At 36.8% G+C, this 57,671-nt stretch carries 56 protein-coding genes and 1 tRNA gene (1 of these 57 running past the window's edge); 33 read left to right on the forward strand and 24 right to left on the reverse strand.

What is annotated here, in order from left to right:
* The 4 genes from QZU81_RS02835 to glmM (QZU81_RS02850) form a co-directional block, all read left to right on the forward strand.
* Positions 1–3,151 (forward strand): Ig-like domain-containing protein (locus QZU81_RS02835; RefSeq protein WP_295589341.1); only part of this gene is annotated, 3,151 nt, incomplete at its 5' end.
* A 297-nt stretch (positions 3,152–3,448) separates the two neighbouring features.
* Positions 3,449–4,147 carry a TIGR00297 family protein gene (locus tag QZU81_RS02840; protein WP_292828466.1) on the forward strand — a complete coding sequence of 233 codons (699 nt, stop codon included), beginning with the start codon at positions 3,449–3,451 and terminating at the stop codon, positions 4,145–4,147.
* Between the two features lie 103 nt (positions 4,148–4,250).
* The gene (locus QZU81_RS02845; protein ID WP_295589342.1) at positions 4,251–5,489 is read left to right on the forward strand and encodes a 2,3-bisphosphoglycerate-independent phosphoglycerate mutase; all 1,239 of its coding nucleotides are present in this window, start codon (positions 4,251–4,253) and stop codon (positions 5,487–5,489) included.
* Between the two features lie 8 nt (positions 5,490–5,497).
* Positions 5,498–6,835 carry a phosphoglucosamine mutase gene (gene glmM / locus QZU81_RS02850; RefSeq protein WP_292828460.1) on the forward strand — a complete coding sequence of 446 codons (1,338 nt, stop codon included), beginning with the start codon at positions 5,498–5,500 and terminating at the stop codon, positions 6,833–6,835.
* A gap of 82 nt (positions 6,836–6,917) precedes the next feature.
* On the opposite strand, the gene QZU81_RS02855 is transcribed toward glmM (QZU81_RS02850), so the two are convergent.
* Both QZU81_RS02855 and QZU81_RS02860 read right to left on the reverse strand, forming a co-directional pair.
* Positions 6,918–7,634 carry a DUF4012 domain-containing protein gene (locus QZU81_RS02855; protein ID WP_292828457.1) on the reverse strand — a complete coding sequence of 239 codons (717 nt, stop codon included), beginning with the start codon at positions 7,632–7,634 and terminating at the stop codon, positions 6,918–6,920.
* 89 nt (positions 7,635–7,723) lie between these two features.
* Complete coding sequence (locus QZU81_RS02860; protein WP_292828454.1) at positions 7,724–7,891, reverse strand: rubredoxin; 168 nt, start codon at positions 7,889–7,891, stop codon at positions 7,724–7,726.
* Positions 7,892–8,169: 278 nt separating this feature from the next.
* Here QZU81_RS02860 and glmU point away from each other — a divergent pair, with 278 nt between their 5' ends.
* The 5 genes from glmU to QZU81_RS02885 are packed head-to-tail and all read left to right on the forward strand — an operon-like array spanning position 8,170 to position 12,909.
* A complete protein-coding gene (gene glmU / locus QZU81_RS02865) occupies positions 8,170–9,453 on the forward strand; it encodes a bifunctional sugar-1-phosphate nucleotidylyltransferase/acetyltransferase (protein ID WP_292828451.1) in 1,284 nt (427 codons plus the stop codon).
* A 10-nt stretch (positions 9,454–9,463) separates the two neighbouring features.
* A complete protein-coding gene (locus tag QZU81_RS02870) occupies positions 9,464–9,946 on the forward strand; it encodes a gamma carbonic anhydrase family protein (protein ID WP_292828448.1) in 483 nt (160 codons plus the stop codon).
* A 3-nt stretch (positions 9,947–9,949) separates the two neighbouring features.
* Positions 9,950–11,050 carry a histidinol-phosphate transaminase gene (hisC, locus tag QZU81_RS02875; RefSeq protein ID WP_295589345.1) on the forward strand — a complete coding sequence of 367 codons (1,101 nt, stop codon included), beginning with the start codon at positions 9,950–9,952 and terminating at the stop codon, positions 11,048–11,050.
* Positions 11,050–11,754 (forward strand): anaerobic ribonucleoside-triphosphate reductase activating protein, encoded by a 705-nt coding sequence (locus tag QZU81_RS02880; protein ID WP_292828442.1) that lies wholly within the window; start codon positions 11,050–11,052, stop codon positions 11,752–11,754. Before hisC ends, QZU81_RS02880 begins: the two co-directional genes overlap by 1 nt.
* A gap of 18 nt (positions 11,755–11,772) precedes the next feature.
* Positions 11,773–12,909 (forward strand): tetratricopeptide repeat protein, encoded by a 1,137-nt coding sequence (locus QZU81_RS02885; protein WP_292828439.1) that lies wholly within the window; start codon positions 11,773–11,775, stop codon positions 12,907–12,909.
* A gap of 156 nt (positions 12,910–13,065) precedes the next feature.
* Here the strand turns inward: QZU81_RS02885 and glmM (QZU81_RS02890) are convergent, their stop codons facing one another.
* Both glmM (QZU81_RS02890) and QZU81_RS02895 read right to left on the reverse strand, forming a co-directional pair.
* Positions 13,066–14,430, reverse strand: coding sequence for a phosphoglucosamine mutase (gene glmM / locus QZU81_RS02890; protein WP_295589349.1), 1,365 nt, complete (start codon positions 14,428–14,430; stop codon positions 13,066–13,068).
* 62 nt (positions 14,431–14,492) lie between these two features.
* Positions 14,493–14,891 carry an OB-fold nucleic acid binding domain-containing protein gene (locus QZU81_RS02895; protein WP_292828433.1) on the reverse strand — a complete coding sequence of 133 codons (399 nt, stop codon included), beginning with the start codon at positions 14,889–14,891 and terminating at the stop codon, positions 14,493–14,495.
* 32 nt (positions 14,892–14,923) lie between these two features.
* Between QZU81_RS02895 and QZU81_RS02900 the strand changes: the two genes are divergently transcribed.
* Positions 14,924–15,610 carry a queuosine precursor transporter gene (locus QZU81_RS02900; protein WP_292828430.1) on the forward strand — a complete coding sequence of 229 codons (687 nt, stop codon included), beginning with the start codon at positions 14,924–14,926 and terminating at the stop codon, positions 15,608–15,610.
* Here QZU81_RS02900 and QZU81_RS02905 read toward each other — a convergent pair.
* A complete protein-coding gene (locus QZU81_RS02905; protein ID WP_295589350.1) occupies positions 15,607–17,265 on the reverse strand; it encodes an ATP-dependent DNA ligase in 1,659 nt (552 codons plus the stop codon). The two genes, QZU81_RS02900 and QZU81_RS02905, sit on opposite strands and share 4 nt — an antisense overlap.
* Positions 17,265–18,539: a phosphomethylpyrimidine synthase gene (gene thiC, locus QZU81_RS02910; protein WP_292828424.1), complete on the reverse strand. Its 1,275-nt coding sequence runs from the start codon at positions 18,537–18,539 to the stop codon at positions 17,265–17,267. Before thiC ends, QZU81_RS02905 begins: the two co-directional genes overlap by 1 nt.
* A gap of 136 nt (positions 18,540–18,675) precedes the next feature.
* On the opposite strand from thiC, the gene QZU81_RS02915 reads away from it, so the two are divergent.
* The gene (locus QZU81_RS02915; protein ID WP_295589351.1) at positions 18,676–19,527 is read left to right on the forward strand and encodes a methanogenesis marker 8 protein; all 852 of its coding nucleotides are present in this window, start codon (positions 18,676–18,678) and stop codon (positions 19,525–19,527) included.
* Between the two features lie 9 nt (positions 19,528–19,536).
* A complete protein-coding gene (locus tag QZU81_RS02920; RefSeq protein ID WP_295589352.1) occupies positions 19,537–20,193 on the forward strand; it encodes a PolC-type DNA polymerase III in 657 nt (218 codons plus the stop codon).
* Positions 20,194–20,303: 110 nt separating this feature from the next.
* Here QZU81_RS02920 and QZU81_RS02925 read toward each other — a convergent pair whose 3' ends face one another.
* Both QZU81_RS02925 and QZU81_RS02930 read right to left on the reverse strand, forming a co-directional pair.
* Positions 20,304–22,499, reverse strand: a complete 2,196-nt coding sequence (locus QZU81_RS02925) for a CDC48 family AAA ATPase (RefSeq protein WP_295589353.1) — start codon at positions 22,497–22,499, stop codon at positions 20,304–20,306.
* A 317-nt stretch (positions 22,500–22,816) separates the two neighbouring features.
* Positions 22,817–24,127: a prephenate dehydrogenase gene (locus QZU81_RS02930; protein ID WP_342764255.1), complete on the reverse strand. Its 1,311-nt coding sequence runs from the start codon at positions 24,125–24,127 to the stop codon at positions 22,817–22,819.
* A 59-nt stretch (positions 24,128–24,186) separates the two neighbouring features.
* Between QZU81_RS02930 and QZU81_RS02935 the strand changes: the two genes are divergently transcribed.
* Genes QZU81_RS02935 through QZU81_RS02945 form a run of 3 tightly spaced genes read left to right on the forward strand, consistent with a single transcriptional unit; the run spans position 24,187 to position 27,320 of the window.
* Complete coding sequence (locus tag QZU81_RS02935; protein ID WP_295589355.1) at positions 24,187–25,248, forward strand: mRNA surveillance protein pelota; 1,062 nt, start codon at positions 24,187–24,189, stop codon at positions 25,246–25,248.
* A 52-nt stretch (positions 25,249–25,300) separates the two neighbouring features.
* Complete coding sequence (locus QZU81_RS02940; protein WP_295589356.1) at positions 25,301–26,266, forward strand: cell wall biosynthesis protein; 966 nt, start codon at positions 25,301–25,303, stop codon at positions 26,264–26,266.
* Positions 26,267–26,270: 4 nt separating this feature from the next.
* A complete protein-coding gene (locus QZU81_RS02945; RefSeq protein WP_295589357.1) occupies positions 26,271–27,320 on the forward strand; it encodes a glycosyltransferase in 1,050 nt (349 codons plus the stop codon).
* A 6-nt stretch (positions 27,321–27,326) separates the two neighbouring features.
* On the opposite strand, the gene QZU81_RS02950 is transcribed toward QZU81_RS02945, so the two are convergent.
* A complete protein-coding gene (locus tag QZU81_RS02950; RefSeq protein WP_295589358.1) occupies positions 27,327–28,628 on the reverse strand; it encodes an FAD-dependent oxidoreductase in 1,302 nt (433 codons plus the stop codon).
* 79 nt (positions 28,629–28,707) lie between these two features.
* On the opposite strand from QZU81_RS02950, the gene QZU81_RS02955 reads away from it, so the two are divergent.
* Positions 28,708–28,983, forward strand: coding sequence for a HypC/HybG/HupF family hydrogenase formation chaperone (locus QZU81_RS02955; protein WP_292828400.1), 276 nt, complete (start codon positions 28,708–28,710; stop codon positions 28,981–28,983).
* Here the strand turns inward: QZU81_RS02955 and QZU81_RS02960 are convergent.
* From QZU81_RS02960 to QZU81_RS03000, 9 genes are all read right to left on the reverse strand, one after another.
* Entirely contained in the window at positions 28,977–29,492 is a 516-nt protein-coding gene (locus QZU81_RS02960; protein ID WP_292828397.1) for an amino acid-binding protein, read from the reverse strand. The two genes, QZU81_RS02955 and QZU81_RS02960, sit on opposite strands and share 7 nt — an antisense overlap.
* A gap of 125 nt (positions 29,493–29,617) precedes the next feature.
* Positions 29,618–29,692, reverse strand: a tRNA-Ile gene (locus QZU81_RS02965).
* 101 nt (positions 29,693–29,793) lie between these two features.
* Positions 29,794–30,078 (reverse strand): iron-sulfur cluster assembly protein, encoded by a 285-nt coding sequence (locus tag QZU81_RS02970; RefSeq protein WP_292828394.1) that lies wholly within the window; start codon positions 30,076–30,078, stop codon positions 29,794–29,796.
* Between the two features lie 91 nt (positions 30,079–30,169).
* Positions 30,170–31,078, reverse strand: a complete 909-nt coding sequence (locus tag QZU81_RS02975) for a DUF5591 domain-containing protein (protein WP_292828391.1) — start codon at positions 31,076–31,078, stop codon at positions 30,170–30,172.
* A 2-nt stretch (positions 31,079–31,080) separates the two neighbouring features.
* Complete coding sequence (locus tag QZU81_RS02980; RefSeq protein ID WP_295589359.1) at positions 31,081–31,572, reverse strand: TIGR00295 family protein; 492 nt, start codon at positions 31,570–31,572, stop codon at positions 31,081–31,083.
* Positions 31,573–31,578: 6 nt separating this feature from the next.
* Positions 31,579–32,097, reverse strand: coding sequence for a transcription factor E (gene tfe, locus QZU81_RS02985; protein ID WP_292828385.1), 519 nt, complete (start codon positions 32,095–32,097; stop codon positions 31,579–31,581).
* 119 nt (positions 32,098–32,216) lie between these two features.
* The gene (locus tag QZU81_RS02990) at positions 32,217–33,416 is read right to left on the reverse strand and encodes a DegT/DnrJ/EryC1/StrS aminotransferase family protein (protein WP_295589360.1); all 1,200 of its coding nucleotides are present in this window, start codon (positions 33,414–33,416) and stop codon (positions 32,217–32,219) included.
* Between the two features lie 4 nt (positions 33,417–33,420).
* Entirely contained in the window at positions 33,421–35,310 is a 1,890-nt protein-coding gene (locus tag QZU81_RS02995; protein WP_295589361.1) for a nucleoside-diphosphate sugar epimerase/dehydratase, read from the reverse strand.
* Positions 35,311–35,467: 157 nt separating this feature from the next.
* A complete protein-coding gene (locus QZU81_RS03000; RefSeq protein WP_292828376.1) occupies positions 35,468–36,328 on the reverse strand; it encodes a coenzyme F420-0:L-glutamate ligase in 861 nt (286 codons plus the stop codon).
* Positions 36,329–36,408: 80 nt separating this feature from the next.
* On the opposite strand from QZU81_RS03000, the gene QZU81_RS03005 reads away from it, so the two are divergent.
* From QZU81_RS03005 to alaS, 9 genes are all read left to right on the forward strand, one after another.
* Positions 36,409–36,981: a pyruvate kinase alpha/beta domain-containing protein gene (locus tag QZU81_RS03005; RefSeq protein ID WP_295589362.1), complete on the forward strand. Its 573-nt coding sequence runs from the start codon at positions 36,409–36,411 to the stop codon at positions 36,979–36,981.
* Positions 36,982–37,103: 122 nt separating this feature from the next.
* Positions 37,104–38,240 carry a cell division protein FtsZ gene (ftsZ, locus tag QZU81_RS03010; RefSeq protein ID WP_292828369.1) on the forward strand — a complete coding sequence of 379 codons (1,137 nt, stop codon included), beginning with the start codon at positions 37,104–37,106 and terminating at the stop codon, positions 38,238–38,240.
* 117 nt (positions 38,241–38,357) lie between these two features.
* Positions 38,358–38,537, forward strand: a complete 180-nt coding sequence (locus QZU81_RS03015; protein WP_295589363.1) for a protein translocase SEC61 complex subunit gamma — start codon at positions 38,358–38,360, stop codon at positions 38,535–38,537.
* Positions 38,538–38,781: 244 nt separating this feature from the next.
* A complete protein-coding gene (locus tag QZU81_RS03020; protein ID WP_295589364.1) occupies positions 38,782–39,252 on the forward strand; it encodes a transcription elongation factor Spt5 in 471 nt (156 codons plus the stop codon).
* Positions 39,252–39,734 (forward strand): 50S ribosomal protein L11, encoded by a 483-nt coding sequence (locus QZU81_RS03025; RefSeq protein ID WP_292828358.1) that lies wholly within the window; start codon positions 39,252–39,254, stop codon positions 39,732–39,734. Before QZU81_RS03020 ends, QZU81_RS03025 begins: the two co-directional genes overlap by 1 nt.
* A gap of 180 nt (positions 39,735–39,914) precedes the next feature.
* On the forward strand, positions 39,915–40,553 hold the full coding sequence (locus QZU81_RS03030; protein ID WP_292828355.1) for a 50S ribosomal protein L1: 639 nt from the start codon (positions 39,915–39,917) through the stop codon (positions 40,551–40,553).
* Positions 40,553–41,563 carry a 50S ribosomal protein L10 gene (locus QZU81_RS03035; RefSeq protein ID WP_295589367.1) on the forward strand — a complete coding sequence of 337 codons (1,011 nt, stop codon included), beginning with the start codon at positions 40,553–40,555 and terminating at the stop codon, positions 41,561–41,563. Before QZU81_RS03030 ends, QZU81_RS03035 begins: the two co-directional genes overlap by 1 nt.
* Before the next feature lie 56 nt (positions 41,564–41,619).
* Positions 41,620–41,925, forward strand: a complete 306-nt coding sequence (rpl12p, locus tag QZU81_RS03040; protein WP_295589369.1) for a 50S ribosomal protein P1 — start codon at positions 41,620–41,622, stop codon at positions 41,923–41,925.
* 167 nt (positions 41,926–42,092) lie between these two features.
* The gene (gene alaS / locus QZU81_RS03045; protein WP_295589370.1) at positions 42,093–44,786 is read left to right on the forward strand and encodes an alanine--tRNA ligase; all 2,694 of its coding nucleotides are present in this window, start codon (positions 42,093–42,095) and stop codon (positions 44,784–44,786) included.
* A 29-nt stretch (positions 44,787–44,815) separates the two neighbouring features.
* On the opposite strand, the gene QZU81_RS03050 is transcribed toward alaS, so the two are convergent.
* Positions 44,816–46,204 (reverse strand): carbon starvation protein A, encoded by a 1,389-nt coding sequence (locus QZU81_RS03050; RefSeq protein WP_292828472.1) that lies wholly within the window; start codon positions 46,202–46,204, stop codon positions 44,816–44,818.
* Between the two features lie 169 nt (positions 46,205–46,373).
* Here QZU81_RS03050 and thiI point away from each other — a divergent pair, with 169 nt between their 5' ends.
* The gene (gene thiI / locus QZU81_RS03055) at positions 46,374–47,528 is read left to right on the forward strand and encodes a tRNA uracil 4-sulfurtransferase ThiI (protein WP_295589372.1); all 1,155 of its coding nucleotides are present in this window, start codon (positions 46,374–46,376) and stop codon (positions 47,526–47,528) included.
* 157 nt (positions 47,529–47,685) lie between these two features.
* Positions 47,686–48,783, forward strand: coding sequence for a fructose-1,6-bisphosphate aldolase/phosphatase (gene fbp, locus QZU81_RS03060; protein WP_292828339.1), 1,098 nt, complete (start codon positions 47,686–47,688; stop codon positions 48,781–48,783).
* A 56-nt stretch (positions 48,784–48,839) separates the two neighbouring features.
* Here fbp and QZU81_RS03065 read toward each other — a convergent pair whose 3' ends face one another.
* Positions 48,840–49,823 (reverse strand): alpha/beta fold hydrolase, encoded by a 984-nt coding sequence (locus tag QZU81_RS03065; RefSeq protein ID WP_292850048.1) that lies wholly within the window; start codon positions 49,821–49,823, stop codon positions 48,840–48,842.
* A 483-nt stretch (positions 49,824–50,306) separates the two neighbouring features.
* Positions 50,307–50,546 (reverse strand): DUF3781 domain-containing protein, encoded by a 240-nt coding sequence (locus QZU81_RS03070; RefSeq protein ID WP_292828333.1) that lies wholly within the window; start codon positions 50,544–50,546, stop codon positions 50,307–50,309.
* A 73-nt stretch (positions 50,547–50,619) separates the two neighbouring features.
* On the opposite strand from QZU81_RS03070, the gene QZU81_RS03075 reads away from it, so the two are divergent.
* On the forward strand, positions 50,620–51,729 hold the full coding sequence (locus QZU81_RS03075) for an ABC transporter permease (protein WP_292828330.1): 1,110 nt from the start codon (positions 50,620–50,622) through the stop codon (positions 51,727–51,729).
* 9 nt (positions 51,730–51,738) lie between these two features.
* On the forward strand, positions 51,739–52,437 hold the full coding sequence (locus QZU81_RS03080) for an ABC transporter ATP-binding protein (protein WP_295589373.1): 699 nt from the start codon (positions 51,739–51,741) through the stop codon (positions 52,435–52,437).
* A gap of 83 nt (positions 52,438–52,520) precedes the next feature.
* Here the strand turns inward: QZU81_RS03080 and QZU81_RS03085 are convergent, their stop codons facing one another.
* Both QZU81_RS03085 and pgsA read right to left on the reverse strand, forming a co-directional pair.
* Complete coding sequence (locus QZU81_RS03085; RefSeq protein ID WP_292821426.1) at positions 52,521–52,763, reverse strand: DUF357 domain-containing protein; 243 nt, start codon at positions 52,761–52,763, stop codon at positions 52,521–52,523.
* Complete coding sequence (pgsA, locus tag QZU81_RS03090; protein ID WP_295589375.1) at positions 52,756–53,325, reverse strand: archaetidylinositol phosphate synthase; 570 nt, start codon at positions 53,323–53,325, stop codon at positions 52,756–52,758. The genes QZU81_RS03085 and pgsA overlap by 8 nt, the downstream gene beginning before the upstream one ends.
* A gap of 47 nt (positions 53,326–53,372) precedes the next feature.
* Between pgsA and QZU81_RS03095 the strand changes: the two genes are divergently transcribed.
* Complete coding sequence (locus QZU81_RS03095) at positions 53,373–53,954, forward strand: L-threonylcarbamoyladenylate synthase (RefSeq protein ID WP_292828318.1); 582 nt, start codon at positions 53,373–53,375, stop codon at positions 53,952–53,954.
* A 14-nt stretch (positions 53,955–53,968) separates the two neighbouring features.
* On the opposite strand, the gene QZU81_RS03100 is transcribed toward QZU81_RS03095, so the two are convergent.
* Positions 53,969–54,973 (reverse strand): hypothetical protein, encoded by a 1,005-nt coding sequence (locus tag QZU81_RS03100; protein WP_295589377.1) that lies wholly within the window; start codon positions 54,971–54,973, stop codon positions 53,969–53,971.
* A 92-nt stretch (positions 54,974–55,065) separates the two neighbouring features.
* On the opposite strand from QZU81_RS03100, the gene radB reads away from it, so the two are divergent.
* The 3 genes in view from radB to QZU81_RS03115 are tightly spaced (at most 57 nt apart) and all read left to right on the forward strand, a layout consistent with a single transcriptional unit that may run on beyond the window.
* Positions 55,066–55,770: a DNA repair and recombination protein RadB gene (radB, locus tag QZU81_RS03105; protein WP_292828312.1), complete on the forward strand. Its 705-nt coding sequence runs from the start codon at positions 55,066–55,068 to the stop codon at positions 55,768–55,770.
* A 57-nt stretch (positions 55,771–55,827) separates the two neighbouring features.
* Positions 55,828–57,000 (forward strand): pyridoxal phosphate-dependent aminotransferase, encoded by a 1,173-nt coding sequence (locus QZU81_RS03110; RefSeq protein WP_295589378.1) that lies wholly within the window; start codon positions 55,828–55,830, stop codon positions 56,998–57,000.
* A protein-coding gene (locus QZU81_RS03115; RefSeq protein ID WP_295589380.1) for a 4Fe-4S binding protein crosses the window boundary here: on the forward strand, positions 56,997–57,671 show its 5' portion. The gene runs 60 nt beyond the window's last position; only the first 675 of its 735 coding nucleotides appear in the window; it begins with the start codon at positions 56,997–56,999; its stop codon lies beyond the right edge, outside the window. Before QZU81_RS03110 ends, QZU81_RS03115 begins: the two co-directional genes overlap by 4 nt.

Genomic DNA, 57,671 nt, shown 5'->3' on the forward strand with positions numbered 1-57,671 from the left:
CTTAGAAAATGAAACTCCTGGAACTCATGACATTGAAGTGATATACTCCGGTGATAAAAACCACCTTGGTGCCAATACCACTTCAAATGCAACAATTCCGAAAATCACAACTCCAATATCTGTTGATGTGGATGATTGTAAAGTTGGAGACACTGCAGTTGTCATAGTAACTGTTCCGGAAAATGCAACTGGCAATGTGACTATTGAAGTTGATGGTGTGAAATACACTTCAGAGATTAAGGATGGCAAAGCAGTATTCAATGTCACAAACTTGACTGATGGAAATAAAACCGTAGCTGTTGACTATCCTGGTGATGACACATACCTTGGAAACCACACAACTGCAAACTTCACAGTAGATAAATGTCCATCAACTGTTGAAGCACAAGCAGATCCAATTGATGCGGGTGAAACTGCAGTTATTACCGTGACAGTTCCTGAAGATGCTACCGGCTATGTGATTGTCGAAATCGATAACCAGACCTATGCTGGTAAAATAGTTAATGGAACCGCTACAGTAGAAGTCAAAGGATTGGCCGGCGGCGATTATCCAATCAATGTAACTTACCCTGGAGATGACAAATACGCTCCTTCCAATTATTCTACAAACTTAAAAGTATCCAAAGTGCCTTCAACTGTAAATGTAACTGTTGATGATATTACTGTTGGAGACAAAGCAGTAATCAATGTGGAAACTCCTGAAGATGTATGTGGAAATGTGACTGTGAGCGTCGATGGTCAAAACTATACTGTATTTGTTTCAGGCGGTAAAGGAACATTAGTCGTTCCTGATTTGGATGTTGGCCCACACACTGTTGATGTAATCTTTGAAGGATGCAAAAAATACGAACCATCCAACAACACTGCACAGTTCAATGTCAATAAGATCAACACAACTGGAAGTGACATTAAAGTTGTTGATCAAGGTAACGGCACTGTTGTAGTGGTTGTCCCTGACAATGCTAATGGTACTGTTGAAATCAAAGTTGGAAATAATACTTATAATGCTACCGTTGAAAACGGTGTAGCTACAATTACATTGGATAATGAAACTCCTGGAACCCATGATATTGAAGTCATCTACTCCGGTGATGATACTCACGAAGGAGCATCCACCAACGCAACTGCAACAATTCCTAAAATCACAACTCCTATATCTGTTGATGTGGATGATTGCAAAGTTGGAGACACTGCAGTCGTTACAGTAAATGTTCCTGAAGACGCAACTGGAAATGTAACAATTGAGGTTGATGGTGTGAAATACACTTCAGAAATCAAAGACGGCAAAGCGGTATTCGAAGTTCCTGCTTTAACTGATGGAACTAAAACAATTGCTGTTGACTATCCTGGTGATGATACATACCTCGGAAACCACACAACTGGTAACTTTACAGTATCCAAACGTGAATCTCAAGTATCAGCTACAATTGATGACAGCAATGTTGGCGATAGTGTAACTGTAACCGTAACTGTTCCAAAAGATGCGACCGGTCAAGTATTGGTTGACATTGATGGTGTAGGATACTATGTAAATGTGACTAACGGTACTGGAACTGTTGAAATTCCTCGCATACCTAGTGGAGTTTACAATGTAAGCATTACATATCCTGGTGATGACAAATACTTGCCAAGCTCAAATAATACAACCTTCAAAGTAAATAAAGTCGAATCATTCGTCATTCCAAAGGCTGAAGACATTTACGTTGGAGATAATGAAGTAATTACAATTTCCGTACCTGAAGATGCAACTGGAAATGTAACTATTGTCATTGATGGTAAAGAATATAACTTTAACTTAGATGATGGTAAATTAAGCGGTTCTGAAGACGATGGTGTATTCACTGTTGCTGTAAGCGGAGGCAAAGGCAAATTAGTCATATCCGGATTGCCTAAAGGAGACTATGTTGTAAGTGCAAGATACAACGGTGATGACAAATACTTGCCAAGTACCAATTCAACAACATTCAAAGTATTGAGAAAATCTTCAACCATGGATGTTACCGATTTAGGCAATGGTACTGTTGTTGTTGATTTACCTGACAATGCTACAGGTACTGTATCCATTAAAGTTGGAAACAATACCTACAATGCTACCGTTAAAGACGGCAAAGCTGTTGTTGACTTGACAAATGAAACTCCTGGTGTCCATGACATTGAAGTTACATACTCCGGTGATGATACTCATGAACCTCAAGTGGAAGATTCAAAAGTGACAATTCCAAAACACAACACTCCGATTAGCGTTGATGTTGATGATTGCTATGTTGGAGACACTGCTGTTGTAACTGTAACCCTTCCTGATGATGCAACTGGTAATGTTACTATTGAAATCAACGGTAAATCTTACACTACTGAAGTCAAAGATGGAAAAGCAGTATTCAATGTAACTGGCTTGGCAGCAGGCAACAAGACTGTTGCAGTAAAATATGACGGTGACAAAAACTATGTTGAAAACTCAACAACCGGTCAATTCACTGTGTCAAAACGTCCATCTACTGTATCTGCTACTGGAAAAGACATTAATGTAGGTAAAGATGAAGTTATCACTGTAACTGTTCCTAAAGATGCAACAGGTCGTGTATTGATTGATATTGATGGTGTTGGATATTATGGAACTATCGTAAACGGAAAAGCAAAAGTTGTAATTCCTGAACTTCCAAGTGGAAAATACACAGCAAAAGTCACCTATGAGGGTGATGACAAATACTTGCCAAGCACAACTACTACTAAATTCACTGTAACTAAAGTCAAAACTCCTATCAAAGCTACTGGCGATGAAATCAATCAAGGAGATGATGCTACTGTTGTTGTAAGAGTTCCTAGTGATGCAACAGGTACTGTAACAATCACAGTTGATGGTAAAAAATACACAACAGAAGTTAAAGACGGTAAAGCTGTATTTACAATCCCTGGATTGACTAAAGGTGATCATGAAGTTACTGCATCATACTCAGGTGATAAGAAATATGAAGCCAATGACACAATCACTGACATTGAAGTGAACTACAATGAATCTCCGGATAGTCCGGAACATGGTGGCAGTGAAGGCGGTGCTGATTTAACACAACATGCAACTGGTAATCCGATACTTGTGTTATTGTTAATCATATTGGCTGCTGGATCAACTCAAATCAGAAGATTTAGGAAATAATTTTTCCTATCTTTTTTCTTATTTTTTATAGAAATTGATGAATTTATACTAATCCATCTATATTGCCAAAATTACTTTTTTAATTTTTAATTACATGTTTTAATTTAAATGATTTTTCAATGAATATAATTGATTTGATTTAGTCTTAGTGCTATTTAGTTTGACGTATTTTTAATTAAATTTGTGCAAATTTTTCTGCAATTTTTAGCATTGAAAATAATGTGTAAAATTCATTAAGTAAATCTTTTATATAATTTTAAACAAAGAATTATTAAGATAATTGCATAGTGATTGTTTATGGTTGAAGCAATAATGATAAATTGGGTGTATGTAATTCTTTTGTTTATTTTAGGTTTCATTACATACTATAGGAAATCCTTGGATTTGTTCGGTTCAGCAGTCATGATTATCATGGGTATAGTGATTATCTTTTCTGCGGGAACCAATTGGCTGTTATTGATTATCTTATTCTTGGTAATGTCTTTGCTTGCTACAAAATACTCCAAGAAATACAAACAATCCTTAGGGGAGTTTGAAGGAAGAAGGACATCAAAAAATGTTATTTCAAATGGTGTTGTTGCCTGTTTCATGGCTGCATTCGGAGGATATTATCTGCCATTTGTAGGCGGTTTCATAGGGGCCATTGCAACAGCAACTGCTGACACATTGGCTTCAGAAATTGGAGTATTGGACCAGCATCCCCGTTTGATTACAACATTCCAAAAAGTGGATCCGGGCACTAATGGTGCAGTTTCAGGTTTAGGTACTGCTATTGGAATTGTGGGTGCCGCCATTATTGGTATTGCAGCATACTTTTTAGGCATTATGGACAATCCTTTGCTTGCTATAGGTGTTGCTATAATTTCTGGAACTGTGGGATGTTTCGCGGACAGTATTTTAGGAGCCCTTTTTGAAAATAGGCATTTGATTACTAATGAGCATGTAAACTTGATGGCTACAATAGTTGGTGCTATTGTGGGTATTCTATTACTTTAATCTTTTTTTTTAAATTCCATTTTAATATTTTGAATTGTCATTTAAACAAATTATTTTAACTATTAAAAATAAAAATCATATTATTATAATTTAGGTGATATTTATGAAAGGACTTATTTTAATTATGGATGGTATGGGTGACCGTCCAATTAAAGAATTAGGAAATAAAACTCCTTTAGAAGCTGCAAACACTCCGAATATGGATAAGATGGCAGAAGAAGGAATTACTGGTATTATGGATTCAATTGCTCCAGGAATCATCCCTGGAAGTGACACAGCACACTTGTCCATTTTAGGATACAATCCATATGAAGTATACACTGGAAGGGGCCCATTCGAAGCAAATGGTGTTGGAGTGGAAGTGCTTCCTGGAGACATAGCATTCAGATGCAACTTTTCAACTGCAGATGAGGATTTAATCGTAACCGACAGGCGTGCTGGAAGAATCAAGGAAGGGACCAAAGAGATAGTGGAAGAACTAAATAAAATGGTTTTGGAAGACTATCCGGACATTAAAATCATATTCAAAGAATCTACCGGTCACAGGGCTGTTTTAGTATTAAGGGGAGAAGGACTCTCCGATAAAGTCAGCGATGCAGATCCTAAAGTTGAAGGCAACAAGCCTAAGGAAGTTAAAGCTTTGGATGACACACCTGAAGCAGCAAAAACCGCTGATATCTTAAATAAATTGGTTGTAAAAACTTATGAAATGGTAAAAGATCACCCAGTAAATCTAAAAAGAATAGAAGAAGGCGAACCTCCGGCAAACATTGTAATTCCTCGTGGTGCTGGTGAAGTTCCCGTTGTCGAATCATTGAATGAAAAATATGAAGTGAATTCAGCATGCATTGCGGAAACCGGTCTTATAATGGGTATCGGAAGATTTGCAGGAATGGACATCATAGAAATGGAAGATGTAACCGGCGGAATTGACACCAATTTGGATAATATTCGTGATACAATCATTGACCAGGTAAAAAATTCAGACCATGACTTTTTCCTTATAAACATTGATGGCGCTGATGAAGCTGGCCACGACGGCCAGACCATGGAGAAAAAGAATTTCATTGAAAAAGTTGATGAAGTGATAATGAGCGAATTGATAAAGCTTGAAGATGTTTATATTTACTTGACAGCTGATCATTCAACTCCAATTTCTGTTAAAAATCACTCAGGCGACCCAGTACCTGTATTGATTAGGGGTCCTGAAGTAAGGGTCGACGATGTAAAAGAATTCTCCGAAAGGGCATGTGCAAAAGGAGGACTCAACAGAATCAGAGGCGCAGACGTAATGAACATCATGATGGATTTAATGAACTACGCCCATAAGTTCGGGGCATAGGTGAGAGTATGGTAGCAAAAAAACTGTTTGGAACATCCGGAATAAGAGGTTTAATCGGCTCTGAAGTAACTTGTGAACTTGCATTGAATGTTGGGAAATCATTGGCTTACTATTTGGGTAATGAAGGTACTGTCGTACTTGGCTATGATACAAGAACAACAAATGAAATGCTTGATCAGGCGATTTGTGCAGGTTTGCTTGAAAGTGGGGTTGATGTAATTAAGATAGGTATGGTTCCAACACCTTTGGTTGGTTATGCTACCGAAAAGCTCGATGCAGATGCCGGAATAATGCTCACTGCATCCCACAATCCTTCACCATATAATGGGATTAAGTTGTGGAATAAAAATGGAATGGCTTACACTTCATCTCAGGAAGCAAAAATTGAGGAAATCTATTCAAATAGGGATTATGTTTCAGTAACCTGGGATAAAGTCGGAAAATTGCATGTTAATGAAGAAATCAAAGGCCAATATATTGATGATTTAGTTGACATGGTTGAAATTAAAGAGGGTTTGAAAGTGGTTATTGACTGTGCATCCGGTGCCGGAAGCGAAATATCACCTTTAGTATTTAGAAAGGCAGGATGCGAAGTGACTACACTCAACTCACAGCCGGACGGATTTTTCCCGGGAAGGAACCCTGAACCTAATGAAGAAAACCTTCAAACTTTGATGAAAACCGTTGTAGCCATAGGTGCCGATTTGGGAATTGCCCATGATGGTGATGCCGACAGGATGATCACCGTTGATGAGAAAGGCAATGTCTCTCCATTCGACTCTCTTTTGGCATTGATATCAAAAGAATTTGATGGGGATATCGTTACAACCGTCGATGCTGGTTTGTGTATGGACGAATCCGTAAATGGAAAAGTTTTAAGGACCAAAGTTGGGGATGTTAATGTTGCTGAAGTTATCATTGAAGAAAATGCAAGCTTTGGTGGTGAACCTTCAGGAACCTGGCTGCACCCGGACTTCTGCATGTGTCCGGATGGAATTCTTTCAGGTTTGAGAATGGCCGAAATAGTTTCAAGAGATGGAAAATTATCTGATTTGTTGGCTCAAATCCCGTCTTATCCGAATATTCGTGAAAAAATAACATGTTCCGCTGAAGCTAAAATCAAAGTGATGGAAAATATGGAGGAGTTGCTTACCTCAGCTTTTGATGATGTTAGAGAAGTCAATTCTATAGATGGTGTTCGATTGACATTTGAAGATGACAGTTGGGTATTGGTAAGGCCTTCAGGAACTGAAGATTACGTCAGAATCACTTTAGAGTCAAGAGATGCAGAAAGGGCAGAATCAATAAAAGAAACATGTGTAAAAATAATCAATGACAATTTATAGGAGATTATATAATCTTCTAAACTCTTTTTTTTAAAATAAGTAAAGTTCTTTAAAGAATTATTAAAATCCTTTAAAGACTTAATCACGCTATACTTTCAAAACCTTTTGTTGCGAGTAATCTTGTGAATGCACCATCAGGTTTCATAACAATGTTTCCATTGGAATATTCTTTAATAGCAGCTTGTACCATGGTACTCTTTTTCTCAGGATCTTTAGCAGCATTTGCCAATGCTTTAACTAATACCATAACTGCATCTGCTCTGGACATAGTTCCTGGAACATTTTCGTTTCCAGCATAACCGTTGTATGCATCATTTTCACGGATGATGTCTGTTGCGCTGAGGTTGGTTTCCTTACCGTCGACAACTAATGGTCTTACGGAATCGATGACGTTATCCACACCTTCATCGTAAACAAGAACTACTGCATCAGCGTGCATTCCGGTATGGTATTCTACAATTTCTGCAGCATTTTCCATACCCTGTTCAACTCCATCCCACAGACAGTCGTGAAGCATCATGTGTCCACTCAGTCCACCAGGAGCAGATTTTGAAGGGTGATACATTTCTCCGGGGTATACTGGTGTGTAATTTTTGAGGCTTCCGTTTTCCAAACGAACCATATAAGCCATATCCACACCACCGTTGGACTGCTCATACTTGTCGGAAGCTAATACTAATATGCTTTTGTTTTCTTGTGTTAAATCAGGACCTAAGAGTAATGTACCAGCAATATATGCCAATAATCCAATAAGAATAACCACTAGAATAGCTATAATTAGTTTTTTTGTCCTTTTCATTCAATTCACATGCCTTATCCCATTAGGATATTTTATTTAATCGTGTATTTTGCTTTAAATCAGTCTAAAAAATAAATTGAGAAGAAGAATTATTCTTCTTCTGCAATAAATGCTTCAACTCCAAGTGCTGCACATTCTGGACATACCCAGTCGTCAGGCATGTCTGCAGGAGTTGCTCCAGCAGGAATGTTGTATGCAGGGTCACCTTTTTCGGAATCGAACTTATATTCACAGTGTAAACAAACATAGATTGTCATTTTAATAATCTCCTTTTATTTAATCCTTTTTTTAGACAGTTATAGCATTTAATTAACTATAAATTCTTAGGTAATCCACGATTGTAGAAATTTACTAAGCTATCCCCCTAGTCTCCAGGTTCATTCATTACAATTGTATTTATCCATTGTAATGTTATATGATTTTGAATTTATTTAACATATTATTTATAATTACTTATTCTATATAGGAAAATTAATTTATAATGAGAGAGTAAAACATATAATAATATTAGATAATTTTACAAGGGGATAATAAAGTGAAAGCAATTATTTTAAGCGCTGGTGAAGGGTCTAGGATGAGGCCATTAACACTTACAAAACCTAAAACCATGTTGCCAGTTGCTGGAAAGCCAATTATGCAATATAATATCGAATCATTAAGGGATAATGGTATTAAAGACATTTTGCTTATAGTTCGTTATAAAGAAGAAATGGTTCGTGATTATTTTGGTGACGGTAGTGATTTCGGTGTTAACATTACATATAAAACACAAAAAGACTTCTTAGGCACTGCTAACGCGATTTCCTATGGAAAAGATTTCATTGAAGACAGTTTGATAGTATTGAACGGTGATATCATTTTAGATGAAGAAATTATCAATGAAATCATCAAAAAATACAATTATTTAAAGCCGGACACATTAATGCTTTTAACAGAAGTGGAAGATCCTTCTGCTTTCGGTGTTGTTGAAATTGAAAACGGACACATCAAAAGCATTGTAGAAAAACCGAAAAAGGAAGAGGCTCCAAGCAATCTTGTCAATGCGGGAATTTACGTTTTCAATAAGGATATCTTTGATAAAATCGACAAAACCGAACTCTCCGAAAGGGGAGAATACGAAATTACAGATTCAGTTTCAATGCAGATTGAAGATGGCAAGGATGTCATTGGTCATAAAACCAACAAGGATTGGATTGATGTTGGACGTCCGTGGGAACTTATTGAAGTCAATGAAGAGCTAATAGGCAATCTGAAAACTGAAATTAAGGGTAAAGTTGAAGACGGAGCCCATATTCATGGAGAAGTCTTTTTGGATGAAGGGAGCATCATCAGAGCAGGAGTATACATTGAAGGAAACGTATATATAGGCAAGAACTGTGATGTGGGCCCTAACTCATACATCAGGGGCAATTCCTACTTTGGAGATAATGTTCACATTGGTAATGCCGTAGAAATCAAAAACTCAATCATCATGGAAAATACCAACGTCAGCCATTTGAGTTATGTTGGTGATTCCGTAATCGGTTCCAACTGCAATATAGCTGCGGGAACCAACATTGCAAACTTACGTTTTGATAATAAGTCCGTCAAGACAAAAATTAAAAATCAGATGATTGACAGTGGAAGGCGCAAATTGGGATCCATTATTGGAGATTCAGTTAAGACTGGAATCAATTCCAGCTTTTCTCCAGGTGTTAAGGTGGGTTATAATTCCACTATCGGTTCAGGGGTTTTGTTGTATGATGATGTACCCTCCGATACAAGAGTATTGGTAAAACAAGATCATATCATTCAAAATAAGAAAAACAAGAAAGAATAATGGCGATATTATGGAAAATAATAAAGACTCTATTGTAATATGCCCTGGCGCACAAGTATTTGGCGATGTTGAATTAGGTGAAAATGTCTCTGTATGGCATGGTGCAGTAATAAGGGGAGATACAGACTCCATTACCATTGGCGATAACTCCAATGTTCAGGACAATTGTGTTGTTCACTGCACTCGAGGATTTCCGGTTGTAATCGGCAAGAATGTTTCTGTAGGTCATGGTGCTGTTGTTCATGGCTGCAGGCTTGACGACAATGTTTTAATCGGAATGAATGCCACAGTTTTAAACGGAGCACACATTTCTAAAAACTGCATTGTTGGTGCAGGTGCCGTTGTCAGTGAAGGAAAAGAATTTCCCGAAGGTAGTTTAATTTTAGGCGTTCCAGCAAAGGTTGTCAAACAACTTAGCCCAGAACAGATCCAACTTATTCAAAATAATGCGGATAATTATGTAAAACTTTCTAAACAGTATAAGGAAGATTAAATCATGAAAGCAAGGAAAATTGTAGATGAAATGGATTCATATGTCCCAGGAAGGTCTCAGGATGAAATCGCTCAAGATTTCAACTTAAAGAAAGAGGATATCATTAAATTGGGTTCCAATGAAAACCCTTGGGGGCCATCTCCAAAAGCAATGAAAGCTATTGAACAGGAAATCAAGTCAATAAACAGATATCCTGAATCACAATTGCATGAGCTCGTATCTGAAATTGCGGAATATTCAGGCGTAGACGATTCCCAGGTGATTATTGGAGGAGATGGCGCTGATGAAATCATTGATGTCTTGGCAAAGACCTTCATTGATGAAGGTGATGAATTCATTGTTCCCTTGCCGTCTTATATGTACTATGAGTACCTATTGAAGCAATACGGTGCGAATCCTGTTTATGCAAAATGGAATCTGGATGAGAACAGATTGGATGCGGATTCAATTTTCAATGCAATTGGCGAAAAGACCAAGATGATTTTCCTCTGCAGTCCGAATAATCCGACAGGAACCTTGATTGATAAAGATGTGCTGGTGGATATAGCAGCTAAAAATCCTGAAGTTTTAATAGTCATCGATGAAGCTTACTTCGAGTACTCAGAGGTCACAAATAAGGATTTAATCAACGAATTTGACAATATTTTTATCATTCGTACAATGTCAAAGGTATTGGGGCTTGCGGGCATGAGGATAGGATATGGTCTTGCATGCGCCGAGATAATTGAGTATATGCATAGGATTAAACCAGTATTTTCCCTAACAAGATTATCTTTTGTAGCTGCACTCAATACTTTTAGAGATAAGAAGTACATTGAAGATTCAATTAAAAAGGGTATTGAATCCAGACAATTTTTATATGATGAGGTGTCAAAGATTGATGGATTGCATGTATTTCCATCAAAATCCAATTTCATGCTGATTAATGTAAAGGAAACCGGATTCACAGCAAGTGAACTGGCTTTGGAACTCATGAAAAAAGGAATTATCGTGAGGGATTGTACTTCATTCAAGGGTCTTGACGAATACTGGATTAGAATCAGCATCTGCACCCTTGAGGAAGATAAAAAATTCATTGAAATATTGAGAGAGGTTTTAAACTAATGTATATTGGCGGAACTGTAATATCTTCAGTAGAGTTTCATGGAAATATGTCTTTGGTTATTTTCATGTCAAAATGTCCATTGGCCTGCAGATATTGTCACAATGTTGAGCTTTTGGAGGATAACACAGAATGGTCTTTTGAGAAAGTAAAGCATGAAATTGACTCTTCAGCCGATTTTCTGGATGCTGTTGTGATTTCAGGCGGCGAGCCATTGGTGCAGGTTGATGCGGTTATAGAAATATTGAAGTATGTCCGCCAGGTTGGTTTAAAAACAAAATTGGATACAAGTGGAATTTATCCGGATGGCCTAAAGAAAATATTGGATTTGGATTTATTGGACTATGTTTCCCTTGATGTCAAAACCACATTTTCAAAGTATAAGAAAATCACCGGAGCAAATGTGGGATTCAAAGTTAAAAAATCAATGGATTTGATAAATCAGGCAGGAGTTCATCTTGAAGCGAGAACAACTTATGTTCCAACACTACACACCAAAAAGGACATCATCAATCTGGTCGATGAAATCGAAGCGGACATTTATACCATTCAACAATTCAGAAATAAGAATGTCCTTGATCCTGCTTTGGAAAAGGTTGAAGTTCCAAATCCCCATGATTTGGAGAAATTGGCCAATGAAATCAAGCCATATTTTGATGGTGTAGTCAAAGTCAAGTCAGCCGAATTTGGTGAAAGGATTATTTAAGGAGAGAAGTGTTTAAAAATGCCAATTTTATCATTTTCAAGCAATGATATAGATGTCATCACTGGTAAGAAAACCAGAACAATACGCAAAGCATGGAAAACACCACTCAAGGTGGGAGACAGGCTTTACTGTTATTGGAATTTGGTATCCAAAGAAAAGATGAAGATTTTTGAAGCCTTTGTCACAGATATTGAAACCATTCCATTTGAAGAAATTGAAGGCAATGATGAATTGGCTCGCCAGGAAGGGTTTAAGGATTCTAAAGACATGTTAAGGGAATTCAAAAAGATGTATGGTGGCCGAATTGATCCTTCAGAAGAATTTCAAATAATCTATTTTGAAAAAATCCATATTGATGACTGGAAAGGGGACAAGATAGACGAAAAGGCTATGATTACCAAAAGGGCAGATATCCTATTTGACAGCGGTAAATTTGACAAGTCCACAATGTGCTACGATGCCGCTTTAAGACTTGATCCGAACGATGTTTATCTGCTCAATAAGCAGGGGGATAACTTGTCTAGGCTTGGAAGATTTATTGACGCAATTGAATGTTATGACAAGGCATTGGAAATAGAACCTGACAACATTTACATCCTGAACAATAAAGCTATTGCGCTTCTCAATTCAGGCAATATCAATGAAGCGTATAAGGTAAGCACTATCGCATATAATTACAGGCCAAGCAGCCCAATTATCCTTTATTGGAGGGGATTTATTTTAGAAATGCTTGGAAAGTATGATGCCGCATTGAGGGTATACGATAAGCTCATTGTAATAGATGGCGAAAATCCGGAAGTCTGGAATGCTCGCGGAAATCTATTGTCAGATATGGGAAGATTGGAAGACGCCATCGAATCTTTTGATAGGGCTGTTGAAGTCTGTTTGGATGATTCTGAAATGGATGCTGATGCCATTAATAGGATGGGCAATGCTTACATTGATTTGGGTAAATTTGATGATGCTTTGGATTGTTTCAACAAGGCAATTTCCCTTGAAAGACATAATATCGACTTTTTGCTTAACAAGGGTGTTGTTTTAATGGAATTGGGCAAATTTGAAGAAGCAGTTGATAGCTTTAACAAGGTGCTGCTTAGAAATCCTGACAATGAAGATGCATTTTTCTTGAAGGAAGAATGTTTGGAAAACTTTTAATTTTTTGTAGTCTTGCCTTAGATGGGGTTGGCCCAACATATTAATTTCCAATTATGTTCTCTTTATTTTAAAATCAGATATTGTAAAAAAAGTAGTTTCTGAAAAATAGCTATTTTAATTGAAGCTATTTTCCATTTAATGAAAAGAATTTTTAGTTTATTTTTTGTATTTTTTGATTAAGTCGATTCCCCATTCGGTCATTTCATCTGCTTTTTGCTGAGAATCAGATTCCGCAAAGCATCTGAAAATAGGTTCGGTTCCGGATGGTCTGATAATTACCCATCCATCTTCTTTTAAGATTTTAACACCGTCTGTCAAGTCAAGCTCAAAATCAGTAGTTTCTTTTATTTCTTCTGCAATGCTGGACATGACAAATTCTTTTTGATCGTCAGGGCACTCGATTTTCATCTTTTTAGCATAGTATACTGGAAGTTCGCTGACCAGTTCGGACAATGTCTTCTTCTCCTTTGCAATGATTTCCAATATTTTTGCAACGGTCATCACCGCATCCCTTCCATAAACGAAGTCAGGGAAAATCAAACCTCCGTTTTCTTCACCACCAAATAATCCGTCTTCATCTTTAAGTTTGCGTGCTACAAGCAAGTCTCCAACAGCAGTAGCTATTACTTTGCCGTTGAATTCTTCTGCAACATCATAGATGGCCTGGGAAGTTGCAACTGTTGTGACAATAGTTCCTCCATTGTTTTCCTTAAGCATCTGTTTTTCAACAAGTGTGAAGGTTTTATCTCCTAAAACGAAGTTTCCTTTCTCGTCAATGCAGATGGTTCTGTCAGCATCACCATCGTGTGCAAGACCAATATCTGCATCCAGTTCCTTAACAACGCTGATGAGTTCCTGCAGGTTTTCTTCGATAGGTTCAGGGTCACGTCCAGGGAAGAATCCGTCAGCCTGACAGTTGAGGGTTGTAACGTCACAGCCAAGTTTCCTAATAAGGTACGGTGCTGTAAAGCATCCTGCACCGCTTCCGCAATCAAGCACAACCTTTAATTTTGCTTCACGTATCGCTTCAGCGTCCACCTTGGAAATGGCTTCGTCAACATATTCCTCAATGATCTTGTCGTTGTGGTAGATTTGACCGATTTCGGAGAATGGAACCCTGATTGGCTCTTCATCGAAATACAATTTTTCAATCGCCAAATCCATTTCATCAGGTATTCCTATACCGTATTCATCTAAAAATTTAAGACCGTTATATTTTGGTGGATTGTGTGAGGCTGTAATCATCACTCCGCCGTCATAATATTTACGAACTGCATATTGGACTCCTGGTGTTGGAAGAATTCCTAAATCGACCACATCACAGCCGGATGATAAAAGGCCCGCTTTCACGGCTTCCTTTAACATAGGTGTGGAAGTCCTTGTATCTCCTCCAACAGCTACTGTTCCCTGAATCTGTGAACCGTAACAAGCTGCGAGTCTTGATGCAAATTCTGGAGTTAATACATCATTAGCTGTCCTTCTAACTCCAAATGTTCCAAATAATCTTTTTTTATCAGCCATGTTTTAATTCCTATTTCATTTATTTATATTATTTTTGAATTTTAACAAATAAAAAGATATTGTTAATTAATTATTCTTAAACTGTCTCCGCTCGATAGAATCAATTCTAAATTTGATTTATATTCTGTTATCGTGCCTATTACTTCAACTTTCCTGTTCTTGAAATCTTCAATATCCAAATTCCTCGATTGGATTTCGGCCACTTGTTTTTCAAATACTATCATCTGCATTTGACTTTCGCCGTCATTGATGGTTAAAAAATAATTGGTCTTTGAGCTTGACTCGGCAATATCGGTTATCACACCGTCAATGCATACCTTTTCATCTATCATCGCTCTTGTAATGTCTGAAATATCCACTTTCTTAACTTCAATGGATGGAGTAAAGATTATCAGTCCGATGATTCCAATTAAAGAAGTTATCAAAGCTATTCTCAATAGTTTTTCATCTGTAATTTCCATGGTTTTCCAATTGGTTTTCATGGTAAAAATAGATGCTAGAATTTCAGCTTGTAAAATTTATCTATAATCAGAAATATAATATGACCATGTTTGAAAATTTGACAAAAACAGAGTTGTATACAATTTTAACTGGTGTTTTCACTGCATGCCTAATCATATCCAACACCGTTGCAAGCAAAACATTTGTCCTTTTCTCGTTTACTCTGCCTTCAGCCGTATTAATCTTTCCGGTGATTTACATTATTAGCGATGTCCTGGCTGAAGTTTATGGCTATGAAAAGGCTCGCAGAGTAATTATTCTTGGATTTTTCATGAATCTCGTTGCCGTAATATATTACAATATAGCAATTTGGCTTCCGGCACCATCATTTTTTGAAAATGCGGCCGCTTTTGAAATAGTCTTGGGCAGCACTTTCAGACTGCTGATAGCAGGTTTTGCGGCATATATTGTAGGTTCACTTGTCAATGCAAAATTAATGACTTACCTTAAGGAATGGAATGAGGACAAGCTTTTCTTCAGATGCATCGTTTCAACATTGTTCGGTGAGGGTTTGGATGCGCTGATTTTCATCACAATAGGATTTTTCGGCACAATGCCTACAGAAGCGTTAGCGGTAATGATTATCGTTCAGGCATTGTTCAAGACAGTTTACGAGATAATTGTGTATCCGGTTACAAGGAAAGTTATTGTCGGCGTTAAAGAATTGCCGGAGATTTAATTTCCAGTATTGTACATGGAAATTAGTCTCTCAACGGTATCGGCATCCATTGGGCTTTTATCTTTCCTGATGTTTTTGACGACAGGGAATCTCAATGAATATCCTGTTTCATATTCCGGGGATTCGACAATTTCGGAAAATGCGATTTCCAAAACGATTTTCGGCTCCACCTTAATTTCACGGCCTTTTGTTGAAAGCTCAAGTTCTTTCATTTTGCCGGTAAGATATTCCAGGGTTGCATCGTCAAGGCCTGTTGCGGCATAAGCCACGCTTTTGAACTCATTGTTTTCATCCCTGAGCGCAACAAGATAAGATCCGACAAAGTCTCCTCTTTTTCCAATACCGTATGTTCCTCCAATGACGACCATATCCAAGGTTTCAGGCTCTGCCTTGTATTTGAGCATTTTTTTGCCTCTCAAACCTGGAATATATGGTGCTTCGGAATCCTTAATCATTATTCCTTCATGGCCTTCGTTGATTGATGTTTCAAACAGTTCCTGGATTTCGTCAAGATTGTCCGCTGTTCCGATTCTCATTGTGCTCAGGTTCATCTCATCAACTGAAGTATCGACAATCTCTTCCAATATTGTCCTTCTGTTTTTCAAAGGCTCGTCGATCATTGGAACCTTATAGTAAAGTACATCAAATAAGTATAATTTCAACGGAACATTTTCCATCGCCTCTTCGACATTGTGTTTCCTTCTGACTCTGTGCAGGATATTCTGGAATGGCAAAGGCTTTCCATTTCTTGTAGCTATCACTTCACCTTCCACAATGTAGTCCTCATGAGGCAGATTTTCGTCGAATAATTCAACGATTTCGGGAAGTGCATGGGTGATGTTTTCAAGTCTGCGTGTGAAGATGTTGATTTCGTCACCATTTCTGTGAACCTGCAGCCTGATTCCATCGTATTTTGTATCGCATATTGCCACGCCCATCTCAGGAATGATTTCATCAAGAGGGGGTGCAAGCTGGGCAAGCATAGGTTTGACTGGAGTTCCCGGTGTTAAATTGAGCTTTTCAAGACCGGCAGCGCCCTGTTCTTTGGCGGTTCTTGCAACTACTGAAAAGTCATTTGTAAGCATTTGCGCTCTTTCAACTATGCTTTTGTCAATGTCAAATGCCTGTGCTATGGCATCTCTGACCACTCCGTCTCCAACACCTATTCTCAATTCCTCTGTAATTGTACGTGTCAGGTATTTTGCTTCGGTTGCGCTTGCCTGACTCAATAATTCTAATATAACTGCAATTTTACGGTTGGTTGAACGTGAACCGCTGATTGTGGATAATTTGCGTAAGCTATTGAAAACAAAGTCGATTGTCAATGGCTGTGAGAAGAATGTCATCTGGGATTTTTTGGCATATAGCTTGATGCATGCAAGGCCGATGTCCCCTTCATCGCGAACGGCATCCTCAACAGCTGCCTGTGTGGTTCCGACGGCTTCTGCGACAGCCCTTTCCACAAGCTTTCCACCTATTCCTATCTCTTCAGAGCTCCATGCCGGAAACACCACCCCCAAAATCAGCAGACCAACCTTTTCAATTGTGTCTGAATCCAGTTTTTTGAGATATTCCGCAATGATTTCTGTCTTTTCGAGTCTTTTGGTGGTTGCTTCAAGCGCTGAATAAACATCCACCAGTTCCTGATACTTCATCAGAATTCACCTTTAGCTATTTTTACTGCACAGTATTCTCCGCACATCGCACACATTTCATTATCATCGAGCTCACATTTGTCACGGTATCTTCTAGGTTTGGACTTGTCGAGTGCAAGGTCAAATTGGGCTTCCCAGTCAAAGTCCCTTCTGGCCTTTGCCATTGCAAGTTCCCTGTCCCATGCCTGAGGTAATCCTTTAGCAACATCGGCTGCTTCGGCAGCTATTTTGGAAGCTACAACTCCTTCCTTAACGTCTTCAAGACTAGGCAGTGACAAATGTTCTGCAGGGGTTACATAACACAAAAAGCTGGCTCCTGCTGTTGCTGCAATGGCTCCTCCGATTGCTCCGGTAATGTGGTCATATCCAGGAGCGATATCTGTTACAAGAGGTCCGAGCACATAAAACGGAGCCCCATGACAGATTGTCTTTTGAATTTCCATGTTTGCCTTAATCTGGTTCAGCGGCATGTGTCCCGGTCCTTCAACCATTACCTGCACATTGGCATCCTGTGCTCTTTTGACAAGGCCTCCAAGGGTTACAAGCTCTTGAATTTGAGGGATATCGCTTGCATCTGCCAGGCAGCCCGGCCTAAGTCCGTCACCTAGGGATAAGGTGATATCGTACTCATAGGCCAATTCCAAAAGGTAATCGTAATTTTCATATAATGGGTTTTCCATATCGTTGTGGTTAATCCATGAAGCGAGGAATGTTCCTCCACGGCTCACAATTCCCATCATCCTTTTTGCATCTTTTAATTTTTGGACCAAATCTTTTGTAATTCCGCAGTGGAGGGTCATGAAGTCAACTCCTTCCTTTGCCTGATTTTCAATGGCCTTGAAGATGTCGTCAGGGTCCATATCAATGATTTCTCTGTTTTTGTTGAGTGTCACGACTCCGGCTTCATAAATAGGGACTGTGCCTATGCACAGGTCCACTGCATCCATGATTTTTTTCCTGAACAATTTCAAATCGGAACCTGTTGAAAGGTCCATCAATGCGTCCGCACCATATTCCTGAGCCAATTTGGCTTTGTCAATTTCAAGGTCGATATCATCAATCTTTGATGATGAACCGATGTTTGCATTGACTTTTGTTTTCAGACCTTCTCCAATTCCGCAAGGGTTGGAGTGTCCGTTTATGTTTTTTGGAATTACTACTTTTCCAATGTCTATTAATTTAGCTAATTTGTTTACATCTATATTTTCTGCTTTTGCAACATATTCCATTTCGGGTGTGATGTTGCCTTTTTGAGCTTCACTTTTCTGAGTCAAGTTAATCCCTCTTGTTGACTAATCACTATAAACTCTATTCATTCAAGTATATAGAATTTTTTCAACTGGTGTACGGTTTAATTTACGATACATTTTATAGGTGTTTAATCAAATACTATTATTCAACGGTGGTTATATGGAAGATAGACATGTAATAGAAACATTAGGCAAAGTAAAGGTTGTAATCGAAAACGGTGAAATTACTGAAGTTGGATCTTCAGAAATGAAATACTGTCCAATGTTTCATGCGATGCATAAGGTAGATGAGCTGAACGAAGAGTTCATCCGCAAGAATATCAATTTCAGAATCCAGGACTTTGGAATGTGCACTCCCGACAGGGTTGTTGAAATGGATGATTTGGTGACTGTAGGGATTTCAGAAATCCTGAAAACCAATATGGAGAAAGGAAATATAGACTGTGTTGTCGGCGTATGCGACGGTGCGGGAACAGTATTGATGACCAATCCACGTGTAGTTCAAGGGGTTGGCGGAAGAGTTTCCGGATTGATAAGCACAACACCGATACCTGAAGTTATCAAAAATCTGGAAGAAAAGGACAGCATAGTTTTATATCCCGACACTGCTGAATTGAACCAATTGGAAGGATTGAAGCTTGCTGTTGAAAAAGGTTACAAGAACATTGCGATAACCGTCATACCTTCTCCGATGATTAAGGAGCTCAGGGAGTATCCTGTAGATGATGATGTTAACGTTTATATTTTTGTTGCACATACCACTGGCGTTGAGCCGGATATGGTGGAAATGCTATTTGAAAATGCTGATATTGTAACAGCTTGCGCTTCAAAAGCTATTTCAGACTATACTGATGAGAAAAAACCATATTATTACGGACTTAAGGTACCGATATTCTGCGCCAGTGAGGATGGCCGCAGGTTCTTGGATGTGCGTCTTGAAAAAATAAACAAGCCTTTAACAACTAATGAATATCCTAGAAACAAGGATGATATGCCGCATAAATTACTTTAGGATGTAAATATGAAAGTGATATATTTTGATACAGAAACCACAGGCCTTAATTCTAAATTTGATCGGATAATCGAATTGGCGATGCTGACTGTTGAAGACGGCGAGATTACAGATGAGTATGACAAGTTTGTCAATATCGATTGGGATTTACCTCCAAAAATCACACAGATTACTGGAATCACTGATGAAATGTTGATTTTGGAAGGTGAAAGTGAAGCGCATATCGCAGAGGATTTAAAAAATAATTTAACTCCGGATACTTTAATGATTGCCCATAACTGCCAGTTTGATTTATCATTCGTTTACAGTCTGCTTGAAAGGCATTATCCTAATGATGCATATGAAATAGTTTCCAACAGTAAGTGGATGGATACAGTAACAGTATTGAAAGACCGCAAGGAATTTCCTCATAAACTGATTGATGCAGTCAAGTATTACGGTATTGAAGAAGTTAACTTTCATCGGGCAATTGATGATACAAAAGCATTGTATAATGTCACTCAGGCATTAAAAGAGGAACGGGACGATTTAAAGGAATACATCAATATCTTCGGCTATAATCCTAAATATGGTGTTAGTGGGTTTAAATTCTCATTCATAGAATATAAAAGACAATACTTCACTAAAAGAATGGTAAATTCAGATAAGATTTTACCAAGAAAATAAGTTTTTAATTTTGGAGGTTTGGGGAAAAATTTCTGTATTTTTCCCCTAAATATGGTCAGAATTCAATTAAAAATAAAGAGGAGGGAGGAAGAAATTGTGGGATTTCTTCCTTACATGTATTGAACTAACTGTTCATCGCTGGTGTCATTTCCAGGCTTCACTTTATCGATTGCATCTTTAAAGTATTTGTATGGTATTTCACTAGCTTCGAGGTTGTCTCTTAAGGTTAACATTGCAGCTTCTCTGCAAACAGCTTCAATGTCAGCTCCGACATATCCTTCAGTGTTTTTAGCTAATTTTTTAAGATTAACATCTTTTGCAAGAGGCATGTCTTTTGTGTGGACTTCAAAGATTGCAAGTCTTGCTTCTTCATCAGGTTCTTTAACTTGAATGTGTCTGTCAAATCTTCCAGGCCTCATGAGTCCAGCATCTAAAATGTCAGGTCTGTTGGTTGCAGCAATGATTGCAACATCTTCAAGTTCTTCCAAACCGTCCATTTCAGTCAAGAGCTGATTAACAACTCTTTTGGTAACGCCGCTGTCAGTATCGTTTCCGCTACGTGCACTGGCTATTGCATCAATTTCATCGAAAAAGATCACTGTTGGCGCTGCCTGTTTTGCTTTTCTAAAGACTTCTCTGACACCTTTTTCAGATTCTCCGACCCATTTGGATAGAAGTTCAGGACCTTTTACAGAAATGAAGTTTGCTTCACTTTCACTGGCTACAGCTTTAGCAAGCAATGTTTTACCAGTTCCTGGAATTCCGTAGAGCAATGTACCTTTAGGAGGTCTTATTCCTAAGCGTTGGAATGTGTCTGGGTGTTTTAATGGCCATTCTACAGCTTCCTTAAGTTCTTGTTTCACGTCTTCAAGACCGCCCACATCATCCCATTTGATGTCTGGGATTTGCACAAGCACTTCTCTTAAAGCTGATGGTTGGATTTCTTTTTGTGCTGATTTGAAATCGTCCCCTGTAACTACTATTTTTTCCATTACTTCTTTTGGAATTTCTTCGTCGTTTTGGATTTCTGGCAAAATCCTTCTGACTACTCTCATTGCAGCTTCTTTACATAATGATTCAAGATCTGCTCCTACAAATCCATGGGTGGTATTTGCAATTTTGTCTAAATCAACATCTTCTGCAAGAGGCATATTTCTGGTGTGTATTTCAAGTACTTCTTTTCTTTCTTCGGAATCTGGAACTCCAATTTCAATTTCTCTGTCAAATCTTCCCGGCCTTCTAAGCGCTGGGTCAAGAGAATCTGGTCTGTTTGTCGCACCAATAACTACGACCTGTCCACGGGATTTAAGGCCGTCCATTAATGTTAGAAGTTGAGCAACGGTTCTTCTTTCAACTTCACCGTTGGTTTCTTCTCTTTTTGGCGCAATCGCATCGAGTTCATCGATAAATATGATTGAAGGGGAGTTTTCTTCTGCTTCTTCGAAGTATTCCCTTAAGTTCTCTTCAGATCCGCCTACGTATTTGCTCATGATTTCAGGCCCATTTATGGCAATGAAATGAGCATCACTTTCACTGGCTACCGCTTTAGCCAGTAATGTTTTACCGGTACCTGGAGGACCGTGCATTAACACTCCTTTTGGTGGTGCAATACCCAGTTTTTCGAAGAGTTCAGGTCTTTTAAGAGGGATTTCAATCATTTCTCTTACTTTTTTGACTTCCTCTTTAAGACCTCCGATGTCTTCGTAGCTTACGTCAACAAGGTTTCCTACACCTTCGATTTTGCTCACGTCGACAGGACTTTCATGAAGTTGAACTTCAGTATTCGGACCAACAATAACGATGTCTTTCGGATTTGTTGATACGACTGCAAATTTAATTTCTTTCATTGCAGGGGTAAAGTCCATGAGTTCTTCAAATAAACTGTTGAAGCCCATGCTTGGTCTTGGTGCCCTGATTTGTGATCCGATAATGTCACCTTGCACCATGACTTTGCCGGCAAATAAACCACGAACATCACCTTGTACGCGTATGTTATTTTCAATTGGTGCTAAAACAACTTTCTTAGCTTCTGTTGCTTTAGTTTTTTTGATAGTGACTTCACCTCCGATGGTTGCTCCGGAGTTTTTACGGACCAGACCGTCGATTCTGATAACTCCGAGTCCAATGTCGGTTTGTGAAGGAAGAGCGATAGCTGCAGTTCTTTTTTCACCAACAATTTCGATTAGGTCCCTTTCATTGATGCCTAAGTCGTCCATTACATTTGGATCAAGTCTTGCAATGCCTTGACCTACATCTTTTTGGGAAATCGCTTCTGCAACTTTTAGAGTAATTTCATTTTCTGCCATGATTATCATCTCCTTTTTGATGGCTGTAAAGTTAATAATTATAATTTGTCAAAATCTTTTTGTTACTTTTTGTAACTTTATTGACAAGGATATCTGTGTATGTTTTACTATATAAAGGTTTCGGTTTTGAAGATTTTTTTAAAACTAATGTAAAATAAGTTATTTCTTCTATAATTGATAATATATTCTTTATTATTATTGAAACAATTTTTATTTGCTAATCTATTTTAAAAAATAAAAATTAAAGGTTTATATTGAAATTAAAAATTTAATTACTTTATGACACTTTAACTTTTGTTCGTATTATCTAAAACAAGTTACCTGATGATTCCGCCAAATCCGGTGAAAAGTTCTTTTACCTTTTCGATATCCTCTTTATAGAGTGCGGTCACTTCAAAAGTCAGGCTTATGAATTTCTCATCGATTTGAGGGCCTGTATATGCGTCAGTTAATCTGATTTCAATGAGATTAGCTATGTTCATGACAGTATTTTCTATAGTTTCAACATGGACGTTCTTTGGGAATACGCAACTGATGGATTCGGTTTTTCTATTTAAATTTTCTAGCTTCCACTGGTAAAGTTCAGCTGGAAGCAGAATCCTGATGTTTGCTATACGAAGATTTTTAATTTTATTCCCGTCTTTCAACACGGCGGTCTTCCCATCAATGCTTTCAAGGGTTCCGACATGGATTTTCCCGGAATAGATATGTTTAAGACCAACTTCCTGGCCGATTTGATTATTCAAATAGGTGTATTCATAACTTAAAGCGCTGATTGCCTTGTCACTTCTACCCAAAGCGTTTTTAATGTCGCCCATATGCTTTGTTGCCCTAATTGCAATGTCGATGAATTCATCTTCATCCCCTTTATTGATGACATCCCTTAGCTCAATAACCGCATCGGCCAGTGCATTTCTAACTTTAGGACCAAAATTATTTCTTGACTGGATATTGTATGTCAAATACGGGTTTTGAGATACGATACGAGCTATCAAATCGATCATCAGGTTGTAGATAGGACTCTCATAATCTTCAGTTTCTGATATGTCAACGCTTAATTTTTCAATTGCAGATGCTGCTGAAATGAATGAAAAATGGGTTAGGACCTGCACGATGCTCATCATGAAATCATGGTTTTCAGCGGTGGTTTCAATTATCCTCAAATTTTTGCTTGCGAGATAATTGTAGACTTTCGGATACCATTTGCCTTTTTTGTCGGCAGTCAAAACAATGACCTGATTGTCAAGGCGGGTTGTTCTTGGACCAAAAACAGGGTGTGTTGGAATGTATTCTACTGTTTCGGGCAATGATTCGGCCATGGCTTTTGAAGGCTCTTCCTTGATGGAGGTCACATCAACCATCAATGACCCGCTTTTCATGAATGGAGCGACTTCACGGATGACCTCTGAAGTATATTGTATTGGCACTGAAATAACCAGTATGTCGCTAATATTGGCCAATCCAGCATTTGACTCGATATAATTCACGCCTAATTCATCCGCTACACGTTTGCCTTTTTCGGGATTGTATCCAGTTATGAATACATTAAATTCATCTTTAAAGTAGTATACTAGAGTCTTTCCCAACCCGTCACTACCTCCAATAATTCCAACATTCATTTTAACCATTACTAATTTTTATAATTATTAAGTATATAAATTATTAACTAGAAAAATTATTGTGAATTATGAAAATTATAAAAGAAGATGAAAAGGAAGGAATAGTTGAGGTAGTTCCTGAAACATTAGATGATTTGTGGCATTTGTCACACATAATCGAAGTTGGCGACAATGCCTCTTCCAAAACAACCAGGCGTATTCAAGATACTAGTGGAGATAAGATTAGAAGCGATAGGGGAGTTAAAAAAACATTCTACTTGGGTCTGGATATAGAAAGCATTAGTTTTCATTTGTTCACTGGAAAATTAAGGCTGACTGGAGTAATCACAAGAGGGCCTGAAGATTTGATACCTCTCGGATCACACCACACTCTTGAAGTTAAGCTCAACACTCCATTATCAATTAGGAAGGAGCGCTGGCCAAAATGGGCAATCAAAAGAGTTAATCAAGCTATTGAGGCTTCTAAAAAATTGTCAGCCATAATTGTTGTATTGGAAGATGACACTGCAACTCTTGGTTTGATGAGGCAGTTCGGAATTGAATATTACGGTCCTATTAAGGGACATGTATCTGGAAAAAGGATAATCGATAAGAATAGACAAAAAAACATCATTCAATTCTATGAAAAAGTAATAGAATCAATAGAAAAATTCGATTCAATTCAAAACATTGTCATTGCAGGACCGGGCTTTGTCAAAAACGACTTTTATGATTACATCAAAGACAAGCATAAGGAATTGGCCGAAATATCCATTGTGGAAGCTACAGGGTCAGGCGGCAGAAACGGCATCAGTGAAGTTCTCAAGAAGGGAACTGTTGAAAAGCTGACAGCTGAAAATAGGGTGGCTTTGGAAATGGGCGCCGTAAATAATCTGCTAACTCAAATAGCCAAGAATTCATCTAAAATCGCTTATGGTTTAAAGGAAACTAAAAATGCAATCAATTTGGGGGCTGTCAGCGAACTGCTTATTTTAGATACCAAGGTTGCAAGCGAAGACATGGGCGATGCGATGGACATGGTCGAAAACATGAAAGGTGAAGTGATGGTTGTAAGCAGCGAGCATGAGGGCGGAAAGCAATTAGAAAGCCTTGGTGGTATGGCGGCCATTTTAAGATATGAAATTAGCTAATTTAAGTAATACTTTTATATAATATGAAAAATTAAAATTATATGTGATTATTATGTTCTATTTGTCGATTATTATTGCATTTGTATTGGTTTTTATTTTATCAGCGGCAGGTACTGCGATTCTAAATGTTATTTTTAGATTTTTAGGTACAAGGGGTTATTTAGGCAATCTGTTCCCGAATGTAAGGGGAGGAATTCCGCGTGCAATCGGTGTAATTCCATTCATAATCCTGTCTTTTTTCATGATACCTGGCGCAAATACTCTTATTTTAATCATCGGTATTTTTGCATTGATTGATGATATTGTAGGACGTAGAAGATTCGAACCGTTAGGAATTGAATGGGGCCAGCTTTCAAGAGGTATAGGAATTATTTTGGTCATGATTGTAGGTATTCTTGAAGGATATTGGATTTCCGCAATTTTCATCGCACTGATGGTTCAGCCAATGAACATTTCAGACATGCAGCCTGGATCAACTTGTATTGTTACAATGATAATGTGCGTAGTTACCGTAATTCTAATGTTGATTTTCGGTTCTCCGATGGTCGGCGAATTGCCTGCTGTCTATACTCCTCTACTGATATTTACAGTATGTTTAGGATATTGTCCGCTTGACTTTTCAGGAAAGATCATGATGGGCGAAGTTGGAAACCACACTTTTGGAGTCGCACTTGGATTGGCATTTTATTATGTTGGAGGGCTATGGTCCTTAATCCTTCTCGGAATCATAACCACAGCATTGATTGCATTTGTCAGAAGGAACAATCTGAGGGTTTTCTTCAGCCAAAAATTAGGAATGAATAATCCTACTTTCGGAGATTATTTCATGGATGTCTTAACCGGCGGAGGTTTGGGCGATTTGCTTAGGAAATGGATACTTAAAGATAAGCAATACACAGTTAAAAGCCCATTGCTGATATCATTAGGATTCAGAAGATTGCTGTACAATCCATATGCAACACATACAAGTAATTTTTCCTCAAGAAACGAAATTCCAAGACTGGAAAAAGGAGCGTAATTGTATGAAAGCATTATTTATTGTCACTGGGAGAGGCTTGGGTGGCGATGCGATGGTTGCCTTAAATACCATGAGGGCCCTTGAAAGAAGAGGAGTCCAATGTGAAATAGCTCTTGATGCATCCGCTCACGGGTCATTATTTGAAAAAAACGGATATTCCTGGCATAGGATTTCAGTTCCCCATGCGGGAGGCCATTCAGCCACAAAATTGTCAGCCGCCAAAGGTGCTTTAAAATTGTTAACCGCAACTTTCAAAGCCAGAAAACTTATTAAAAAATTGAAAGTTGATTTTGTTGTTGGTGTATTGGGTGGAGGAGCTATTGTAGCTTCATTAGGAGGTAAATTTGCACGCAAACCAACATTTTCTTTAATTTCAACACCTCTTGATTCAAAGGTATGTCCTAAATTTAATCAATCTTATATTTTGCCCGAATTGGATAAATTCAGATGGGAAACATTGCCAAAAAATATGGATAAGGCTTTTTATCCTTTGTCTGAGGATGTGGGTGATGGAAATCCTCAAATTGCCCTTCAGAAATTAAAGGAATTTTCCAATTTCGACGAAAATAAAAAAACTATAGTGTTCTCTTCAGGTTCATCCATATTTAAGGGAATGCTTGATGGAATAAACTTGGTATCCGAATGCAGTGATGAATATAATCTTGTTTTGGTCGGAATTCCACTCCATGATGAATACTATGACCTGATTGATGAAAACAAAATCATCTATGTCGGATACATTGACTGGATCAATCATCTATTCAAGTTTTCTGATTTGACAGTTCTTACAGATGACGGTGTGTCTCTTGAAGAGGCGTTGACATGTGAAAAGCCTATCATTGCCCTTACGAAAGTTAAATGGGGAAGATATCAGAATATGGCTGGAGTATTTAAAGGAGCCATCATCGAATCTGAAGTCAGTGATGTTTGCAAAAGCATCGATGAAGCTTTCAAGAACTATGACTCACTTCAAAAGAATGCATTGGTTTACGGTAAACAATGTGCTGAAGCTGCTGATGATTTAGCAGACAGAATCTTGAAAAAATTAGAATAGTGGCATTTATAGCCACATGTTTTTTATTATTTTGTAGTTTGTATCGGTAGATGGATGAATCTCTAAAAAGTCATCATAATCATCCAAGTCATAATCCATTCTCATCAGGTAAGAGAGATATGCTACATCGCTTACTGATGACGGGGATATGTGGTTGATGCTGTTTATCTTATTTTTAGCTTTGTCAAATTCTATTTCCGTATATCCGGTATCGCCGCTAAGGATGTTCCAGAATGCACCTGGTCCGCCAATTCCCGGAAATGAAATGGTGGTCTTGTCATCTTCGCTGCACTCTGAATTTTCATTTTTAACAAAACTCACTTCCATATTCAAACTTAATGTTTGAGGAATGCAGCTGTAGCTTACTTTATTTCCATATCCTGCCATATTTCTTGCAGCTGTGATGCCCTCTTTTCTAGCTACTGGTGTCAGTTGATATCCTCCAGTAACATCTCCAGCAGCATATATATTATCAACACTAGTTTTCATCATTTCATTGACTTTAATTGTTTTGTCGGGATTTAGCTCAACGATGCCCTCAGCTATTTCGCTGTTCGGAGTTCTTCCTGTTGCGAAAAATGGTGTCCCTTCCAGTTCATCGCCATTTTCAGTAAGAATCTTGTTCTCAAATGCTTCAACAACATTTGTATTCTCATAAACATTGACATCAGGCATAATTTTTTCCAGAACATATCTTTTGGTTTCAGCATTCAATTCCTTTAAAAATGAGCTTCTTGCAAGAATATTGACTTCACTGCCTAATGTTGAGTAGATGTTAGCTATTTCACCAGCTATTATTCCTCCTCCGATGATATTTAACTTTTCGGGAACATCATCAATTTTTAGGATATCCTTGTTTGTAAGACCATATTCCTTGCCTTTTATATCCGGAATGAATGGACGCGCGCCTGTTGCAATCAACAGATTTTCATATTCGAAACTTTCATCATTAACTTTGATGATTCCATCTTCAATCTTCGCTTCGCCGTAAATAACTTGATTGCCGACGCTTTCGTTTTCCATTTGATTGAGTTTTCTTAGAAGTTCTTGGGTTTCAACAATTTTTTCAACAATCTTTTCATAGGAAATGTCTACTTGGCTTTTAATAAACCCATAGCTGTTGAATCTTTTGCTCGCGTCGATATATTTTGTAATGTCAGTTAATGCACAAATGACCATACACCCTTCGTTCAAGCAAGTGCCGGCAATATGATTTTTTTCAATTAAAAGGACTTCTTCTCCAAGTTTGCCCAGTTCTAAAGAACCTAATCTGCCAGCAGGGCCAGAACCAATAACAATATTCTTCATTTTAACACCTGTTTAGATAGTTTTATATAATACTAACTTTTAATATTATTATTATATTAAAATTTTGGAGAGATAAATTATGTGTATTGCAGCACCTGCTCAGGTCGTTGAAATTAATAAAGAAGAAAACTGGTTATATGCTGACTTTGGTGGAGCAAGACAACAAGCTAAATTAGACCTTTTACCTGATGTAGAAATTGGCGATTATGTTTTAATCCATGCTGGTTATGCAATTGAAAAATTAACTGAAGAAGCTGCTAAAGAATCTTTAGAAGCTTGGGAAGAACTTTTAGAAATTCTTGAAGAAGAAGATAGAGAAATGGAAAAAGCAAGAATGGCTGATTTAAATCAGTAGATTGACACTCTTGTTACTCCTTTTATTTTTAAAAATTCATTTATTAAATCACCTTTAACAGGCTCCTCCGTAATTATTGTCAATATAGGAGTTTGTTGAAGCTCTGTATCTTCGGCATAAGCTTGTCTTATACCAATGCCTTTTTTTGATATTAAACTTGTTGTGTTTGCAAGTATTCCTTCGCTTTCGGATCCCACTTCTATTTCAATTACTCCCAATTCCAGGTTTTTCGCAATGTTTTTTAGAAGTGTTCCTGCAGGGATGATGTTGCTGAATAGATTATACAATTCAGGATCCTCTTTTATGATGTCGATTGTTGATTTGATGGCTCTTCTATCAACGTCTGCGGCTGTTGCCAATGATTTGTCACTGATTTTCAGGTTTCCGCAGTATATTTTCCCGTCTTCGTTTAGTGATAGTCCAAGCTCAATCATTTTTTCTGCAACTCTAATTCTTGCAGGGTATTTTTTAAATTTTTCATTAATTCTTTCCCACATTTTAATCAACATTCCAACTTTTTGTACATTTAAGTTAGATTATGTTGAATGTAATATATATTTGTTGTTATGGATTTCATTAAAAAAAGATAGAGTTGTCATGTAAAATGAAATTTCTTAAAAAAAATAGTTTGTAGTAGGCTAGATGGGATTCGAACCCATGACCTCCCGGTTATCAGCCGAGCGCGCTAACCAAGCTGTGCCACTAGCCTATGATATATTAGTGACAGTTAACTGTCAACACTTATAGTTATATTAATTACTATATATAACTCTTTCGGTTATATATAGAATTAATCAAAATTTTTTAGAATTATCTATTAATCATTTCGTTAATGGAGTCAGCCATAGCGTGTCCTTCAACAATGATTTTTGCATTTTCGATTCCTTCAACTTTTTCTGCTCTGATTTTAGCATCAGCAGCAATACGTGTAATACTCATACAACCAGGATTAGTTGGTTTGAGGGTAATTTCAGCTTGATCGCCTTCAACAGTAATATTTTGTACAATACCCATTTCTACAATACTAATTCCCATGTGGGGGTCATTAATTACAGAAATAGCGTCTTTAATATTATTTACTAATTCTTCAGACATGATTTGTCTCCTATATTTTATTGTATTATTAAATATTTACAAAGATATTTATAAACATTGTTATTTTTTCTAACCAAATTTTAGAAAAATTTTATTTCACTCTATGTTTAAGTTTAACGCCGATACCGTTATCAAGCTCTTCCATCTCACGGCCGGTCATCATGGCTTTTCCAACGCCCATAACAACATCGTCTTTCACTATAACGACCTCGTCATTGGGCACAATTTTATGATCCGCCTTATCAATTCCCGGAGCGAAAACAGTATTGGTCTGTAAATCAAAATCAATTTCAACAATGTGGATTCCCAAATCTTTCAAGATTTCTCCTCCAGGCAAGTTCAAGCGATATAATCCATAATCCTTATTCAATAGAGCTAATTGCTTGCCGTCGGATAAGATTCTCTTGTGGTACATTCCTTTGGTTTTAACATTGTCAGGGATGAATCCATCACCCTTTTCTCCAAATTGGAATTTTGCTATTGACCTTAATTCATGCAATGTCTTTTCCCTTCTGTTTATTCTTTGATGGTTTTTAAGTTCCATCCTTAAGTTATAAAGAGAATCTGGAGAAGTTGGCCGGCCATCTTCACAAACATTGACAAAGTCATCAACAAACGCTTCACAGGATTCCAGATATCCTCCTGCGAGATTTGCAACAATCTTTTTGCCTTCACAATATTTTGCAATTAATCTCCCTGTTTCTTCAATTTCATCTTCAGACCATTTTCCGGTTGTACTTACATCATAGGATTGGATCGGGAAGGTATTTTCAAGCTCTCTGGGGCAAATTCCAAAAGGTGATGTGACGATAAGTTCTTGAAAAGAACGGGTAAGCTTTCTAAATTTTTGATGGGATTTAGAATTAGAATAAGGCTTTTTCATACTGCAGGGCAATAGAACAACAGTATCTCCAAGAGGTTCCATCATTTCCATCCTTTGTCTCCACCTAACCGCTTCAGGACGGTAAAGAGACTCTTCACTTGAACATATTACTTTCATAATTATTCCTCAAAGGCTTTAATTAATTCGTTATCCAGTTTGATTAATCTTTCAATGTTGTCGTCGCTGTCTTCAATGTTCCTTTTCCATTTCTTTATAACGAAATCCAAATCCACTTCATCACTGCCGCTTATCAGATTATCGGCATGTGCGACAATTTTCTCTTCAAGTGTCTGGGGAACATAAGATTTTTTAGGAAGACCGAGCTTTTCAGCTTCCTGTTCAGTTATTCCAGCTCCGATATGTCTTTCGATAATATTTAAAACATCTTCGGAATATCCGTATCTCTTGGCTATTTCAACCCCTTCAATTGCATGGGTGATGCCGTGGGTTCTGGATCTTCCGATATCATGCAAAAGAGCACCTTTTCTAATAAGGTCTTCATCTGCATCTTCAAAATTAGCAGCTATTTTCATAGCTTTTTTACAAACAGCTTTACAATGCTCTATAACGTTTTCAGGAGTGTTCTCCTTTTTAAGCAATTCAATTTCCATTTGTATCTATTTGTTTTTTTCATTAAAGGAATTAAAATTACTTTCAACCATTTTAATATCTTCTTTGATTTGTTCAATGGTTTGGGTGTTGTCCTGGAATTCTAGTTCTTCACCGCAAGCAGGGCACATGAAGTCATAATCTGAAGATTCGTCAAAATCAAGTCTCACATGGCCTTGAGGGCATACGAAGAACATGTTATTTTCTTCACGTTCCAATTCTTCATTAAGCATTTCTAAATATTTTTCTGAATCTTTATTGATGCGGTTGATTACTTCTTCAGATTCAAATTTCCAGGAATATGTGAACCATTGTGTTTCAGGGTCTTTACTTCTTTTATAACTGGCAATTCCCATGTCGTAAAGTCTGTAAAGTATTTTTCTAACTATATTTAATTTGATTCCAGTTTCATTAGCGATTTCCTCATCAGTTTCAATACCGTCATTTAATGCTTTAACAATAGGTAAATTACTTTCGTCTTCAACAACATTGATTAATAATTGCTTTACTAATGGATCATCTATCATTTAATTTCCCCTAAAATTATGTAATCCTTTTATCATAAAACTGAAAAAGTAAAAAAATAAATTATGATATTAGATTTAAAATCTATAATAGTTATGTTTTTTTTATTATAAATATATATCTAATATTCTTCTAAAATTTCTAAAAGATTCTGAATAATATAATCAACTTCATCATCAGTTAAAGTTGAATAAATAGGCAAGCTTATTTCGTTTTTGAATAAGTTATATGCATTTGGATAATCGTCAATATCGAATCCCAAATCTTTATAAGCGGTTAGCATTGGAAGCGGTTTGTAATGTACATTTGTACTGATTCCCCTTTCTTCCATTTTAATTATTATTTCATTCCTATCTTCCAAAGAAATGTCTTTAATTCTTGTAAGATATAAATGGCCGGAAGATTTGGATGATTCGCTGAAATGGTTTGGGCAAATGACTTTGCTGTCTTTTAGACCTTCATCATACTTTTTGATGATTTCATGTCTTCTTTTCAGCATTGAATCATATCTTCTTAATTGTCCAAGTCCGATTCCTGCCTGAACATCGGTCATGTTGCATTTGTATGCTGGAATTAGGATATCGTACTCCCATGACCCTTTTTGGGTTTTTTCCAAAGCGTCTTTGGTTTGTCCATGGAGTGAAAGAATTTGCAATTGCTTGTATATCTTCTCAGAGTCAATTCCCTCATGCTCTATCCAGGTTACGGCTCCGCCTTCTGCAGTAGTCAGGTTTTTAACTGCATGGAATGAAAAACAGGTGAAGTCTGCAAGAGATCCTGCTTTCTTATCATCTTTGACAGCTCCAAAACCATGAGCGCAATCCGCCAATACAATAATTCTGCCAAATGCTTCCTGCAATTCGTTGGTGGCGTTAAATAATTCTTTTTTCTCTTCGATTATTTCATAAATTTTATCATAGTCACATAAAATTCCTGCAATGTCTACAGGCATAATCACTTTTGTTTTATCGGTGATTGCATCCCTCATTTGAGAGTAATCCATTTCTTCCCTGTCGATTTGGCTGTCAACAATTACTGGAGTTGCTCCGACATGGCATACTACGCTGCATGTTGCGGTATAAGTGTAGGCCGGCACAATTACTTCATCACCTTCACCGATGCCCAACAGTCTCAAAGTCATCTCCAAGGCTGTTGTAGCAGCACTCAGGCACACGGTTTTGTCACTGCCGCAATAGGCAGTAATCTGTTTTTCAAGTTCTTTTGTTTTAGGTCCTGTTGTAATCCAGCCGGATTTTAATGCGGCTATTACTTCTTCAATTTCCTCATCGGTTATGTCAGGTGGTGAAAATGGAATATTCATAGTTTTACTCTCCGTTAACTTCTTCAGGTTCGTGATAAGTAGGAACACATTTTTTCATTGTCTCTTTAATAATATTTTTGTCGTAAATGTCATTATCGATAATCTCTCTAAAGGCATCCAGCTTCTCTTCAATTTCATCCATTGTAAAGTCCATTGGCTCTGTAATAAATATCTTTTCGTGCCCTGTTCCTTCGAGATTCTCCTCATTCATCAATAATTCTTCATATAGTTTTTCTCCAGGCCTTAATCCTGTAATCTTAATATCTATATCTTCTCCAAGTTTCAATCCGGATAATTCAATTAGACTTTTTGCAAGATCATAGATTTTAACAGGATCACCCATATTCAATACGAAGATTTCTCCTCCTTTAGCGTATGTGATTGATTGCAAAACAAGGGATACCGCTTCAGGGATTGTCATGAAGAATCTTGTAATCTCCTTGTGGGTTACGGTTACAGGACCGCCTTCAGCTATTTGCTTTTTGAATAATGGCACAACAGACCCATTACTGCCCAATACGTTTCCGAAACGAACAGCTACGAATTCGGTTTCGCTTTCTTTGTCTTTTGCCTGGATAATCATTTCGCATACTCTTTTTGTGGCACCCATTATGTTTGTCGGATTGACTGCCTTATCTGTTGAAATTAGGATGAAACGTTTGGTATGGTATTTGTCACATGCATTCACCAGATTGTAGGTTCCGAAAATATTGTTTTTAATGGCTTCAGTCGGATTGTTCTCCATTAATGGAACATGCTTGTGTGCCGCTGCATGGAAAACGATTTCAGGTGAATAGTCTTCAAATATCTCAAACATTCTTTTTTCGTCTCTGATGTTGGCAATTATTGCTCTGATATCCTTATTTGGATATTTCGCTTTAAGTTCCAGTTCGATATCATAAAGGCTGTTTTCGTAAATATCAAGCATCAACAGCTGTTTAGGATTATGGAGCATGACCTGTCTGCAGAGCTCTTCACCAATTGATCCTCCCCCTCCGGTCACGAGAACAACTTTATCATTGATCAAGCTTTTTATATTGTTGTTGTCAAGTTCTACAGGGTCTCTTCCAAGCAAATCTTCAATTTCGACATCTCTTAAACTTTGGTATAGGTTTTCCTCGGAAATGAGCTCCCTTAAACTTGGCAATACTTTTACTTTTGCGTTTGTCCTGCTGCAGATTTCAAGAATTTCCTTTTTGTTTTGGTTGTCGATATTTACAATTGTAAAGAAGATTGAATCGATTTGGTATTTTTCACATATTCTTTCTATATCGTCTCGAGTTCCAATGATTCTTACTCCTGCAACAGAATAACCCATACGCTTTTTATTGTCATCGATTATTCCTACAATCTCGTATTTGCCTTTTAATGTTGACTTCAAGGTTTTGATGATGTCATTTGCAGAGTATCCTCCTCCGATGATTAATAACTTTTTCTGATTTTCGGCGGTGTAGTTAATTCCCTTATTCGCGATATCTGACAACAATGCATATCTTATAACCAAATGGAATACAACGATTAAAATACCGATCAATATTCCTGCAGCCAAGTTAAGCTTGATTGAAGGATTTTTCATATGCAGAACTATCTCTTCAATTATTGAAACTATGATTAGGGACAGTACTGAAAGAAGGATGTACATAAAGTAATCTTGGTTGTTTTCGTAACGGATGATGTTTGAATATCTTTTTGTGATTCTGAATACTATCTGCAAAACAACTATTGCTAGTATAATGCTTATTAAAATTTCATTTCTAGTTACTTCACTTGTCGGATTCATTAAAAAAGAGTCAGTAATTAAAACTGATATCAAATAATATCCCAAAATAACAGCAACACAATGAAGCAACGGCAATAAGATATTCCTGTATTTTCCAAATTTGTCTATATTCATAAGCTCATCCTTCAGTTTATTTTACGCAAAATTACTTATAACTTATAATATTTTAAGCATTATTTATTTATATTATTTACTTAATATAAAATTTTCTTTAAAAATAATCTTTTGGCTTTTTTTAAGCCTTTCCGCTGATTTTTAAATCGGATTGTTGTTATTTTTTTCTGATTATCACTGCCGGAGTATGTGTAATGGAATCCAGGTCTTCTATTGTAACCTCATCAATTTCAGTACCTAAAACTGCTTTAACACTATGAATGGTTTTCATTTCAGTTGAAAGTGATTTTTGATAATCTTCAGCAATATTGGCTATTTTCAAAGCAGTTTCAACGTCCATTTTTTCACTGCACCCCAACGGTGTTGATCCCATATTTTGGGACAGCTGCCCTTTAACATATCCGAAAAATCCGTTGTCTGCATCAATCCCTTCAATAGCAATCGGAAGGCCTGTAAAATACTTTCCGTTTTTCATGTATGTAGCGTCGGTGTCAATAATCATCACACAAACGTCCTTGCCTATTTCGCTTTTAATGTCCTTCGCTACCTGTTCAGGATTTTCGGGAAGCAGTGAAACATAAGTTCCCGGAGCGTTGCTCAAATCAATTCCCGCTTCAGATGCCGGTTTCAAGGCATGCTTCAATCCGTATAATTGCAAAACCACTTCCTTATGGGCCTTTGTTTCTTCGGGCAATTTCCTTAGGTTTTTAATGGTTCTTTTTTTGATTTTCAATGCAGGCCCAAAGACATAGCCCCACAGATACTTGCTCCAAACTGTAGTTAAGAATTTGGCGGTTAATGACGGTTTATATTTAGATTCGTCGACTAATCTGTTTTGAGAAACTGAAATTGGTGTTTCAGCTATTACTAAATAATCATTATCTTCCATCAATTCCTTTGCGGGATTAATGATTGCATCTAAATTATCATTTGGTTTTATGTAACCTGTCTCTATAGGAATTACAATGTAATCTCCATTGATTACATGTTTTATATTTTTTAAGTTATCGCTTGTCATAAAAATCTTTATTAATATTATCTATAATAATTAATATAAACTGATAAAGTTTTAAATAATTATCTATGGGGATGAATTTTATGGCAAGGAAATTTATTACATATTTCGACAAGGAAGGTGAAAATTACACCGATGAACTAATTGCGGCTGTTAAAGATAAATTAGAAGTGGCTACAGATATTAAAAGAGTTTTAATAGCTTCTTCAACTGGAGAATCCGCATTAAAGTTATATGATGCTATCGGCGATGATGTTGAAATAATCAATGTTACCCATCATATGGGATTCAGCGGTCCAAATGAACCGGACATTACAGATGAAATGGTTGAGAAACTTGAGGATGTCGGCATAAAAACATACTTCGGAAGCCATGCTTTCAGCGGCGCTGCAAGAGGAGTGACCAATAAATATGGAGGTTATTCTCCATTGGATGTTGTAGCTGACACTTTCAGAATGTTTTCCCATGGAATTAAGGTTGGAGCTGAAATCTCAATCATGGCTGCAGATGCAGGACTTATTCCTGTAGGTGAAGAAATAATCGCTATTGGTGGCAGAGGCCATGGGGTAGATAGCGCAGTTATTTTAACTCCTGTTAATGCAAAAAATCTTTTTGATTTAAAAATACATGAAATAATTGCAATGCCGAGAGATTAAAAAAATATTTTTTCATGATTGCAAATTTTTTCATATTTATATAAAAGTAGTTGCATTTAAATATAAGTAAAAATAGAAATATTTAACAATTATTTTAAAGCAGAGTATGTGGGGTTACATTTGTGAAATTTATAGATGATGCAATCAAAGAATCCGAACAAAGAATGGAAGAGAAAGCACCTGAAAAGCTCTCTTCAGATATTGATGATGATCTTATAGAGATGATTAAAGGAGCAAAGACTAATATATTCGTTGTTGGTGCTGGTGGAGCAGGAAACAACACTATTTCAAGATTAAATGAAATGGGTATCGAAGGAGCAACAACAATTGCAGTAAATACTGATGCTCAAGATTTATTTTATAGTCAATCCGCTAAAAAAATCCTTTTAGGTAGACAAACTTCTAAAGGATTGGGTGCAGGTGGGGAACCATCTGTAGGTGAAGAATGCGCTGAAGAAAGTGAAGATGAAATTAGAGATGAATTAGAAGGCGCAGACATGGTATTCGTTACCTGTGGTCTTGGTGGAGGAACCGGTACTGGTTCAGCACCTATCATCGCTAAATTATCCAAAAAATTAGGCGCATTAACTGTTGCGGTAGCTACTATGCCATTTTCTGCAGAAGGTATTAAAAGAAGAGAAAATGCAGAACAAGGTTTAGAAAAACTTCAAGAAGCAGCTGATACTGTTATTGTAATCCCTAATGATAAATTATTAGAAGTTGCACCAAATTTACCTTTAAACAAAGCTTTCATGGTATCTGATGAAATTTTAGGAAGAGCTGTTAAAGGTATTACAGAATTAATTACTAAGAAAGGTCTCGTAAGTTTAGACTTTGCAGATATCAGAAGTATCATGGGTGGCTCTGGAATGGCTATGATTGGTATGGGTGAATCTGACACTGGCGATAGAGCATTAGAATCAGTTCACGAAGCATTAAGCAGCCCATTATTAGACATTGATATTTCCAATGCTACTGGTGCTTTGGTTAACATATCTGGTAGTTCTGACTTAACTTTACATGAAGCAGAAAAGATTGTCCAAGTTGTTGCTGACAAGTTAGATCCTGAAGCTAACATTATTTGGGGTACTCAAATTGATGAAAGTCTTCAAAATACTGTTAGAACCACTGTGGTTGTTTCAGGCATTAAATCTAATTATGAAGTCGACAGCACTCCTGAAATCGAGTATGCTGAAGAAAAAGAAGAACCTGAAACTACTGGTGACCAATTAGATGATTTCATTGATGGAATCTTCTAATTCTATCTTTTTATTTTTTTGTAAAAATGCAAACATTTATTAATGTTTAAATTATAAATTATTTTATTACTATTAGTTTTATTATAATTTTATAAATTCTTAATTTTGGGTATTTAAATGAATGTAGAAGAAACTTTCAATAAATTTATTAAAGACAGTAAAAGAGTATTAAAAGTAGCAAGAAAACCTGACACTAAAGAATATATGGAATTGGCTAAAATTTCCGCTATTGGTGTAGCTATTATTGGTGTCGTTGGTTTCGTTATAGTTTTATTAGGCTCATTAATTGGGTTATAAAACTCATTCTTTTATTTTTTATGGATCCCATAGATTATAATAAAATTTTTGGTAAGCACTGTTTTGCATAAAAATTTAATTTTTTTGAAAACTTTTAAATACTACTATTTATATAGATATTGATATTATAGAAATCTTATTTTTCAAGATATTTTTTTCTTGAAGATTATGGCTTTTATAATATTTTTAACTTAATGTATGATTTTATTAACAAGAAAAAATTTTAAAAATAGGTGAATTTTTCATGGAAGATACTAAAAGTTCCATATACGCTCTTAAAACCTCAGCAGGTCAAGAAAGAAATGTTGCTAGGCTCTTAGCTCGTAAAGCTAGAACCATTGATGGCATAGGCATTTCAGCACTTCTTGTACCAGAATCTTTGAAAGGGTATATTTTGGTGGAATCTTCAACAAAAATAGATCTTAGAAATCCTGACTTAAAAGTACAGCATTTAAGGGGAGTTGTTGAAGGTAGCGTTGGAATTACTTTTGATGAAGTAAAAAGATTCTTAAAACCGGAACCTATTATTTCCTCTATCCAAAAAGGAAGTATTGTTGAACTTATTTCTGGTCCGTTTAAAGGGGAAAGAGCAAAAGTGGTTCGTATTGATGAATCACGTGAAGAAGTCGTTCTTGAGTTAATAGAAGCTGCAGTACCTATTCCGGTTACTGTTAAAGCTGATCAAATTAGAATAATTCAAAAGGAGGCTGACTGATGGCTAAAGATACAGTCGAAGTTCTTATCGAAGGTGGAACTGCTACTCCTGGTCCACCATTAGGTCCAGCTTTAGGACCTCTCGGTATTAACATGATGCAAGTGGTTGAAGAAATTAATAAAAAAAGCGCTGACTTTGCTGGAATGAAAGTACCTGTTAAAGTCATCGTTGATAGGGATACTAAAGATTTCGAAATTGAAATCGGTACTCCTCCAACAACTGCACTTATCATGGAAGAATTAGGCATCGAAAAAGCTTCTCACGAACCAGGTTTAGACATTATCAATGACTTACCTATTGAAACCGCTTTAAAAATCACTAGAATGAAATTCGATTCATTACTCTCTAATGATTACAAAGCAGGTATCAAAGAAGTTATGGGAACCTGTGTAAGTATGGGATTATCTGTAGACGGTAAAGACCCAAGAGAAGCACAAAAAGACGTAGATGCTGGAGTATATGATGATATCTTATCTGAATAGATATTGTCAATGTAAAATTTAAATTAAGTTAATAAATACAGTGTATATGATGTTATAATTACGGTTATAATTGATATACTGTTTTTAATTCATGCAATCGTTGAAGAATTTTTTTCTTGTAATCGATACTCATGAAACCAAAAAAATCCAATGAGCATTAAATGTTCATGGGGGATGAATATGACACAAGATGTAATTAACGCGGTGAAGGAGGCTAAAGAACAATCTAAGCCGAGAAACTTCACTGAGTCAGTGGATGTTATTATTAATATCCGTGACTTAGATGTCAGAAAGCCAGAAAATAGGTTTAATGAGGAAGTTACTCTTCCTAACGGCCGTGGCAAAGAAGTAAAAATCGGAGTCATAGCTGATGGGGAACTCATTGTTCAAGCTAAAGATGCTGGTCTTGACACTGTAATTAATAAAGGAGATTTAGAAGAGTTCGGAAAAGACAGAAAAGCAGCTAAAAAAATGGCTAACTCTGTTGATTTCTTAGTAGCTCAAGCTGATATGATGCCACTCGTTGGTAGATTCTTAGGTCCAGTTCTTGGTCCTCGTGGAAAAATGCCAAAACCAGTGCCTGCAAGTATCAAATTAGATCCTCTTTTAGACAGATTACAAAGTACTGTCAAAGTTGGTGTAAAACAACAAGCAAGTATTCAAGTTGTTGTTGGAAGCCAAGACATGTCAGACGAGGACATAGCTGAGAATGTGGAAACTGTTCTTACAGTCTTAGACCGCAATTTGGAAAAAGGAAGAAGTCAAATCAAGTCCATGTTTATTAAAACAACTATGGGACCAGTAGTGAGGGTGATCTAATGGCTCATGTTGCTGAATGGAAAAAGGAAGAAGTTAACGAGCTAAAAGGTATCATCGACCAATACGATGTAATCGGTATCGTCGATTTAATGAACATTCCTGCAAAACAGCTCCAAGAAATGAGAAAATCTCTCAAAGATAAAGCTGTTATCAGAATGTCTAAAATAAACCTTATCAATTTAGCTCTTGAAGATTGTAATGCTGATAAAAACAACATTGTTGATTTATCCGAGCACATGGAAGGTCAAGTTGCACTTATCGCAACCGAAATGAATCCTTTCAAATTATACAAAATATTAGAAGACAGCAAAACCCAAGCTCCTGCTAAACCAGGAACTATTGCGCCTGATGATATTATTGTACCTGAAGGGGATACAGGTTTCGAACCAGGTCCATTCTTAGGTGAATTGCAACAAGTTGGAATTCCTGCAAAAATCGATAAAGGTAAAATCTGCGTACAAAAAGAAACTGTTGTTGTAAAAGCAGGTGAAGAAGTTTCTAAACAAGTAGCAGCAACCTTATCCAGAATGGATATCAATCCAATGGAAGTAGGAATTGATTTAAAAGCAGTATATGAAGAAGAAGCAGTTTATACTTCTGACGTACTTGCAATCGACGAAGAACAAACATTAGCTGACATTCAAAATGCATTCAGAAATGCATTTAACTTATCTGTGAATGCAGCGATCCCTACTGATGAAACTATTTCCACTATCATTACTCTCGCATACACTAGAGCTATTAATGTCGGTGTAGCAGGAGCAATTATGACCTCTGAAACTTCAGAACCAATCATTGGTTTAGCACAAGCTAAAATGTTAGCAATTGCATCTGAAATTGCTGATGCACCTGGTGCTATTGATGACGAATTAGCTGAAAAACTTTCTAATGTTGCTGTAGCAGCTGCTCCAGTAGTTGAAGAAGTTGTTGAAGAAGAAGAGGAAGAAGAGGAAGAAGAAGAAAGTAGCGAAGAAGAAGCAGCAGCTGGGTTAGGAGCTCTCTTCGGTTAAAATTAAAATTTTTATTATTATAAAAACTAACACTTTAAAAAATTAATGGTGATAACATGGAATACATATATGCGGCAATGATTTTGCACAGTGCAGAAAAAGAGATTAACGAAGAAAATGTTAAAAGTATTATTGAAGCAGCAGGAATTGAAGCTGATGATGCTAGAATCAAAGCTTTAATCGCAGCTTTAGAAGATGTAGACATCGACGAAGCTATGGAAACTACTGCTATGGCAGCAGCAGCACCTGCAGCTGCACCTGCAGCAGCAGAAGCTGTTGAAGAAGAAGAGGAAGAAGAAGAGGAAGAAGAAGAAGCTTCTGAAGAAGAAGCAGCAGCTGGATTAGGTGCTCTCTTCGGATAGATTTTTTAATCTATCACCTTTCTTTTTTTTTTACTTTTTTTGTTTAGACTTACTATTTTTTTTAAGATTATTTTATGAATTATTGACTATTTTCCATCTATTTTTTGAAAGTTATTTATTGTATTAAAAACATATTATAAACTAATAAATAATTTAAACTGATTTATATGGTAGAAATTTTTGATGAACTTGGTTATAAGAAACAAACTTGTAAAACTTGCGGACAGGAGTTTTACTCCCAAGTAGACAGAGACACTTGTGGGGATGCTCCATGTGATGAGTATGAGTTTATCGCAAATCCTGCTACTGATAAACCATATAATTTATATGAAATCCAGCAAGTTTTTAGAGAATTTTTAGAAAGTGAAGGGCACACACATGTCCACAGATATCCTGTTTTGGCTAAAAGATGGAGAGATGACGTATTTTTAGTTGGAGCATCCATTTTCTGTTTTCAGCCGTGGATTACTTCAGGTCTTGTCAAACCACCTGCAAACCCTATAGAAATGGCTCAGCCTTCAATCAGACTCAACGATGTTGATAATGTGGGACGTACAGGAAGGCACATGACCTGTTTTACAATGGGAACTCACACTGTAATCAACAAAGAGGATGATTTCATTTACTGGGAAGACGAAACCATCAGACTTTGTCATGAGTTCTTTGCACATATCGGAATCAATACTGAAGAGATTACTTTCATCAAGTCATGGTGGGCTGGCGGAGGTAACGAAGGGCCATGTTACGAAGTGTGCTGCAGAGGAGTGGAACTTGCGACATTGGTTTTCATCCAATATGAAACCCTTGAAGACGGATCCAAAAAGGAAATTCCAATTAAGGTTGTGGATACAGGTTACGGTCTTGAAAGAATTGCATGGATTTCACAAGGAACTCCAACAGCTTATGATGCTTGTTTTGCACCTGTAGTTGACAAATTAAAAGAATTGACCGGTGTTGAAATTAATGAAGATATTCAAGGAAGGAATGCTCAAATTGCCGGAATGATGGATATTGAAGATATTGGGGACTTAAAGGAACTCAGGCAGCAGGTGGCTGAAAGCCTAAATCTCTCTTTAGAGGAGTACTTAAAGGCAGCCGAACCTATGGAAGCGATTTACATCATTGCGGACCATACCCGTTGCCTTGCATTCATGCTTGCTGATGGTATTATTCCGTCAAACGTGAAGGAAGGATATCTTGCACGTTTGGTTTTAAGAAGAACCATAAGATTCATGAATGACCTGAACATGAAGGAATCTCTTGCAGATGTAATGGCAATCCAATTGGATTTCCTATCCAAGTTTTATCCTGAAATTCGCGATTCAGAAGAGCACATCATGAACATCATCACTTTGGAAGAAGAAAGGTTTGAGGCTACTGTTAAAAAAGGAATGAGCATTGTTAAAAGATCAATTAAAAGACTTAAAAAAGAAGGCAAGAAGGAAATGCCTCTTGAAATGTTGATTGACTTATATGACTCTCATGGAATTCCACCGGAAGTTGTAGTTGAATTGGCAGGCGATGATTTCACAGTCAATGTTCCGGATAATTTCTTCACTCAAGTGGCAGGCGCCCACGAAAAGGACACCACCAACAAGAAGGATACTTTCAAGGTTGACTATCCTGAAACTGAATTACTGTTCTATAAAGATTTCTACCAACAAGAGTTTGAGGCAAAGGTTTTAGGCATAGTCGAAAAAGATGGGGACAAATGTTTAATCTTTGATAAAACAGCATTCTACCCTGAAGGAGGAGGCCAACCTTCAGACATAGGTGAAGTTTCCGTTGACGGGTCTGACTTTAAAATACATCATGCCGAAAAGGTTGACGGTGTTGTATTGCACCATGTAGATGGGGACATGCCAAATGTTGCAATAGGCCAAAAAGCAATTGGTAAAATCGATTGGACAAGAAGAATTACTCTTGCACGCCACCATACAGGAACTCACCTGGTTATTGCGGCTGCAAGAAAAGTATTGGGCAAGCATATCTGGCAAGCCGGATCTCAAAATGGTCTTACAAGGGCACGTATTGACCTTTCACATTACAAACGTATCACCCAAGAGGAGATTAATGAAATCGAAAAGTTAGCCAATGAGTATGTTATGCAAAACATTGACCTTGACATCCAATTCCACACAAGGGATGAAGCGCAGGAGTTATACGGCTTTGTGCTGTACCAAGGTGGTATCGTTCCAGGCAAAATGATTCGTGTAGTCAAAATCCCTGGCGTTGACGTTCAGGCCTGTGCCGGAACACATGTTTTAAGAACAGGTGTAGTCGGTCCAATCAAGATCAATAAGACAGAAAGGGTTCAGGACGGTGTTGAAAGGATTGATTTCTCAGCAGGTCTTGCAGCAATTGATTCCATGCAGCATGACGGTGAAATCTTAAGGCAAAGTTCAGGAATCTTTAATGTTGAAAACGATCAATTGCCAAGAACCTGTGACAGATTCTTCTCAGAATGGAAAGCGCAGAGAAATGAAATCGACCGCTTAAAATCAGAGATTGCATCTTTGAAAATGAATTCCTTAGCGGATGAATTTGATGAAATCAACGGTTTGAAAGTCGTTCACCAAATAATCGAAGCGGACTTCAAAGAGCTTCAGAACATGGCCACTGACTTTACAGATAATGGAAAGGCCGATGTGGTCATTATGGGAAACAATGACGGTAAAATCGTTGGTGCGGCTTCACAAAAAGCTATTGATGGTGGAGTCAAAATCAATGAAATCATCAAGACTGCAGCAGGAGTATTAGGCGGAGGCGGTGGAGGCCGCTTAACCCTTGCACAGGGTGCAGGTAGAAATGCCGATAAGATGGATGAAGCTATCCAAACTGCAGTTGAACTAATTAAATGATAAGAGAAATTTCTTTCTCTTACATCTTCTTATTTTTTAAACTTTTTCAGGAATAATATCGTAATGATTGCCGTTGCAATAATTGCAATTATGTTGGCAGTCATTGAAGGCAGTCTAAGTCCTTCGGACGCCTGTAATATGTATCCAAATGTAATCAATGAACATGCGACTGCAGGAAGCAGCGTAATAATATAGTGCTCCTTGTTTTGAATAAGATAGACTGTTGCAGAGAAGAGCACACATGTAGCAATTATCAATTGGGCCCATGCAAAGTATCTCCAAATCAATGCAAAATCAACAAAAGTCAATGCAAATGACACTATAAACAAAGGTAGGGCCAATTTCAATCTTGAAGATAATTTTTCCTGGTTGAAATGCAATTCATCAGCTAATGTAATCCTTGAGCTTCTAAGTGATGTGTCTCCAGTTGTTATTGGACATATTACAACACCAATGACAGCTAAGATTAAACCAATCGGCCCGAGCAGGGTTGTTGCCATTTGATTCACTGCAACTGAGGGGGTTGATCCGTAAAGAACCGCAAGTTGTGGCTGGCCATGGAAAAATGCCATTGCAATTGCCGCCCAGCATAGTGCAGTCAAACCTTCCAAAACCATTGCTCCGAAAAATACAGGTCGTGCATCCTTTTCATTTTCCATACATCTTGCAACAATAGGGGATTGGGATGCATGAAAACCGGAAATCGCTCCGCATGCAATTGTAACGAATAGATATGGGAAAATTGTTTTATCGGTTAAGTATAATCCTTGTGTCGTGAATTCAGGAATTGTGTATGACGGATTTAGGAGCAATGCTCCAGTCATTAATATGGCCATAATCAGGAATAGGGCTCCAAAAATAGGGTAAACTCTTCCGATAATCTTGTCAATCGGGAATAGGGTGGCTATTAAAAAGTAGATAAAGATTATTATAGTCCAGATTAATACAGGAGTATTGGTCAAGTTAGCAATCAAGTCAGCAGCTCCTGTCGCAAAGGTTGCAGCAACAAGGATGCCTGTTATGATGATAATGATTGCAGTGAATTTTTGAATGGTATTTCCCAAATATTTTGAAATGATGTTCGGCATTGTCAAACCGTCATTTCTCAGGGACATGAATCCTGAAAAGAAGTCATGAACAGAACCGATGAATATTGTACCCAACACTATCCATAGGAATGCAGCCGGTCCGAATAATGCACCTTGGATGGCTCCAAATATAGGTCCCAAACCTGCAATATTCAAAAAATGAACTAAGAAATTTTTATATTTTGGCAGGGGTATATAATCAACGCCGTCTCCTAACCGTTTCGCTGGTGTTTCGTTATTTTCGTCAACGCCCACTATTCTTTCAATAAATTTTCCATAAATAAAATAAGATGTTATTAAAACAGCTGCACAAATCAGGAAACTATACATATACAACAATTTAGTTCTAAATCATTATAATATTTTTTGTAAATCGAGTTTTCATCGATTAATTTTATTAATTATTAAGTTTAAAATATACTTGCTGTTATATTTAAAAACTAGTATAGAAGGGATTGCTATTTTTTTCCAGCGTGCACTAACTGAGAGAGTTGTTTGAATGAATCAAGATTTAATTATTGCAAGATATGGTGAAATTGGACTTAAAAGTCCAAAAATAAGGTCACGTTTTGAAAGAAAGCTAGTTAAGAATATTAAAGCTACTTTTGAATGCGATGTAGACAGAAATCAGGGAAGAATCTACATTTTCCCAAAGGATTTCGATGAAGGAATTGAAAAATTGAACAGGGTTTTCGGTGTAGTTTCCTATTCTCCGGCAACTTCAACCAAATCCACTTATGAGGATATTGATGAAACATTGTCCCAATACACTAAAGACTTAATGACTGATGGCATTTTGGATGAAAATACAAAATTCGCCATCAAATGTCGTCGTGTTGGAACACATGATTTTACATCCCAGGAAATGGCGGCACACTGCGGTGGAGTTGTAAGGAATGTTGTTCTGGCACCTGTTGACTTAACAAATCCTGACTTGACAATATTTGTTGAAATTAGAGAAGATGACGCTTATATTTATCATGAAAAAATCAAAGGTCCTGGTGGACTTCCTTTAGGAACACAAGGAAAGGTTGTTGTTCTTTTATCAAGTGGTATAGACTCTCCTGTTGCAGCATATCTGATGATGAAGAGAGGCTGCGAGGTTGTTGCACTTCACTGTAATAATGACCCTTTTTCAGGTCCGAAAGTCACTGAAAACTTCAATGCATTGGTGGACCAATTGAATATTTATGCTAAAGGCACTCCTATTAAAAGGCGCGTAATTGATTATGGTGAATATCTTACTGTTGCAAAGGAAAAAGCCCCTGAAAAAATGACCTGTGTCTTATGTAAATCTGGAATGTATAAGATAGCTGAAAAGCTGGCTTTAAAGCTTGGAGCTGATGCCATTGTTGATGGAAGCAGTGTTGGTCAGGTTGCCTCACAGACACTGTCAAACATATTGGCTACCAGATACGGCGTGGATATGCCGATATTGTCTCCGTTGATTGGTCTTGATAAGGAAGAGATTACTGCTATTGCAAAGGATATAGGAACATTTGAAATATCTAAGATTGACGATGGTGGTTGCAGTGCAGTTCCACGTTATCCTGAGACTCGTGCGGATTTGGAGAGAGTTAAAAAGGCTTGTGAAGATATGGACCAAGAAACTGAGGTTCAAAAAGCTTTTGAAAATATCAGAAAACTCGATTGAGTTTTCATTATCTTTTTTTTTTAAAATTGCTTTCAATTTCTAAAATTGTTTTAAACTTATTTTAAAAATAGCTATTTGAACATAATAATTAAATAGTATACACCTCAAAAATAATATATGTCTAGTAAATAAATAATTTGCTATTTGAGGTATTAAAATGAAAACTACTGTTAGTGTAATTAAAGCTGATATTGGAAGTGTGTCCGGACACTGTGTCGCACACCCAGAATTAATGGACATTTGTGATGAAGTTTTAAACGAAGCTTTAGAAGCTGGCATCATAAAAGATTACTATATCTCCCGTTGCGGAGACGACATAGACTTAATCATGACCCACGACAAAGGGGAAGAAAACGAAGAAGTACACAAAACTGCATACACCGCATTCATGAAAGCTACTGAAAGAGCACGTGAATTGAAATTATACGGTGCAGGTCAAGACTTGTTATCCGATACTTTCTCCGGAAACATCAAAGGTATGGGTCCTGGTGTTGCAGAAATCGAATTTGAAGAAAGGCCATCTGACCCGGTACTCATTTTCTGCTGTGACAAAACCGAACCTGGTGCATTCAACTTACCAGTATTCAGAATATTTGCAGATCCATTCAACACTGCCGGTCTTGTAATTGACCCAAGCTTACATGATGGATTCAAATTTGAAGTATTCGATGTAATCGAACACAGAAAAGTAATCTTAAATTGTCCTGAAGAAATGTACGATTTGCTTGCATTAATCGGTTCCACCGGAAGATACGTAATTAAAAGAGTATGGAAGAAAAACGGCGAAATCGCAGCTGCAATAAGTACTGAAAGATTAAACTTAATGGCTGGCGAATACGTAGGTAAAGATGACCCAGTATGTATCGTAAGAGCACAATCTGGCTTCCCTGCAAACGGTGAATGTGTAGATCCATTTGCATTCCCACACATGGTAAGTGGATGGATGAGAGGATCCCACAATGGTCCTATGATGCCTGTATCCGAAGCAGAAGCAAACCCAATCAGATTTGACGGACCACCAAGAGTAGTTGGATTAGGTTTCCAAGTAGCTAACGGTGAATTAATCGGTCCTGTAGATTTATTCGATGACCCTGCATTTGACCCTACCCGTGAACAAGCTGCAAAAATCGCAACTTACATCAGAAGACACGGTCCATTCGAACCTCACAGATTACCTGCTGAAGAAATGGAATACACTTCACTTCCTGGTGTAATGGAAAAATTAGAATCCAGATTTGAAGACATGGATGATTAAACTTAAAAGAGATTTTTTATCTCTTCTTTTTTTTACTTTTTTTGCATTATTTCAATCTATTTTTTAAATTCTTCTAAAAATTCTTTAAATAGGTCGATGAATTGGGAATAGTCGTCATTGTAAACAAAATCTTCAGCATCAAAGATATTGATTTCCAGATTTTCTATTTTATCCTTAAGGGGCCATATATCGAATTCGGGAATATAATACATGTCTTGCGAAGCACCGGAGACTAATGTTTTAGCCTTGATGTTGGATAGTTTATCTTCTACATCATAATCTATTAGTGCGTTGTTTCTGTATTTGAAGTCATAGATGTCTACAGATAGGCCTTCATCAACAAAACTGTCCATATATAGGTCAATTTCATGCCGGTCAAACTTTTGAAATGCTCTTTTTGGAAAATATTGTGAATAGAGTATAGAATAAATTGCAAACATGGTTCTGGTTAATTGGTCACTGTAAATCTCTTCATAATATGCATCTGATGAACTGATTATGTTATTTATAGCTTTAGAAACAATGTATCTATACCCTTCTGTTTTAAAGGAACTGCTTCCTATAATTAGAAATTCCATTTCATCGGGATATTCGCATGCCCAGGTATATGCTTCATATCCTCCGTTTCCAACACCTAAAATGCCCAATACGTTGGTTATGTTAAATGTTTCGACCAGAAACTTTCTTTTGAAATTCACACAATCCTTATATGTATATTTTGGGAAATCATATTTCAATTTGGTTGTGGATGGGGAACATGATTCGGGATAACCTAGGGAAGTAATTGATATGTAAAAGAAGTTATAGTCATAAAGCGGGCTGTCCGGACCAATTAGTTGATGTAAATCTTCAATTGATAAGCAGTTTTCGTTGAACCTATGGCAATATATAATCGCATTGGTGATGTTGCCGTCTTCATCATATATTGGAGTTCCGCGAGTGGTATATTCCACTTCAACATCATGAAGAATCTGACCATTTTCAAATTTAAATTCGTCTAAAGTCTGTTTTCTATATCCCAGTTTTGAATTAGCGATCATTGTTTTCCCTCCAAATTGGAAACATAATTTCTTTATTTGTTTATTATTTTTTGATTTTTTTTAAATTTTTAGTTTTTTTAATTATTTTTTGTACAATTTTATATTTGTGAAATTTTTCATTATAATTAATTTATTTTTTGTAATATTTTTTTGTCTTATCTTTAGTTATTTGAAATTATCTAATTTTTCACTGGTATTGATAATTTTTATCAATAAAAATTGATTATAATGAATATTATTTAATTTTATTCTTCATGAGGATATTATAAATTTTAAAGAAATTATAATAATTTCATTATGTTTGATTATTTTTATATTAATATATTGTATAAAACTTCAATATAAATCAATATGTTTATATGTAGTGCAAAATATATTTGATATATTATGTTTAATATGCTCAATGAGCAGATTTAAAGAATTAGTGGAAAATTCAGCAATTCATTAATGGGGGGGGGGTTTTTTTATGCTAAAAAACTCTTTTTAAAATTTATGTGCAGTTATTATTGTAAAACTGCTAGAATTGATGGTTATTATACAGTCATCAGCATTGACATAGTAATTCTTACCTTCTTTTGTAACGACTGAATTGTCCTGCTTAAGCTTTGAAACGCAATAGCTGACCGGTTCATCAGCAATTCCTAAATTCTTCTGTATTCTTCCAACGCCCATTTCAGTGGTGTGGATCTTTTCAACATTTTTTATAAGTATTTTCTTATGCATTTCAACACCTCATTTTTGCATCTTAGTCGTATTGATGCCTATTTATTTATATATTATTTACCTATTTAGTATTATGTCATTTTTAAAATTCATTCTTAAAAATCCATTCAGGAGGAAGAATAGTGCAATCCTGGCTATTGTAGGGATTGCAATTGGTATAATAGTAATTGTTGCTCTTGGTGGAATCACAGATGGTTTGGTCAATACATTTGAAGATACAATTCATGCAGGGGGTGCTGACTTTTCGATTTCAGGTAAGGAAACTGGAGACTCAGCATACGGGACCAACACCATCGATGCAAACTGGACAGACAAGATTGCCAATGTAAGTGGTGTGGAGGAGGCCTATCCTATATATGTTGTTTTGACTTCAGTGGGTGATGATTACATGAATACCTTAATCGGTATTGACCCTGAAGGTACTACTCTGGCCGATATTTCAATGAAGGAAGGCAGAATCTTTGAAGATAATTCCTCGGAAGCCATACTGGGGGAAATTTATGCAGATGATAATAATTACTCTGTAGGGGATGACATCAAGATTGACGGCGAAGAATTTGAAGTTGTTGGAATCTATGAAACCGGCGATCAGAATATGGCTGGGGGAGTATTCACATCAATTTCCAAAGTCGGTGACTTGATGGATGATGAGGATTCAATCTCAAACATCTATGTAAAGGTTAAAAAAGGTGAAGATCCACAGACCGTTGCCGATAGAATTGATAATATGTATGGAGATAATATCACAACCATTACATCAGTTATGGAAATGACTCAGATGGCGGACATGCTGAACATGCTTCAGGCATCAACTTGGGCAATTTCACTTCTGGCAATTGTTGTAGGGGGCCTTGGAATCATCAACACAATGCTGATGTCAGTATTTGAGCGAACCCGTGAAATTGGTGTTTTAAAGGCTGTCGGATGGTCTAACAAAAGGATTCTTGGAATGATTGTCGGCGAATCTTTGGTTATAACTATTGTCTCAGCAATTATCGGATCTTTGATTGGATTTTTCGCATGTACGCTTTTAGGTCCTCAAATGGGCATTGAACCGTTGTTCACTCCGAAGATATTTATTCAGGCGTTTGGAATAGCTATTGTTGTTGGAATTATTGGTGGACTTTATCCTGCAATCAAAGCGGTTAAGTTGCCTCCGACAGAAGCATTGAGGTATGAGTGAGGTGAGATTATGAATGCTGTTGAAATTAAAGATTTGTACAAAAGCTATGAAGAAGGTAAAATCAAGGCATTGAATGGGATAAATCTCACAATTAAAGACGGAGAATTTGTATCAATCATTGGTCCTTCAGGTTCCGGCAAATCAACATTGCTCAATATGCTTGGAGCATTGGACGTTCCGGATTCTGGTTCAATATCTGTTGCAGGTCATGACTTGAAAACATCTAAGAAATTAAATGAGTTCAGGGCTGAAAGCATAGGATTTATCTTCCAATTGCATAACCTGATTCCAAACATCTCTGTTGTGGAAAATGTTGAAATTCCAATGTTTACACAAAAATTGTCATCAAAGGAGATGAGAACCAGGGCATTGAAACTGTTGGATGATGTTGGTCTCAAAGACAAGGCGGACATAAAACCGAATAAGCTATCCGGTGGGGAACGTCAAAGGGTAGCTATTGCCCGTGCACTTGCAAACGAACCATCAATTATATTGGCGGATGAACCAACAGGATCACTAGATTCCAAGACAAGTAGTAAAATCCTTAAGCAACTAATCGATTTGCATGAAGATAAGAATGTAACATTGATTATCGTAACTCATGATATGGATGTGGCCAAACTTGCAGATAGAGTTATCGAGGTTTTGGATGGTGAGATAATATCTGCAGGTGATGATTCGTTAATAAATAGTAAAATCGATGTTTAACTTATTTTAACTAAATAAGTTAATCTTTTTATTTTTTTTTTTTTTTTAACTTTAAAATTGTTTTAATTTGTGGAATGTTTAAATTAGATGATTCCATGAATCATCCTTAAGGCATCCAGCAAGCCGTGGCTGTATTCGATACAACCGAATGCAGTTCTCATGTCCTCTTTTTCAAGGTAATATTTTGAATCGTTCCAGTAATCGATAGCCCTGTCGTAAACTTCCTTTTCTTTTCCAATAAACTCAATGTGAGCTACCTGATTCAAGTTTCTCTCTAATTTTGCAATGTCCTTTGCTATTTTTTCAGGACTTTCTAATTCAGTCATTTAATTGCCTCCAAACATGTACTATTCTTTGTCCAACTGTAAAGTATGATAAGATTACCAATATGTAAATGATGTATGTAAAGTATATCTCTCCTGCAAAGTATCCTATAAGTGCTCCAATCATTAAGATAATCATACGAACTGCTCGCTCTGCAATTCCTATATTGCAGTCCACTCCCTGTGATTCGGCTCTTGCCCTAACATAACTGACGCAAATTGCAGAATGAATGGCCAGGACACCAACAAACCAATCGCAGTAGCCTCCAAATATGATTCCGATATATATTATCGCATCTGCAAACCTGTCCATTGTAGAGTCAAGAAATGCTCCGAATTTTGATGATTTTCCATGAAAACGGGCAATGGCTCCGTCCATCACATCCAGAAATCCTGAAGCTAAAATTGCTATTGTTCCAAGAATCAATAATTTGTTTGCAAATCCGTAAGCTGCAATCAATGCAACAAATGGTGAAATTACTGTTATGATATTCGGATTAATGTTTAGATTTCGGGCAAGCGGGTTCAATATTTTTGTTAATAATGGTCTTAGACTTTGAAGCATAATTTATATTAGATATTTCATATAATATAATTGTTAGGTAAGTTAAAATGAAGATAATTAAAACAACTCTCGATTCAGTTGACGAAAATATAATTAATGAAGCCATAAATGTATTGGCTGATGGAGGAATTGTATTGTATCCTACAGATACTGTTTATGGTTTGGGCGCCAATATTTTTGATAAGGGGGCTGTCCGCAGAGTTTTTGATATAAAACAGAGAAATCTGCTAAAGCCTTTGTCGATACTTGTTTCAAATGTGGATTCAATTGACTTGGTTGCTAAAGTATCCTTAAGTCAAAAAGAAATCATCAATAGTTATCTTCCAGGTCCCTACACTTTCATTTTGCAAAAAAAGCCGATTGTTCCGCATGCTGTTACAAGCGGTTCGAATTATGTTGGAGTTCGGGTTCCTGACAATGAAATTGCCTGCAGACTGGCGGGAATTTTTCCAATCACCACAACCAGCGCTAACTTGTCTGATGAAGATGTTTTATCCAATCCTTCTGAAATTTTAACTCAATTGGGTCGTGATGTTGACTTGGTGATTGATGTTGGTGATTTAAAATCAAATCATCCTTCTAAAATTATTGATTTGTCCATGAGAAATCCGAAAATAATAAGAAAGTAGAAAATAATTAAAGTTTAACCTTTTCTACGCATATATATTCCAACAGCTGCCAGAATCACAAAACCAACCACCAATATGAATATTGGATTTCCAACCGTTTTTACGATTGCATCCTGGATTGTTGCATTTTGCGGTGTTTCATTTGTTTTATTAATGATTTTGGTGTTTTTGGTATTGATTATGGTTGTGTTGTTTTCATTAATGGTTACCGTTTTTGTTTTGTTTATGATTGTTTTATTGGTTTCATTTATGATAGTTTCTTGGTTTTGTTTTTCATTTCCTGATGTGCCATTAGCTTTTTTATCAGTTTTGTTGTCTGCTGTGTTTACATTTTTTTCATCGCTTTTATTATCTGTTGAAGCAATTATTTTTTCATCACTTGCATTATCGGCTGTATCTGCAGCTTTATCATCTTCTGATGAATTTGCCAATGCTTTGTCAGTTGCATTGTCCTCTGCTGCAGTGCCTAGTTTGTCTTCATCAGCTATTTCCTTTAAGGATACTGAATATGCCAGGCAATCAGATTTATTTCCATTCACTGATTTTAAAAGTTCAAATTCAAAAGTGCCTTCTATTGAATCTTCAAGTTCAACGACAGCATTATCGCCAATGTTTTCCTGTGATTTTAAAACCTCAACGATTACTTTGTTATTGCTGCTTTTATAGGATCCGTCTGCGAAGCTGGCTATAATCTCGCTAAGATCATCTTCACAGCCCTGTTTATATGCTTCAATAATTGCTAATTTGACATAATTCTGAATTTCATCGCCGCCTGTTTGCTGGCTTTCAAAGCCGTCATCAGCAGTTATCTGGTTCATTGATGAATCAAGACAAAATCCTGTAAATCCATCACTGAATTCAATTTCATTTCCTGCAATTGATATTGGCATGATATAATTTGCCATATCCACACTTTCATTGTCTGAAGTTTCATTTGTGCTATTGTCCGCTGATACAAGACTTAAACAGCTAACACAAAACAATAAAACAATTAAAGTTAGAATTATCTTTTTGTTCATATTAAAAACTCCTTGAAGTTATTTGATAATATTGATAAGGGATTATTTAAAAGTTGTTAAATTATATATCTTATAAAAATCAATATTAATTCATGAAAGTATTAGCTAATTTTGAAGATAATCATAAAATTCCATCAAATTCTTCCCTTGATGTTATGTTGGGAGGCGGATTTGAGAAGGGAACAATAACCCAAATTTTTGGGCCTCCAAGTTCAGGTAAAAGTAACATAACATTATCGTTAGCGGTCAATGTTGCCAGAAATAATAAGAAAGTTATTTACATGGATACTGAAGGAGGAATATCCATTGATAGAATAAGGCAAATTTCAGGTCCTGATTTTTCAAATGTAGCTAATAATATAATCGTTTTTGAACCAACTAGTTTTCAGGAGCAAAATGACATGCTCAGGTCAATTGATGTCTGGCTTAGAAAAAACCATGATGATGTGGACTTGATTGTCGTCGATTCGGCTGTTGCATTGTATAGGGTTGATGACATGAAATCATCTCGATTGAATAAGGAACTGGGTAAGCAGATGGGCCTTTTATCTAAAATTGCAAGGCAATATGACATTGCAGTAATTTTAACAAATCAAATTTACAGCGCTATTGACATTGATGGAAATAGTGACATTAAGGCTGTTGGCGGAACTATTTTGCAGTATTGGAGCAAAGTTATTATTCAGCTTGAGCGAGGAGATGAAATCAATCAGAGGATAGCCACTTTAAAACGTCACAGAAGCATCCCTGAAGGAAAACAGGCTCTGTTTTCAATAACTTCAAGAGGAATTGTTTAGGTACTTTTATTAATAATTAAAAATATATATTTATTTTGCAATTGTTTGAGTGATATTATGAGGGAAAAGGATTTTGATATTAAAAACCCAAGGAAAAAGTTTCAAAAAACTGAAAGGGTTCCTCCAAAAGGTTATGACAATGCAAATGACTTTTTTGAGGATATGTATATGGACGAAGATATGATTTGGATGGGTCAAAACACCAACCATTTACATGACGATACAATAGCCAATGCAATGATTGAAGCCATTCAAATGAATACATATTGCAGATATCCTGCCCCTGAAGGATTTTCAGAACTTAAACAATTAGTTTTAGACGATTTGGGATTAAAAGATTTGGAAGTCCTATTGACTTCCGGTGCAACCGAATCATTATATTTATGTATGCAAGCACTTTTGGAGCCTGAAGATAATGTAATCTTATCCGATCCGGGTTATTTCATCATAGGTGACTTTGCTAATAGATTTGCAGGCGAAGTAAGGTATGTTCCTATTTACTATGAAGAAAATGATTATAAATTGACTCCTGACCTTTTACGTGAAAATATGGATGAGAATACTCGTATGGTAATTTTAATCGATCCATTAAATCCGTTAGGTTCCTCATACACTGAAGATGAATTAAAAGAGTTTGCAGAAATTGCAAAAGAAAACGATTTATACCTTTTGCATGATGTAACTTACAAGGACTTTGCAAGAGAGCACTTTTTAGTGGAAAACTATGCTCCGGGCCAAACATTGACCATCTACAGCTTTTCAAAAATATTTGGAATGGCTGGTTTAAGAATTGGCGGAGTAGTATCATCAAAACCAATCATCGACGCTATTAAAAATGCAGTTGTCAATGATTTGGGGGTAAACATCATTTCCCAATACGGCGCAATTGCAGGTCTTAAATCAAAACCGGAATGGTTTGAACAGATGAGGGAAATCTGCTTTGAAAACCAAAGGTTGATTCATGAAATGATTGAACCGATAGAAGGCGTATTCCTGCCGGTTTACCCATCAGATGCAAACATGATGGTGATTGACTTGTCCGGTGCAGGAATCAATCCAAAGGAAATGTCAAACTATCTGGTTGAGAAAAAACTGTTCACAAGAGAAGGGGAATACACCTCAGAGGAATTTGGAGACAGATACTTGCGTATAAGTTTCTCAATTCCAACAGAGCAAATCAAGGTATTCTGTGAGGAGTTCCCAAAAGCTGTTGAAGCTTTAAGAAAATGATTGATGCTAGTTTTGAGAGGTTTAGATACCACAAACCTCTTCCTAATTTTTATAAGATTGAAAACCCTCAAATTCCTAAAAGGGAAATTTCAGATAACTTGCTTTTTGAATTAAATGAATTGGCTGAAAAATATAATTTCACAGGAATAAGCTATTCTAAGCTATCTGATGATTTTAAAAAAGATTTTAATATTGACATTGATAATGTGCTTATTTTCAAGTTTTTGATGGGCGATGATCTAATCAAGATGGAGCCCTGCCCTGAGAAAGGCAAATTGATGGATGACGAATTCCAGGAATATGGGGTTCATGTCTATGAATTTGCAGATTTTTTAAGGAAAAATGGCTTTCGGGCAGATTTGATACATCCTTTGGATGATAATTTGAGCTTGAGAGCTATTGCGATGCAATCAAATGACTGTGTAATAACAAGAAGCAACATGTGTCTTTTTAAAGATGGCTTGCATTGCGGCTTTTTCATGATTCACACTTCAATTGATAATTTGCCTGTAATAAGTGAAAATGACATGTTGTGGGTGCCGGATTTCTGCTCAACATGTGGCGTTTGCATTGACAGATGTCCTGAAAATGCATTCGATGAAAATGAAAAACTTCTTAGAAAGGTCTGCACGGCCCATAGGGAAGGTTGTAATGAATGCTTTTTGAAATGC

The organism is uncultured Methanobrevibacter sp. (assembly GCF_902770715.1).
Classification (GTDB): domain Archaea; phylum Methanobacteriota; class Methanobacteria; order Methanobacteriales; family Methanobacteriaceae; genus Methanocatella.

Excerpts from the sequence above, each read along its gene's own strand:
- QZU81_RS03080 (WP_295589373.1), top strand. The coding sequence starts at position 51,739 with ATGAATGCTGTTGAAATTAAAGATTTGTACAAAAGCTATGAAGAAGGT.
- QZU81_RS03065 (WP_292850048.1), bottom strand. The coding sequence starts at position 49,823 with ATGATCGCTAATTCAAAACTGGGATATAGAAAACAGACTTTAGACGAA.
- QZU81_RS03035 (WP_295589367.1), top strand. The coding sequence starts at position 40,553 with ATGGCTCATGTTGCTGAATGGAAAAAGGAAGAAGTTAACGAGCTAAAA.
- QZU81_RS02855 (WP_292828457.1), bottom strand. The coding sequence starts at position 7,634 with ATGAAAAGGACAAAAAAACTAATTATAGCTATTCTAGTGGTTATTCTT.
- tfe (WP_292828385.1), bottom strand. The coding sequence starts at position 32,097 with ATGATAGATGATCCATTAGTAAAGCAATTATTAATCAATGTTGTTGAA.
- alaS (WP_295589370.1), top strand. The coding sequence starts at position 42,093 with ATGGTAGAAATTTTTGATGAACTTGGTTATAAGAAACAAACTTGTAAA.
- QZU81_RS02980 (WP_295589359.1), bottom strand. The coding sequence starts at position 31,572 with ATGGAAATTGAATTGCTTAAAAAGGAGAACACTCCTGAAAACGTTATA.
- QZU81_RS02885 (WP_292828439.1), top strand. The coding sequence starts at position 11,773 with ATGCCAATTTTATCATTTTCAAGCAATGATATAGATGTCATCACTGGT.
- QZU81_RS02945 (WP_295589357.1), top strand. The coding sequence starts at position 26,271 with ATGAAAGCATTATTTATTGTCACTGGGAGAGGCTTGGGTGGCGATGCG.
- QZU81_RS03015 (WP_295589363.1), top strand. The coding sequence starts at position 38,358 with ATGAATGTAGAAGAAACTTTCAATAAATTTATTAAAGACAGTAAAAGA.
- QZU81_RS02935 (WP_295589355.1), top strand. The coding sequence starts at position 24,187 with ATGAAAATTATAAAAGAAGATGAAAAGGAAGGAATAGTTGAGGTAGTT.
- QZU81_RS02880 (WP_292828442.1), top strand. The coding sequence starts at position 11,050 with ATGTATATTGGCGGAACTGTAATATCTTCAGTAGAGTTTCATGGAAAT.
- radB (WP_292828312.1), top strand. The coding sequence starts at position 55,066 with ATGAAAGTATTAGCTAATTTTGAAGATAATCATAAAATTCCATCAAAT.
- QZU81_RS03025 (WP_292828358.1), top strand. The coding sequence starts at position 39,252 with ATGGCTAAAGATACAGTCGAAGTTCTTATCGAAGGTGGAACTGCTACT.
- QZU81_RS02955 (WP_292828400.1), top strand. The coding sequence starts at position 28,708 with ATGTGTATTGCAGCACCTGCTCAGGTCGTTGAAATTAATAAAGAAGAA.
- QZU81_RS03050 (WP_292828472.1), bottom strand. The coding sequence starts at position 46,204 with ATGTATAGTTTCCTGATTTGTGCAGCTGTTTTAATAACATCTTATTTT.
- QZU81_RS02930 (WP_342764255.1), bottom strand. The coding sequence starts at position 24,127 with ATGGTTAAAATGAATGTTGGAATTATTGGAGGTAGTGACGGGTTGGGA.
- QZU81_RS03100 (WP_295589377.1), bottom strand. The coding sequence starts at position 54,973 with ATGAACAAAAAGATAATTCTAACTTTAATTGTTTTATTGTTTTGTGTT.
- thiI (WP_295589372.1), top strand. The coding sequence starts at position 46,374 with ATGAATCAAGATTTAATTATTGCAAGATATGGTGAAATTGGACTTAAA.
- QZU81_RS02895 (WP_292828433.1), bottom strand. The coding sequence starts at position 14,891 with ATGGAAATTACAGATGAAAAACTATTGAGAATAGCTTTGATAACTTCT.
- fbp (WP_292828339.1), top strand. The coding sequence starts at position 47,686 with ATGAAAACTACTGTTAGTGTAATTAAAGCTGATATTGGAAGTGTGTCC.
- QZU81_RS02950 (WP_295589358.1), bottom strand. The coding sequence starts at position 28,628 with ATGAAGAATATTGTTATTGGTTCTGGCCCTGCTGGCAGATTAGGTTCT.
- QZU81_RS03020 (WP_295589364.1), top strand. The coding sequence starts at position 38,782 with ATGGAAGATACTAAAAGTTCCATATACGCTCTTAAAACCTCAGCAGGT.
- QZU81_RS02990 (WP_295589360.1), bottom strand. The coding sequence starts at position 33,416 with ATGAATATTCCATTTTCACCACCTGACATAACCGATGAGGAAATTGAA.
- QZU81_RS02905 (WP_295589350.1), bottom strand. The coding sequence starts at position 17,265 with ATGAAGTATCAGGAACTGGTGGATGTTTATTCAGCGCTTGAAGCAACC.
- QZU81_RS03005 (WP_295589362.1), top strand. The coding sequence starts at position 36,409 with ATGGCAAGGAAATTTATTACATATTTCGACAAGGAAGGTGAAAATTAC.
- QZU81_RS03110 (WP_295589378.1), top strand. The coding sequence starts at position 55,828 with ATGAGGGAAAAGGATTTTGATATTAAAAACCCAAGGAAAAAGTTTCAA.
- QZU81_RS02915 (WP_295589351.1), top strand. The coding sequence starts at position 18,676 with ATGGAAGATAGACATGTAATAGAAACATTAGGCAAAGTAAAGGTTGTA.
- QZU81_RS03075 (WP_292828330.1), top strand. The coding sequence starts at position 50,620 with ATGTCATTTTTAAAATTCATTCTTAAAAATCCATTCAGGAGGAAGAAT.
- QZU81_RS02960 (WP_292828397.1), bottom strand. The coding sequence starts at position 29,492 with ATGTTGATTAAAATGTGGGAAAGAATTAATGAAAAATTTAAAAAATAC.
- QZU81_RS02845 (WP_295589342.1), top strand. The coding sequence starts at position 4,251 with ATGAAAGGACTTATTTTAATTATGGATGGTATGGGTGACCGTCCAATT.
- QZU81_RS02920 (WP_295589352.1), top strand. The coding sequence starts at position 19,537 with ATGAAAGTGATATATTTTGATACAGAAACCACAGGCCTTAATTCTAAA.
- QZU81_RS03085 (WP_292821426.1), bottom strand. The coding sequence starts at position 52,763 with ATGACTGAATTAGAAAGTCCTGAAAAAATAGCAAAGGACATTGCAAAA.
- QZU81_RS02860 (WP_292828454.1), bottom strand. The coding sequence starts at position 7,891 with ATGACAATCTATGTTTGTTTACACTGTGAATATAAGTTCGATTCCGAA.
- QZU81_RS02940 (WP_295589356.1), top strand. The coding sequence starts at position 25,301 with ATGTTCTATTTGTCGATTATTATTGCATTTGTATTGGTTTTTATTTTA.
- QZU81_RS03095 (WP_292828318.1), top strand. The coding sequence starts at position 53,373 with ATGAAGATAATTAAAACAACTCTCGATTCAGTTGACGAAAATATAATT.
- QZU81_RS02995 (WP_295589361.1), bottom strand. The coding sequence starts at position 35,310 with ATGAATATAGACAAATTTGGAAAATACAGGAATATCTTATTGCCGTTG.
- glmM (WP_295589349.1), bottom strand. The coding sequence starts at position 14,430 with ATGGCTGATAAAAAAAGATTATTTGGAACATTTGGAGTTAGAAGGACA.
- QZU81_RS02970 (WP_292828394.1), bottom strand. The coding sequence starts at position 30,078 with ATGTCTGAAGAATTAGTAAATAATATTAAAGACGCTATTTCTGTAATT.
- rpl12p (WP_295589369.1), top strand. The coding sequence starts at position 41,620 with ATGGAATACATATATGCGGCAATGATTTTGCACAGTGCAGAAAAAGAG.
- glmM (WP_292828460.1), top strand. The coding sequence starts at position 5,498 with ATGGTAGCAAAAAAACTGTTTGGAACATCCGGAATAAGAGGTTTAATC.
- pgsA (WP_295589375.1), bottom strand. The coding sequence starts at position 53,325 with ATGCTTCAAAGTCTAAGACCATTATTAACAAAAATATTGAACCCGCTT.
- QZU81_RS02925 (WP_295589353.1), bottom strand. The coding sequence starts at position 22,499 with ATGGCAGAAAATGAAATTACTCTAAAAGTTGCAGAAGCGATTTCCCAA.
- QZU81_RS02840 (WP_292828466.1), top strand. The coding sequence starts at position 3,449 with ATGGTTGAAGCAATAATGATAAATTGGGTGTATGTAATTCTTTTGTTT.
- QZU81_RS02900 (WP_292828430.1), top strand. The coding sequence starts at position 14,924 with ATGCTAGAATTTCAGCTTGTAAAATTTATCTATAATCAGAAATATAAT.
- QZU81_RS03030 (WP_292828355.1), top strand. The coding sequence starts at position 39,915 with ATGACACAAGATGTAATTAACGCGGTGAAGGAGGCTAAAGAACAATCT.
- QZU81_RS03070 (WP_292828333.1), bottom strand. The coding sequence starts at position 50,546 with ATGCATAAGAAAATACTTATAAAAAATGTTGAAAAGATCCACACCACT.
- QZU81_RS02975 (WP_292828391.1), bottom strand. The coding sequence starts at position 31,078 with ATGAAAGTAATATGTTCAAGTGAAGAGTCTCTTTACCGTCCTGAAGCG.
- hisC (WP_295589345.1), top strand. The coding sequence starts at position 9,950 with ATGAAAGCAAGGAAAATTGTAGATGAAATGGATTCATATGTCCCAGGA.
- QZU81_RS02870 (WP_292828448.1), top strand. The coding sequence starts at position 9,464 with ATGGAAAATAATAAAGACTCTATTGTAATATGCCCTGGCGCACAAGTA.
- QZU81_RS03000 (WP_292828376.1), bottom strand. The coding sequence starts at position 36,328 with ATGACAAGCGATAACTTAAAAAATATAAAACATGTAATCAATGGAGAT.